The 56,791-nt window shown below is 70.9% G+C and carries 52 protein-coding genes (2 of these 52 running past the window's edge); 19 read left to right on the forward strand and 33 right to left on the reverse strand.

The window, feature by feature from the left end:
* From AC3EO4_RS15700 to AC3EO4_RS15735, 8 genes are all read right to left on the reverse strand, one after another.
* Positions 1–613 carry the 5' portion of a glycoside hydrolase family 71 protein gene (locus AC3EO4_RS15700; RefSeq protein ID WP_379573761.1) on the reverse strand. The gene continues 1,298 nt to the left of window position 1, outside the view, so the window shows 613 of its 1,911 coding nt (coding positions 1–613); the start codon lies at positions 611–613; its stop codon lies beyond the left edge, outside the window.
* A gap of 150 nt (positions 614–763) precedes the next feature.
* Positions 764–2,206, reverse strand: coding sequence for an amidohydrolase family protein (locus tag AC3EO4_RS15705; RefSeq protein WP_379573762.1), 1,443 nt, complete (start codon positions 2,204–2,206; stop codon positions 764–766).
* On the reverse strand, positions 2,203–2,991 hold the full coding sequence (locus AC3EO4_RS15710; RefSeq protein WP_379573763.1) for an ABC transporter ATP-binding protein: 789 nt from the start codon (positions 2,989–2,991) through the stop codon (positions 2,203–2,205). Before AC3EO4_RS15710 ends, AC3EO4_RS15705 begins: the two co-directional genes overlap by 4 nt.
* Positions 2,992–3,055: 64 nt before the next feature.
* Positions 3,056–4,015 (reverse strand): ABC transporter ATP-binding protein, encoded by a 960-nt coding sequence (locus AC3EO4_RS15715; RefSeq protein ID WP_431896214.1) that lies wholly within the window; start codon positions 4,013–4,015, stop codon positions 3,056–3,058.
* A complete protein-coding gene (locus tag AC3EO4_RS15720) occupies positions 4,012–4,809 on the reverse strand; it encodes an ABC transporter permease (protein WP_379573765.1) in 798 nt (265 codons plus the stop codon). Before AC3EO4_RS15720 ends, AC3EO4_RS15715 begins: the two co-directional genes overlap by 4 nt.
* Complete coding sequence (locus AC3EO4_RS15725; RefSeq protein ID WP_431896216.1) at positions 4,806–5,735, reverse strand: ABC transporter permease; 930 nt, start codon at positions 5,733–5,735, stop codon at positions 4,806–4,808. Before AC3EO4_RS15725 ends, AC3EO4_RS15720 begins: the two co-directional genes overlap by 4 nt.
* Positions 5,732–7,351 carry an ABC transporter substrate-binding protein gene (locus tag AC3EO4_RS15730; RefSeq protein ID WP_431896218.1) on the reverse strand — a complete coding sequence of 540 codons (1,620 nt, stop codon included), beginning with the start codon at positions 7,349–7,351 and terminating at the stop codon, positions 5,732–5,734. The genes AC3EO4_RS15725 and AC3EO4_RS15730 overlap by 4 nt, the downstream gene beginning before the upstream one ends.
* Positions 7,348–8,508, reverse strand: a complete 1,161-nt coding sequence (locus tag AC3EO4_RS15735) for an amidohydrolase (protein WP_431896220.1) — start codon at positions 8,506–8,508, stop codon at positions 7,348–7,350. Before AC3EO4_RS15735 ends, AC3EO4_RS15730 begins: the two co-directional genes overlap by 4 nt.
* Positions 8,509–8,584: 76 nt before the next feature.
* On the opposite strand from AC3EO4_RS15735, the gene AC3EO4_RS15740 reads away from it, so the two are divergent.
* Positions 8,585–9,253 (forward strand): FadR/GntR family transcriptional regulator, encoded by a 669-nt coding sequence (locus AC3EO4_RS15740; RefSeq protein ID WP_379573769.1) that lies wholly within the window; start codon positions 8,585–8,587, stop codon positions 9,251–9,253.
* A 259-nt stretch (positions 9,254–9,512) separates the two neighbouring features.
* On the opposite strand, the gene AC3EO4_RS15745 is transcribed toward AC3EO4_RS15740, so the two are convergent.
* The 4 genes from AC3EO4_RS15745 to ppgK form a co-directional block, all read right to left on the reverse strand.
* Positions 9,513–9,959, reverse strand: coding sequence for a PaaI family thioesterase (locus AC3EO4_RS15745; protein ID WP_379573770.1), 447 nt, complete (start codon positions 9,957–9,959; stop codon positions 9,513–9,515).
* A gap of 132 nt (positions 9,960–10,091) precedes the next feature.
* Positions 10,092–10,937, reverse strand: a complete 846-nt coding sequence (locus tag AC3EO4_RS15750) for an alpha/beta fold hydrolase (RefSeq protein ID WP_379573771.1) — start codon at positions 10,935–10,937, stop codon at positions 10,092–10,094.
* Positions 10,938–11,035: 98 nt separating this feature from the next.
* A complete protein-coding gene (gene hrpA, locus AC3EO4_RS15755; RefSeq protein WP_431896223.1) occupies positions 11,036–14,899 on the reverse strand; it encodes an ATP-dependent RNA helicase HrpA in 3,864 nt (1,287 codons plus the stop codon).
* 87 nt (positions 14,900–14,986) lie between these two features.
* A complete protein-coding gene (ppgK, locus tag AC3EO4_RS15760) occupies positions 14,987–15,706 on the reverse strand; it encodes a polyphosphate--glucose phosphotransferase (RefSeq protein ID WP_379573773.1) in 720 nt (239 codons plus the stop codon).
* 91 nt (positions 15,707–15,797) lie between these two features.
* On the opposite strand from ppgK, the gene AC3EO4_RS15765 reads away from it, so the two are divergent.
* From AC3EO4_RS15765 to AC3EO4_RS15775, 3 genes are all read left to right on the forward strand, one after another.
* Positions 15,798–16,931, forward strand: coding sequence for a TIGR03118 family protein (locus AC3EO4_RS15765; protein WP_379573774.1), 1,134 nt, complete (start codon positions 15,798–15,800; stop codon positions 16,929–16,931).
* 230 nt (positions 16,932–17,161) lie between these two features.
* On the forward strand, positions 17,162–17,809 hold the full coding sequence (locus tag AC3EO4_RS15770; protein WP_379573775.1) for a TenA family protein: 648 nt from the start codon (positions 17,162–17,164) through the stop codon (positions 17,807–17,809).
* Positions 17,810–17,879: 70 nt separating this feature from the next.
* A complete protein-coding gene (locus tag AC3EO4_RS15775) occupies positions 17,880–18,359 on the forward strand; it encodes a VOC family protein (RefSeq protein ID WP_379573776.1) in 480 nt (159 codons plus the stop codon).
* A 63-nt stretch (positions 18,360–18,422) separates the two neighbouring features.
* Here the strand turns inward: AC3EO4_RS15775 and AC3EO4_RS15780 are convergent, their stop codons facing one another.
* The 4 genes from AC3EO4_RS15780 to AC3EO4_RS15795 are packed head-to-tail and all read right to left on the reverse strand — an operon-like array spanning position 18,423 to position 20,756.
* Positions 18,423–19,007 (reverse strand): HAD-IA family hydrolase, encoded by a 585-nt coding sequence (locus AC3EO4_RS15780; RefSeq protein WP_379573777.1) that lies wholly within the window; start codon positions 19,005–19,007, stop codon positions 18,423–18,425.
* The gene (locus AC3EO4_RS15785) at positions 19,004–19,603 is read right to left on the reverse strand and encodes a response regulator transcription factor (protein ID WP_379573778.1); all 600 of its coding nucleotides are present in this window, start codon (positions 19,601–19,603) and stop codon (positions 19,004–19,006) included. The genes AC3EO4_RS15780 and AC3EO4_RS15785 overlap by 4 nt, the downstream gene beginning before the upstream one ends.
* Positions 19,600–20,580: a sensor histidine kinase gene (locus AC3EO4_RS15790; protein ID WP_379573779.1), complete on the reverse strand. Its 981-nt coding sequence runs from the start codon at positions 20,578–20,580 to the stop codon at positions 19,600–19,602. The genes AC3EO4_RS15785 and AC3EO4_RS15790 overlap by 4 nt, the downstream gene beginning before the upstream one ends.
* 2 nt (positions 20,581–20,582) lie before the next feature.
* Positions 20,583–20,756 (reverse strand): hypothetical protein, encoded by a 174-nt coding sequence (locus AC3EO4_RS15795; protein WP_379573780.1) that lies wholly within the window; start codon positions 20,754–20,756, stop codon positions 20,583–20,585.
* A gap of 53 nt (positions 20,757–20,809) precedes the next feature.
* On the opposite strand from AC3EO4_RS15795, the gene AC3EO4_RS15800 reads away from it, so the two are divergent.
* Complete coding sequence (locus AC3EO4_RS15800; RefSeq protein WP_431896228.1) at positions 20,810–21,610, forward strand: DUF4253 domain-containing protein; 801 nt, start codon at positions 20,810–20,812, stop codon at positions 21,608–21,610.
* A 43-nt stretch (positions 21,611–21,653) separates the two neighbouring features.
* Here AC3EO4_RS15800 and AC3EO4_RS15805 read toward each other — a convergent pair whose 3' ends face one another.
* A complete protein-coding gene (locus tag AC3EO4_RS15805; RefSeq protein ID WP_431896229.1) occupies positions 21,654–23,567 on the reverse strand; it encodes a Xaa-Pro dipeptidyl-peptidase in 1,914 nt (637 codons plus the stop codon).
* Between the two features lie 91 nt (positions 23,568–23,658).
* On the opposite strand from AC3EO4_RS15805, the gene AC3EO4_RS15810 reads away from it, so the two are divergent.
* The 3 genes from AC3EO4_RS15810 to AC3EO4_RS15820 all read left to right on the forward strand — a co-directional run bounded on the left by AC3EO4_RS15810 (position 23,659) and on the right by AC3EO4_RS15820 (position 25,515).
* A complete protein-coding gene (locus tag AC3EO4_RS15810) occupies positions 23,659–24,204 on the forward strand; it encodes a TetR/AcrR family transcriptional regulator (protein WP_379573783.1) in 546 nt (181 codons plus the stop codon).
* Entirely contained in the window at positions 24,188–24,598 is a 411-nt protein-coding gene (locus AC3EO4_RS15815; protein WP_379573784.1) for a DUF5360 family protein, read from the forward strand. The genes AC3EO4_RS15810 and AC3EO4_RS15815 overlap by 17 nt, the downstream gene beginning before the upstream one ends.
* Before the next feature lie 257 nt (positions 24,599–24,855).
* Positions 24,856–25,515 carry an HAD family hydrolase gene (locus AC3EO4_RS15820; protein ID WP_379573785.1) on the forward strand — a complete coding sequence of 220 codons (660 nt, stop codon included), beginning with the start codon at positions 24,856–24,858 and terminating at the stop codon, positions 25,513–25,515.
* Here the strand turns inward: AC3EO4_RS15820 and AC3EO4_RS15825 are convergent.
* The 4 genes from AC3EO4_RS15825 to AC3EO4_RS15840 all read right to left on the reverse strand — a co-directional run bounded on the left by AC3EO4_RS15825 (position 25,512) and on the right by AC3EO4_RS15840 (position 30,447).
* Positions 25,512–25,829 (reverse strand): DUF5709 domain-containing protein, encoded by a 318-nt coding sequence (locus AC3EO4_RS15825; RefSeq protein ID WP_379573786.1) that lies wholly within the window; start codon positions 25,827–25,829, stop codon positions 25,512–25,514. The genes AC3EO4_RS15820 and AC3EO4_RS15825 overlap by 4 nt on opposite strands.
* Positions 25,830–25,871: 42 nt before the next feature.
* Positions 25,872–27,401: a gamma-glutamyltransferase family protein gene (locus tag AC3EO4_RS15830; RefSeq protein ID WP_431896232.1), complete on the reverse strand. Its 1,530-nt coding sequence runs from the start codon at positions 27,399–27,401 to the stop codon at positions 25,872–25,874.
* Positions 27,402–27,411: 10 nt separating this feature from the next.
* Positions 27,412–28,629, reverse strand: a complete 1,218-nt coding sequence (locus AC3EO4_RS15835; protein WP_431896234.1) for an MFS transporter — start codon at positions 28,627–28,629, stop codon at positions 27,412–27,414.
* 84 nt (positions 28,630–28,713) lie between these two features.
* A complete protein-coding gene (locus AC3EO4_RS15840) occupies positions 28,714–30,447 on the reverse strand; it encodes an ABC transporter ATP-binding protein (RefSeq protein WP_431896236.1) in 1,734 nt (577 codons plus the stop codon).
* 70 nt (positions 30,448–30,517) lie between these two features.
* Between AC3EO4_RS15840 and AC3EO4_RS15845 the strand changes: the two genes are divergently transcribed.
* The gene (locus AC3EO4_RS15845; protein ID WP_379573790.1) at positions 30,518–30,934 is read left to right on the forward strand and encodes a MarR family winged helix-turn-helix transcriptional regulator; all 417 of its coding nucleotides are present in this window, start codon (positions 30,518–30,520) and stop codon (positions 30,932–30,934) included.
* A 7-nt stretch (positions 30,935–30,941) separates the two neighbouring features.
* Here AC3EO4_RS15845 and AC3EO4_RS15850 read toward each other — a convergent pair whose 3' ends face one another.
* Positions 30,942–31,931: an amidohydrolase family protein gene (locus tag AC3EO4_RS15850; RefSeq protein WP_379573791.1), complete on the reverse strand. Its 990-nt coding sequence runs from the start codon at positions 31,929–31,931 to the stop codon at positions 30,942–30,944.
* Between the two features lie 148 nt (positions 31,932–32,079).
* A complete protein-coding gene (locus AC3EO4_RS15855; protein ID WP_431896238.1) occupies positions 32,080–33,186 on the reverse strand; it encodes a PucR family transcriptional regulator in 1,107 nt (368 codons plus the stop codon).
* Between the two features lie 112 nt (positions 33,187–33,298).
* On the opposite strand from AC3EO4_RS15855, the gene AC3EO4_RS15860 reads away from it, so the two are divergent.
* From AC3EO4_RS15860 to AC3EO4_RS15875, 4 genes are all read left to right on the forward strand, one after another.
* On the forward strand, positions 33,299–35,404 hold the full coding sequence (locus tag AC3EO4_RS15860; RefSeq protein WP_431896240.1) for a M6 family metalloprotease domain-containing protein: 2,106 nt from the start codon (positions 33,299–33,301) through the stop codon (positions 35,402–35,404).
* Between the two features lie 561 nt (positions 35,405–35,965).
* Positions 35,966–36,421, forward strand: coding sequence for a roadblock/LC7 domain-containing protein (locus AC3EO4_RS15865; RefSeq protein WP_379573794.1), 456 nt, complete (start codon positions 35,966–35,968; stop codon positions 36,419–36,421).
* Positions 36,422–36,512: 91 nt separating this feature from the next.
* Complete coding sequence (locus AC3EO4_RS15870; protein ID WP_431896241.1) at positions 36,513–36,740, forward strand: hypothetical protein; 228 nt, start codon at positions 36,513–36,515, stop codon at positions 36,738–36,740.
* A gap of 30 nt (positions 36,741–36,770) precedes the next feature.
* Positions 36,771–39,254 carry an ATP-binding protein gene (locus AC3EO4_RS15875; protein ID WP_431896242.1) on the forward strand — a complete coding sequence of 828 codons (2,484 nt, stop codon included), beginning with the start codon at positions 36,771–36,773 and terminating at the stop codon, positions 39,252–39,254.
* On the opposite strand, the gene AC3EO4_RS15880 is transcribed toward AC3EO4_RS15875, so the two are convergent.
* On the reverse strand, positions 39,235–40,107 hold the full coding sequence (locus AC3EO4_RS15880) for a hypothetical protein (RefSeq protein ID WP_379573796.1): 873 nt from the start codon (positions 40,105–40,107) through the stop codon (positions 39,235–39,237). The genes AC3EO4_RS15875 and AC3EO4_RS15880 overlap by 20 nt on opposite strands.
* 66 nt (positions 40,108–40,173) lie before the next feature.
* Between AC3EO4_RS15880 and AC3EO4_RS15885 the strand changes: the two genes are divergently transcribed.
* Positions 40,174–40,950: a tyrosine-protein phosphatase gene (locus AC3EO4_RS15885; RefSeq protein ID WP_431896244.1), complete on the forward strand. Its 777-nt coding sequence runs from the start codon at positions 40,174–40,176 to the stop codon at positions 40,948–40,950.
* 59 nt (positions 40,951–41,009) lie between these two features.
* Here the strand turns inward: AC3EO4_RS15885 and AC3EO4_RS15890 are convergent, their stop codons facing one another.
* On the reverse strand, positions 41,010–42,050 hold the full coding sequence (locus AC3EO4_RS15890; protein ID WP_379573799.1) for a Gfo/Idh/MocA family oxidoreductase: 1,041 nt from the start codon (positions 42,048–42,050) through the stop codon (positions 41,010–41,012).
* A 106-nt stretch (positions 42,051–42,156) separates the two neighbouring features.
* Complete coding sequence (gene cmtR, locus AC3EO4_RS15895) at positions 42,157–42,471, reverse strand: Cd(II)/Pb(II)-sensing metalloregulatory transcriptional regulator CmtR (protein WP_431896371.1); 315 nt, start codon at positions 42,469–42,471, stop codon at positions 42,157–42,159.
* A 73-nt stretch (positions 42,472–42,544) separates the two neighbouring features.
* Between cmtR and AC3EO4_RS15900 the strand changes: the two genes are divergently transcribed.
* Complete coding sequence (locus AC3EO4_RS15900) at positions 42,545–43,456, forward strand: cation diffusion facilitator family transporter (RefSeq protein ID WP_379573800.1); 912 nt, start codon at positions 42,545–42,547, stop codon at positions 43,454–43,456.
* A gap of 48 nt (positions 43,457–43,504) precedes the next feature.
* On the opposite strand, the gene AC3EO4_RS15905 is transcribed toward AC3EO4_RS15900, so the two are convergent.
* On the reverse strand, positions 43,505–45,121 hold the full coding sequence (locus AC3EO4_RS15905) for an IS1634 family transposase (RefSeq protein ID WP_431896246.1): 1,617 nt from the start codon (positions 45,119–45,121) through the stop codon (positions 43,505–43,507).
* Between the two features lie 79 nt (positions 45,122–45,200).
* Positions 45,201–46,106, reverse strand: coding sequence for a proteasome assembly chaperone family protein (locus AC3EO4_RS15910; RefSeq protein WP_379573801.1), 906 nt, complete (start codon positions 46,104–46,106; stop codon positions 45,201–45,203).
* 293 nt (positions 46,107–46,399) lie between these two features.
* On the opposite strand from AC3EO4_RS15910, the gene AC3EO4_RS15915 reads away from it, so the two are divergent.
* The gene (locus tag AC3EO4_RS15915) at positions 46,400–46,651 is read left to right on the forward strand and encodes an ankyrin repeat domain-containing protein (RefSeq protein WP_379573802.1); all 252 of its coding nucleotides are present in this window, start codon (positions 46,400–46,402) and stop codon (positions 46,649–46,651) included.
* A 123-nt stretch (positions 46,652–46,774) separates the two neighbouring features.
* The gene (locus AC3EO4_RS15920; RefSeq protein ID WP_431896248.1) at positions 46,775–47,725 is read left to right on the forward strand and encodes a terpene synthase family protein; all 951 of its coding nucleotides are present in this window, start codon (positions 46,775–46,777) and stop codon (positions 47,723–47,725) included.
* A gap of 3 nt (positions 47,726–47,728) precedes the next feature.
* Here AC3EO4_RS15920 and AC3EO4_RS15925 read toward each other — a convergent pair whose 3' ends face one another.
* The 4 genes from AC3EO4_RS15925 to AC3EO4_RS15940 form a co-directional block, all read right to left on the reverse strand.
* Positions 47,729–49,795, reverse strand: a complete 2,067-nt coding sequence (locus AC3EO4_RS15925) for an ATP-binding protein (protein ID WP_431896250.1) — start codon at positions 49,793–49,795, stop codon at positions 47,729–47,731.
* Between the two features lie 466 nt (positions 49,796–50,261).
* Positions 50,262–51,110 (reverse strand): ABC transporter permease, encoded by an 849-nt coding sequence (locus tag AC3EO4_RS15930; RefSeq protein ID WP_379573806.1) that lies wholly within the window; start codon positions 51,108–51,110, stop codon positions 50,262–50,264.
* Positions 51,110–53,788: an alpha/beta fold hydrolase gene (locus AC3EO4_RS15935; RefSeq protein WP_431896251.1), complete on the reverse strand. Its 2,679-nt coding sequence runs from the start codon at positions 53,786–53,788 to the stop codon at positions 51,110–51,112. Before AC3EO4_RS15935 ends, AC3EO4_RS15930 begins: the two co-directional genes overlap by 1 nt.
* A 44-nt stretch (positions 53,789–53,832) precedes the next feature.
* On the reverse strand, positions 53,833–54,240 hold the full coding sequence (locus tag AC3EO4_RS15940; protein ID WP_379573808.1) for a PaaI family thioesterase: 408 nt from the start codon (positions 54,238–54,240) through the stop codon (positions 53,833–53,835).
* Between the two features lie 24 nt (positions 54,241–54,264).
* Between AC3EO4_RS15940 and AC3EO4_RS15945 the strand changes: the two genes are divergently transcribed.
* Positions 54,265–55,515 (forward strand): cytochrome P450, encoded by a 1,251-nt coding sequence (locus AC3EO4_RS15945; RefSeq protein ID WP_431896254.1) that lies wholly within the window; start codon positions 54,265–54,267, stop codon positions 55,513–55,515.
* Positions 55,512–56,303 (forward strand): class I SAM-dependent methyltransferase, encoded by a 792-nt coding sequence (locus tag AC3EO4_RS15950; RefSeq protein ID WP_379573811.1) that lies wholly within the window; start codon positions 55,512–55,514, stop codon positions 56,301–56,303. Before AC3EO4_RS15945 ends, AC3EO4_RS15950 begins: the two co-directional genes overlap by 4 nt.
* On the opposite strand, the gene AC3EO4_RS15955 is transcribed toward AC3EO4_RS15950, so the two are convergent.
* Positions 56,276–56,791 carry the 3' portion of a GNAT family N-acetyltransferase gene (locus AC3EO4_RS15955; RefSeq protein ID WP_431896256.1) on the reverse strand. Its footprint extends 39 nt past the window's final position, so the window shows 516 of its 555 coding nt (coding positions 40–555); its start codon lies beyond the right edge, outside the window; it ends in the stop codon at positions 56,276–56,278. The genes AC3EO4_RS15950 and AC3EO4_RS15955 overlap by 28 nt on opposite strands.

Here is a 56,791-nt window from a genome sequence, read left to right on the forward strand (position 1 = left end):
GCGCCGCGAGGGACGGCATGGCGAACGGCAGCGGGCCGCTGGGCGTGGCCGCCTGCGTGTCGTAGCTGATCGACAGCTTGGGGCCCTGGCCCGCCGTGGCGCGCGAGGAGTGGAGCACGCCGTGGGCGCCTGACGGGGAGGTCAGCGCGAAGTCGTAGGCGCCGTTGCCGGTGAAGGCGGAGGACACGTCCAGCTTCGCCGTGCCGCCGGCGGTCAGACCCTTGTGGGTGGTGATCACCGCACCCACGGCGGGACGGTTGTCGAAGGTGAGCGTGTCGGCCGTCCACTCGCCGGTGACCGGCCGCACCTCGAGGGTGGTGTCGGTGGTCCTGACGGACTGCACGTCCAGGGTCATCTTGACGTTGACGGCGTTGTCCGGGACGTCCTTGACGGTGAAACGCATGTAGGCGCCGCGCTCGGAGGCGTTCGCGCCGTCGCAGGGGGTGGTGCAGACCGACAGCCAGGTGACGGTGTGGTGCGTCTTGCCCGGTCCGGCCTGGCTGACGTAGCTGTCCTCCTCGGACGCGAACGTGACGGTCTTCTCCGCGGCCGCCGCGACGGTCGGGGAGATCATCGTGGCGGTGCCTGCCAGGGTGACCAATAACAGGGTCATCGCGCGTATGCGCATGCTTATCGTGCCCTCCATGTAACGATATGTCCTGACATATCGCATGACAACGGGCATGATCATAGAGCCATGGGCCCCTCCCCACGCTGACGATTACATATAATGATCGATTACATCTGCTGATCGATGCGTCTCTCAGAGCAGGCGAAACGACGGAGGGAACAGCTCGTCCGCCGGCCTGCCCAGGTGGTCGCGCAGCGAGTACGCCGCCTTCATCTCCTCGAAGTACGCCTGGGCGCGCGCCCTGAACGCCGCCTCGTCAACGCCGGGGATCACCCCGTCCCGCATGACGATCCGCCCGTCGATCACCACCGTCGACACGTCCGCGCCCGAGCAGTTCATCAGCAGCGTCCTGATCGGATCGTCGACGGGCCCGGTCCGCGGTCCCGACAGGTCGACGACCAGCAAGTCCGCCTTCGCGCCCGGCGCGAGCCTGCCCAGGTCCTCGCGGCCCAGCGCCCTGGCCCCGTTCAGCGTCGCCGCCCGGTAGTAGTCGGCCGCCGACCCCGCCTCCAGCCGCCCCGTGACCAGCTTGGCCAGGTTGTTGCCGTAGTCCATGTTGCGGATCATGTCGGGCGGGAAGGAGTCGGTGCCCAGCGCCACGTTCACCCCCGCCGCCCGGTAGCGGTCGAAGTCGCGCAGCGCGTCGCCGTACCTCACCATGGTCAGCGGGCAGTGCACGATGCCCGCCAGCGACGCCAGCCGGTCGGGCGAGCCCTCGAACGGCGTGCCGGGCGAGCCCAGGTAGAGCGCGTGCGGGACGAGCAGGCGCGGGCCGAGCAGCCCCACCTCGTCCAGCACGTCGAGCGGGTGCCTGCCGTACCACTCCTCGAGCAGTCGCAGCTCCGTCAACCCCTGCATGCAGTGCAGCCGCACCAGGCAGTCGAGCTCCTCGGCGGCCCGCGCGGTGGCTCGCATCAGATCGAGGGTGACGGTCTCGATCCTGCACGGCAGCAGCGCGCCGCGCAGCCGCCCGCCGTAGGCCCCGTCGAAGTCGCGCACGAACCTGACCGCGTCGGCCAGCCCCTTCTCGCCCAGGGCCGGCTCCCAGTGGACGTCCCGTGTGCCGGCGGCCTGGACGGGCACGCCGGACCGGTAGCTGGGCCCCAGGTACATGCGCAGCCCGAGCCGTCCGGCGATCTCGGCGACGCCGGCGAACTCCTCGTAGGACTCGGCCCACGCGCTGTGGGTCTCGGCGGCGATCGGCATCGCGGTGGTGATGCCGTTGCGGATGAGCTGCGTGAGCGCGTACTCGCGCATGAACAGCGTCTCCCCCAGGGGGAAGACCGCCGTCCTGCGGGTGGTGGCGTAGTCGAGGGACCAGTTCAGCCCGTCGGAGGCGGCATGCCACGTGTCGATGATCGCGTGGTCGATGTCGGACAGCGCGTCGAGGTCGATGAAACCGGGTCCGACGATCGCCTCGCCCGCGTCGATCACCTCGTCCACGGGTCCCTCGTAGGCCGCGCCGACATGGACGATCGAGTCGCCCGCGTAGACGACGCAGCCGTCACGGTGGATGACGTGGTCGGCGCCGTCGAAACCGATGACGTACGACGCCTTGACGAGTGTGGTGCTCACTGTTCTCTGTTTCTCCTGGTCGGCTTCCAGCCGGGACGGGGGACGGCGGCCAGCAGGGCCCTGGTGTAGTCCTCGCGCGGGTCGCGCAGCAGGTCGGCGGTGGGGCCGCGCTCCACGACCTCGCCCTTGTGCATCACGATGGCCGTGTCGCTGATCTGGTTGACGACGGCCAGGTCGTGCGAGATGAAGACGTAGCTGATCCGGCCGCGCTCGCGGATGTCGGCGAGCAGGTTGAGGATCTGGGCCTGGATGGACACGTCGAGCGCCGCGACGGCCTCGTCCAGCACCAGCACGCGGGGCTCGACGGCGATCGCGCGGGCGATGGCCACGCGCTGCCGCTGCCCGCCGGACAGCTGCCTGGGCAGCATGGCGGCGTGCCGTTCGGCGAGGCCGACCGACTCCAGCAGCTCCGTCGTGCGCCTGCGCAGCTCGGCAGGGGTGAGCGTGAAGTGCAGCGACAGGCTGGTGGCGATGACGTCGCCGACGCGCTGCAGCTTGTCCAGCGAGGAGTAGGGATCCTGGAAGACGATCTGGATCTCCCTGGCCCGCCTGCGCCGCTCCTTCGAGGCCACGCGCCCGGCCGGGCGCGGCCGCCCGCAGACGGTGATCGTCCCGCTCGTGGGCGTCTCCAGGCCGAGCAGCATCCTGGCTACCGTGGTCTTGCCGGATCCCGACTCGCCCACGATGGCCAGCGACTGACCCTCCTCGACGGTGAACGACACCTCCTGGACGGCGACCGCCTCGCCGTACACCTTGCGCAGCCCCTCGGCCTGTACCACTGTCATGGGCCCTCCTTCGCCGGTCTCATGACCAAGGTGCTGTGACTGCTGATGACCTCGACGAGCCCGGTCATGGCTCTCCCTGAAGGGTCAGCTCGGCGGCGCGGACGCAGGCGACCGTGCCGTCGAAGGACGGCCGTGCCTCGCCGCACGAGGGCATGGCGTGCGCGCAGCGGGGCGCGAAGGCGCAGCCGGGATCGGCCTCGAAGGCGGCCACGGGCCGTCCCGGGATCACGGGCAGCCGGTGCGCGACCTCCTCCAGGCTGGGGCGCGAGAGGAGCAGCCCGCTGGTGTAGGGGTGCAGGGGGGCGGCGGTCAGCTCGTGCGAGGGCCTGGCCTCCACGATCCTTCCCGCGTACATGACCGCGAGCCTGTCGCAGGTCGCCGCCGCCAACTCCAGATCGTGCGTGATCAGCAGCATCGCCATGCCGCGCTCGCGGCGCAGGTCGTCCAGGATCGCCATGACCTCCGACTGCGTCGTCACGTCGAGGGCGGTCGTCGGCTCGTCGGCGAGGATCAGGTCCGGCTCCACCGCCAGCACCGAGGCGATCATCACCCGCTGCAGCAGGCCGCCCGACAGCTCATGCGGGTACTGCCGCAGCCGCCGCGCCCCGTCGCCGATCCCCACCTCGGCGAGCAGCCGTACCGCACGCGCGACCGCCTCCCGGGCGGGGACGCCCAGATTGGTCACCATCGCCTCGGTCAGGAAGTCGCCCACGCTGCGCACCGGATTGATGTGCGCCCGGGGATCCTGGAAGATCATCGCGATCCGCCTGGCCCGCAGCTCGCGCAGCGCCCTGCCGGACGGCACGGCGACACCCTCGAACAGGATCCTCCCGCTGAGCCTGGCGCCGGGCGGCGTGAGCCCGATGACCGCGCGGGCGGTCATCGACTTGCCCGAGCCCGACTCGCCGACCAGGCCGACGGCCTCGCCGCGGCCGATCGTCAGGTCGACCTCCTCCACCAGGGTCTTCCACTCGCGCCCCGCGGGAACGGCCAGCGCCAGCCTCTCGATCGACAGCAGGCTCATCGCCGCCTCCCCAGCCGGTCGCCCAGCACGTTCACCGCGGCCACGACCAGCGCGATCATCACGCCCGCCGCGACCGCCTCCAGCGGCTGGCCGCGTTGCGCGCTGTCCAGCCCGCTCTTGACCATGAGCCCCCAGTCGGCGGTGGGCGGCTGCACGCCCAGCCCGAGGAAGGAGACCGCGGCCACGTCGATCACCGCGAAGCCCAGCGCCGACACCGACTGCGCCACGATGATCGGCCGCAGGTTCGGCAGCAGGTGGCGGGTGCAGATGGCGAAGGCCGACCGGCCCTGCACCCACGCCGCCGCCACGTACGGCAGGTTTCGCTCGCGCAGCGCCGCCGAGCGCACCACCCTGGCGACATAGGGCGTGTACGCCACGGCCAGACCGGTCACCACACCCGGGATGCCAGGGCCGAGGACGGCCACCGTGACCAGGGCGAAGACGATGCCGGGCACCGCGAACAGGATGTCGAGCAGCCGCGAGATCACCGCGTCGACCCTGCCACCCGCCCACGCGGCGGCGATCGCCAGCGTGGTCCCCGCGACGGTGGAGACGCAGATGATCAGGACGGGGCCGATGAGCGTGGTCCGCGCGCCGTACATGAGCCTGGACAGCACGTCACGACCGAGCGCGTCGGCGCCCAGCGGGTGCGCCGCCGTGCCGCCGCTGAGCGCGTTCATCAGGTCGGGGAAGTCGGGATCGTAGGGCGCCAGCAGCGGCGCCAGCAGGGTCACCGCCGCCACGGCGGCCAGCAGGACGGCGGACGCCGTACCCAGGCCGCCCAGGCGGGTCACCGCGAAAGGCGCGGATCGAGAGCTGAGTAGCACAGGTCCACCAGGAGGTTGATCAGGACGAAGGCGGTCACGAGCACGAGCACCACCGCCTGGACGATGGCGAAGTCGCGCTGCAGGATCGCCCGGACGAACAGCGAGCCGAGCCCGTCGAGGGCGAAGATGTTCTCGACCACGACCGAGCCGGCGATCAGGCCCGCGATGTTGAGCCCCGTCACCGTCACGACGGGGATCGAGGCGTTGCGCAGCACGTGCCGCCTGACGACGTGCCGCTCGGCGAAGCCGCGGGCCCGGGCCGTCTCGACGTGCTCGCGGCCCAGCTCCTCCTGCACGGAGGCGCGGGTGATGCGGGCGAGGAAGGCGGCGCTGGCCAGGCTCAGCGTGATCGCGGGCAGCGTCAGATGGTAGAGACGGTCGGGCAGGCCCTCACCCGCCCCGAAGACGGGGAACCAGCCGAGCCCGAGCGCGAAGACGATCACCAGCAGCACGCCGACGACGAACGGCGGCGTGGCCAGCAGGACGGAGGAGACGACGCCGATGACGCCCTCGACCCTGCCGCCCCGCAGGCCCGCCAGCAGGCCCATCGCGACGCCTCCCATGGAGATCAGCACGGTCGCGTAGACCACCAGCAGCGCGGTGGTCGCCACCCGCGAGCCGATGAGCGAGGAGACGTCCTGCCGGTAGACGAGCGAGCTGCCGAAGTCGCCGGTCACCGCGTCGCGCAGCCACGACACGTAACGCACGAGGAAAGGGTCGTCCAGGTGGTACTGCGCCCTGATCGCGGCGACCTGCTCGGGCGTGCCGCTCCTGTTGCCGAGCAGGAAGGCCATCGGGCCGCCCGGCACCAGGTACAGCAGGCCGTACACGAGGAAGGAGGCGACCAGCAGGACCACGGCGAGTCCTGCCAGCCGCTTCAACGCGAACCTCACTTGGCCCCCAGGCCGGCGGCCCACGGGTAGTACAGGTAGGGGAAGGACGGAACGGCGCCCGTGACCCTGTTGTTCATGTAGAGGATCACCGGCAGGTTGTTCAACGGCATCCACGCCACGTCACGGGTGACCTTGTCCTGGATGGCGGTGACCAGCGCGGCGCGGGCCGCCGGGTCGTACTCGGCCCTGGCCTTCTTGATGTCGGCGTCCACGGCGGGGTAGTCGTTGAAGTTCGTCCTGCCGCCGGCCAGGAACACCGTGTAGATGTCGAGCGGGTCGGGCACGTTGCCGTACCAGGTGGAGAAGAACGCGTCGATGCCCTCACGCGCCTTCGGGTCGCTGTAGAGGTTGCCGTACTGCTCGACCGGGATGACCTTGATCTCGATCTTCAGGCCGAGCGCCTCACCCGTGGCCTTGATCAGGTTGGCGGTCTGCTCGTGCGTGGCCGCGCTGCCCTGGATGCCGATCGTGATCGGCTGGGTCGGCGAGCCGGCCTCGGTCAGCAGCTGCTTGGCCTTGGCCAGGTCCTGCGTCTCCGGCGGCAACGCGTCGTAGGCCTGCTTGAAGGCGGCCTGCTCGTAGCCCCAGTACTCGGCGCCCGCGAGCGTGCGCTGGGGGGCGGCGGTGCCCTGGAAGACGACCTTGGAGATGGCCGCCCTATCGAGTGCGAGCGAGAGCGCCTGGCGGACCTTCGGATCGGCGTAGGGGCCCGACTTGGCGGCGCTGAGCAGCGTCCAGAACGTCAGCGACTTGCCCAGCGTGACCGACCCGGTCGTGGAGCCGCGCAACTGGGCCAGCCCCGCGGGCGGCAGGTAGAAGTACTGGCCGTCCACCTCGCCGGAGCGCAGCGCGTTGACCGCGGTCGTCTCGTCGGCGATGAACCGGAACACCAGCTCCTTGGACTTCGCGGCGAGCGCAGGGTCCCAGTAGGAGTCGTTGCGGGCCAGCGTGAGCGAGTCACCCGGCTTCCACCCCTTGAACGTGAAGGGCCCGGTGCACATGACGCCGGTGGTCGGCGAGCCCAGGTCCTTCTTGCCCGCGTACTCCTCCGACACGATGGCGCCCGCCGCCGTGGCCATGGCCTGGTTGAACAGCACGTCGGGCTGCTTCAGGGTCACCGTGACCTGCATCGGCCCGGTCGCCTCGATCGTGTCGACGGTGTGGAAGTAGTCACCCCACCAGGTGCCGAGCGCCGGGTCCAGATGCCTGTTCAGGCTGGCGGCCACGTCCTTGGCGGTCAGCTCCTTGCCGTCCCAGAACTTCACGCCCTTCCTGATCGTGTAGACCCAGGTCGTCGGCGTCGGGTTGTCCGCCTTCTCCGCCAGGCCCGGCTCGACCCGGAAATCGGGGGTGAGCCGCAGCAGGCTCTCGCACATGTTGGCCAGCGCGGTGTTCTCCGCGTAGTTGAACGACCTGATCGGGTCGACGGTCTGCGGCTCGTACGGCAGGTTCCACGTCACCTTGTCCAGGCCCTTGGCCGCCGCGGTGGTCGAGGTCTTCAGGTCGAGCGCCGCAGGCGTGTCCTGCGCAGGCGCCTGCGCCTGCTGCTGGGGCGCGCCGCCGCAGGCGGCGAGGGCAAGGGCGAGCCCTGCGAGGGGTACGGCACGACGGATCATCGAAGGGACCTTTCGAGGAGGCGTCCGTCCTGGGCGATCACGACCCCGCCACGGACGACGAACAGGGGGACGGGCCGGTCCACGACGACCTCGGAGACCGAGCCGCCCTGCACCAGCACGAAGTCGGCGGGGTCGCCGACCTGGAGTTCGACCCGCTCCAGACCGAGCAGCGCGGCGCCCCCGTGCGCCGCGACCGCGTAACAAGCGGCCAGCTCCTCGTCGGTGCGGGCGTCGGTGCGATACGCGAGCAGGTGCGCCCGCGCGATCATGTCGCCGTCGCCGAACGGCGTCCAGGGGTCGCGGACCCCGTCGGACCCCGCGGCCAGCAGCACGCCCGCCCTGGTCAGCGGGCCGACGGGCAGGACGGGATCCGCGCCGAGCGCGCAGGTGGCCAGCGCCACCCCGCTGCGCGCGAGCAGGTCGTCCATGGCCCTGCTCTCGGCGGTGCCCTCGCCCAGGCAGAAGGCGTGGCTGATGGTGACGGAGTGCCCGCCGGCGCGGCGGGCGATCTCCTTCACCTGGGCCATGCCCTGCTCGCCGCCGTCGTGCAGATGGATGTCGATCGGCGCGCCGGTCCGCTCGGCGATGCCGAACAGCACGTCCAGGTGGCCGTCCAGGTCGCCGTCGATGCCGATGGGGTCCAGGCCGCCGATGACGTCGGCGCCCTCGGCGAGGGAACGCTCCATCAGGTCGGCGGTGCCCGGCCTGGTCAGCAGGCCCAGTTGGGGGAAGGCGACGATCTGGACGTCGAGCAGGTCCTTGCGGGCCTGCGCGGCCTCGCGCACGCCGTGCACGTTGGCCAGGCCGTATACGGGGGCCACGTCCACGTGGGCGCGCCAGGCCCGCGTGCCGCGGGCGACGGCGGCGTCCATCAGCGCCCCCGCCCGCTCGGCCACCGACGCTGACATCTCGGCGCGCGCCCGCACGTCGCCCTCGATCAGATCCATGAGCGTCTCGGCGTGGGCACGGCTCAGCCACGGCTGGCCCCACGTCGTCTTGTCAGGGTGGATGTGCGCGTCGACGGGGGAGGGAAGCGCGAGCGCGCCCTTCCCGTCGACGGTCACGGTGTTCTCCCGCGCGGTGGCGGGGTCGGCGATGCGGCCGTCGACGACCAGCAGGTCATGGGGACGGATGTTGGTGAACAGCACGGAGCTCATGGGAGGTGATCCCCTTACTCTGAGGAGAACTCCGCACTAGAGTTATCAGACATCAGATGTTTAGAGAAGAGGACTGATGCGGAACGTGGGCCGGATCTCGCTCGTCGACGCCGCGATCGCCGAACTGCGCCAGGAGATAGTGAGCGGGGCGTGGCCGGTCGGCAGCAAGATCCCGTCGGAGAGCCAGCTGGCCGCCTCCCTGGGCGTGAGCAGGCTGTCGGTGCGCGAGGCCGTACGGGTGCTCGTCCACGCGGGACTGCTGACCACCAGGCAGGGTGACGGCACCTACGTGACGGCCAGCGACGAGTCACAGGTGGCCCTGAGGCGTCGGCTTGACAGGGCGGCGGCGATGGACATCATCGACGTACGGCGCGGCCTCGACCTGGTGGCGGCACGGCTGGCGGCCGTCAAACGGACGGACGAGGACCTCGCCCTGATGAAGGAGGCGCTGGCCCGCAGGGTCGAGGCCGGCCGTTCGGTCGACGTGGACGCCTTCGCCGACGCCGATGTGGACTTCCACCTGCTGGTCGCCCAGGCCGCGCACAACCCGGTGCTGGGCGACCTGTACCGCAGCATGAGCGACGCCCTGCGCGACAGCGTGCGGAGCGACCACTGCATGGAAAGGGCGGTGCTGGAATCGGACACCTCGCACGACGAACTGCTTGCGGCCATCGAGGCGGGGGACGCCTCGACGGCGGTGTCCGTGGCGCTCGCCATCCTCGACCAGCAGCAGAGCGACCTGTAGGACCGTGTGCCCCCGGACCTCACGGCGGCGGCTCGGAACTCCCGACACGTGATCCGCCGGCGTGTCCGCGTCCTGGCCGGTGACCTCCGTCCGGACCGGCCGAGTCGCCGCGCAGCGCCTGCCGGAGGCGAGGAAGCGACGTCGCGCTCGCCGGCGTCTCCGGGCGCCCTCCGGCCGGGCGCCACTCAGGGGTGGCGTCAGCGCGCGGCCGCGGCCGGTCCGGGATCGATCTGCCGGTGGGGCACCCTCGGGGGTGGCGTCAAGGCGCGGCCGCCGCTCGGTCGAGGTCGATGATCCTGGCTGTTGCGGTGGCCGTGGCGATGATCGCCTCATCGGCATCGAGGAGCGAGGCCTCCAGGTGGGCCACGTCTCCATCGCGGTGGACCACGCGACCCCTGCCGAAGATCCGGCCGGGACGGACCGGCCGCAGGAAGCTCGCCTTGAGCTCCAGGGTGGACTGGAACTGGTCGGGCCGCAGCGTGGCGAGGAGCGCGGGCCCCACCGTGTCGTAGAGCATCGCCGCGAGGAAGGCCCCCAGGACGTTGCCCGAAGGATTGGTGAAGTCGTCGGTCGCGGTGAACGCCAGCTCGATCGTGCCGTTCTCGACGTCCGCGTCGAGGAACTCCAACCCCAGTGTGGCCGCGGCACGAGGCAGCGGTGACCGCCCCTCCACCGCGTCCCAGAACGGCCCGGATCGCCCGCTCATCTCTCCTCCTCCGCGCTCGTTGTCCCGGTACCCGGTGGGCCGGAACCGGACCGCCCACGCGCCCGACCGTCCGGTCTGCGCGGGGCCCGACCTGGAACCTGCCGCTCAGGCTCGACGCCCCGCGCCTGAGATCTACCCGATGCGCGACCTGAGCCACTCCAACGCCGCGACGGCGGAGTCGAGGATCGAGATGTGGCCGTCCTCCGGGGACAGCCGCAGCTCGGCCGACGGGCAGTGGCGCGCGAGCCAGCGGCCGTGCGAGCTGGGCACGACCCGGTCCAGGTCACCGTGCGACAACAGGACCGGCGCGGCCACCTGGGCCGGGTCGAAGCCCCACGGGGCGACGAAGGCGAGGTCGTCGTCTATCAGCCCGCCCGTGCCCGCCTCCACGGCCGGGCCGACGACCTCACCGAACCAGGACCATCCACCGGCGAGGGCGGCGTGATCCGCCGGGGAGAACATGTCCGGGTCGTACGCGGCGGACGCCTCGTACGTCTCCTTCGAGGCGCGTCCCTCGACGGCGGCGCGCAGGGACGCCACGCCCGAGGCCGACATGCCCGCGAACCAGTCGAGCCCGTCGGCGCCGAACGGTGCGAGCCCGGCCACGCCGACCACGCCCAGAACCCGCCCGGGTAGCAGCGCGCCGCACGCGAGGGCATGGGGCGCGCCACCGGAGTGGCCCATCACCGCGAAGCGATCAATGCCGAGGGCGTCGGCGACGGCGGAGACGCAAGCGGCCGCCGACGCCACGTCCCGGCCCCGGTCGGGGGTCGATCCGCCGTACCCGGGCCGGTCGTACGACACCCAGCGGATGCCGAGCCGGTCGGCGGCCGGGAAGAGCGGCTTGGGCGGCGCGCCGATGTTCGGCGTGCCATGGTGCCAGAAGACGGCGAGACGGTCGCGGCCGCCATCCGCGCCCGTGTCGTAGACGTGCAGCGTACGGCCGTCGCCCACGCCCAGATCAAGCTCCGTCACCATGAGCCGAGCCTATCGACGACGACCGGACGGTGCCGGTTCATCCCGGGCAGGCGCGAGCCGACCCGGGCGGAGCGCGCCAAGGGCCCAGGCCCTCGGCGTCAGGGGAGGAGTCTGTCCAACGCCTTCCCGATGCGCTTCTCGGAGATCGGGGTGGGGGTGCCGAGGGTCTGGGCGAAGAAGCTGACCCGCAGCTCCTCGATCATCCACTGGATCTCCACGACGTCAGGGTCCGTCCGCCGCGCCGGTGGCAGCTTGTCGAGAACGTCGAGGTAGTCGTCCTCGACCTTGTGCACCTTGTCCATCCACTCGACGTCGCGCCACGGCTCCTCGGGGAGCTTGGCCAGTCGCCGGTCGATCGCCCTGATGTAGCGGGAGACGTCGGAGAGCCGCGCCGAGCCCGTGGCCGTGATGAAGCCGGGGTGGACGAGCTTGCCGAGCTGCTCGCGCACGTCCTCCGTCGACGCGGACGATCGCAGCGCCCCCAGCTTGAGGTTGACGTCGTGCCAGGCGGCCAGGATCTGCTCGACCTTCGACAGGATCCGCGCCGACGTGTCGTACAGCTCGGCCCGCACTTGCTGGTAGAGCCGGTCGAAGGAGACCGGGTCCCACGCGGGTCCGCCGACGTCGCGCGTCAGCTCGTCGACGGCCGCGTTGACCACGTCGTCGAACAGGGCCACCGCCCCGCCGTGCGGCGAGCGCGACAGGGACAGTTTCGCCTGGTTGGACAGGCCACCGAGCAGCGACTTGGCGGGCGAGGTGACGTTCAGCAGCAGCAGCCGCCTGGTGCCGAGCCACATGGACCTGCGCTGCTCGGCCTGCGTCTCGAAGATCTTCACGGAGACCGACGAGCCCGCGTCGACCAGCGCGGGGTAGCCCTTCATGCGCCCCTGCTCGAAGACCTTCGGCAGCGTCCCGATGCTCCAGGTGGTCAGCCCACTGCGCTCGAGGTCGTCGCCCGCCGCCGACAGCGTCTGCCGCAGCTTGGGAGCCAGGCGTTTCTTCAGCGCGTCGAGGTCCTTGTCCTCGGCGATGGTCCGCTTGCGCTCGTCGATCACCCGGTAGGTGACGCGCAGGTGGTCGGGCAGCTGGTCGAGCTGCCACGCCTCGCGCGGCACCCGCACGCCCGTCAGCCGCAGCAGCTCCCGCTCCAGAGCCTCCAGCAGCGGCTCGCCTCCGGCCTTGACGTGCTGGAGCACCTGCTTGGCGTAGTTGGGCGCGGGCACGAAGTTGCGCCTGACGTTCTTCGGCAGCGACCTGATCAGCGCGGTGACGAGCTCCTCGCGCAGACCGGGGATCTGCCAGTCGAAGCCGTCGGCGCTGACCTGGTTCAGCACCTGGAGCGGGACGTGCACGGTGACGCCGTCGGCCTCGGTGCCCGGCTCGAACTGGTAGGTCAGCTTCATGCGCTGGCCGAGCTGCCGCCAGGTGTCGGGGTAGTCGCGGGCGCTGACGTCCGCGCCCTCGTTGACCAGCATCTCGGGGGAGAACGTCAGCAGCGCCTTGTCCTGCTGCTTCTTCCACCAGGCGTCGAAGTGCCTGGCGGAGACCACGTCGGCGGGCACCCGATGGTCGTAGAAGTCGAACAGCGCCTCGTCGTCGACCATGATGTCGCGGCGGCGGGCGCGGTTCTCCAGCTCTTCGACCTCCTCCAGGAGCCGCCTGTTCTCGCGCAGGAAGGCGTGGTGGGTGTCCCAGTCGCCCTCGACGAGCGCGTGCCTGATGAACAGCTCGCGCGACAGCTCGGGGTCGATCTTGCCGTAACCGATCTTGCGGCCGACGACGAGCGGCACGCCGTACAGCGTGACCTTCTCCAGGGCGACGACGGCGCCCTGCTTCTTCTCCCAGTGCGGCTCGGAGTAGGTGCGCTTGACCAGGTGCTGGGCCAGCGGCTCGACCCAGTCGGGTTCGATCTTGGCGTTGACGCGCGCCCACAGCCTGCTGGTCTCCACCAGCTCGGCCGACATCACCCACGCCGGCTGTTTCCTGGCCAGCGCCGATCCGGGGAAGATCGCGAAGCGCGCGTTGCGCGCCCCGATGTACTCCTGGATGGGCCTGCGCCCGTCACCGGACTTCTTGTCCATGACGTCCTTGACACCCAGGTGCGACAGCAGCCCGACGAGCAACGAGACGTGGATCTGGTACGGCGAGGCGTCCTGGCTGTTGGGGTGGGCGCCGAGCGCCTGACGCAGCTGGCTGTAGATGTCCTGCCATTCGCGCACCCGCAGGTAGTTGAGGAACTCCGCCTTGCACAGCCGCCTGAACGCGCTGGAGGACAGCTCCTTCTGCTTCTCCTTCAGGTGGTTCCACAGGTTGAGGTAGGACAGGAAGTCGGATTCGGGGTCGGCGAAACGGCGGTGCTTCTCGTCGGCCTGCTGCTGCTTGTCGGAGGGCCGCTCGCGCGGGTCCTGGATGGACAGCGCGGAGGCGATCACCATCACCTCGCGCACGCAGCCGTTCTTCTCCGCCTCCAGCACCATGCGCGCCAGGCGCGGGTCGACCGGCAGGGCGGCGAGCTTGCGCCCCATCGCGGTCAGCCCGCCCGCGGCGTCGAAGGCGCCCAGCTCCTGCAGCAGGTTGACGCCGTCGCGCACCTGCCGCTGGTCGGGCGGCTCGACGAAGGGGAAGGCCGCGATGTCACCGAGCCCGATCGTCGTCATCTGCAGGATGACGCTGGCCAGGTTCGTGCGCAGGATCTCGGGGTCGGTGAACTCGGACCTGGCGAGGAAGTCCTCCTCCTCGTACAGGCGGATGCACACGCCGTCGGAGGTACGGCCGCAGCGGCCCTTTCGCTGGTTGGCCGAGGCCTGCGAGATCGCCTCGATCGGCAGGCGCTGCACCTTGGTGCGGTGGCTGTAGCGGGAGATGCGGGCGAAGCCGGGGTCGACGACGTACTTGATGCCGGGGACGGTCAGCGACGTCTCGGCCACGTTGGTGGCCAGCACGATCCTGCGGCCGGTGTGCGACTGGAACACCCTGTGCTGCTCGGCGGCCGACAGCCGCGCGTACAGCGGCAGGATCTCGGTGTTGCGGAACTCGGCCTTGGACAGCGCGTCGAAGGCGTCGCGGATCTCCCGCTCGCCCGACAGGAACACCAGGATGTCGCCCTGCCCCTCGACCACCAGCTCCTTGCAGGCGTCGACGATGCCCTGCGTCTGGTCGTCGTCCTCGGACAGCGGCCGGTAGCGCACCTCGACCGGATAGGTCCGCCCGGACACCTCGATGATCGGCGCGTCGTCGAAGTGGCGGGAGAAGCGCTCGGGGTCGATCGTGGCGCTGGTGATGATGACCTTGAGGTCGGGTCGCCTGGGCAGCAGCTGCTTGACATAGCCGAGGATGAAGTCGATGTTGAGGCTGCGCTCGTGGGCCTCGTCGATGATCAGCGTGTCGTACTGTTCCAGCAGCCGGTCGTTCTGCAACTCGGCCAGCAGGATGCCGTCGGTCATCAGCTTGACCAGCGTGGAGTCGCTCGCCTTGTCGGTGAAACGCACCTTGTAGCCGACGACGTCGCCGAGCGTGGTGTCGAGCTCCTCGGCGATGCGCTCGGCCACCGTGCGGGCGGCGATCCTGCGCGGCTGGGTGTGGCCGATGACGCCGCGCACCCCGCGGCCCAGCTCCAGGCAGATCTTCGGGATCTGGGTGGTCTTGCCGGAGCCCGTCTCACCGGCGATGATCACGACCTGGTTGTCGCGGATCGCCTCCAGGATGTCGTCCTTGCGCTGCGAGACGGGGAGGTTCTCCGGGTACCGGACGGCGGGCACCACCTCGCGGCGGCGGGTCACGCGCTGTTCGGCGCGTTCGACGTCGGCGAGGATCTCCGCGGCGATCTTCTGTTGCGCTTCGCGGGAGCGCACGCGGCGCGCGCCGTCGAGCCTGCGCCGAAGTCGCCGCTGGTCGCGCGGCATCAACGAGGGCAGGCGTGACTGGAGATCGGTGAGCGAGGAGATCAAGGAAGGCGTTCCCATACTGCTATCAGGATATGCATGCGGATCAACCGCTCATCGTGCCCGACTCATTCCCTGGCCCGCATCCCAATTACCGGGAGGGGCCGCTCACCCGGAGGAGGCCAGCAGGGCGGCGCCGATGATGCCGGCCTCGTTCTGCAGCGCGGCGGGCACCACGGGGGTGTCGATCTTCACGTGCGGCAGGAACTTGTCGGCCTTCTTGCTCACCCCGCCGCCCAGAATGATCAGGGAGGGGGAGAACAGCATCTCCACGTGCTTGAGGTAGTCCTCGACGCGCTCGGCCCACTTCTCCCACGACAGGTCGTGGTCCTCGCGCGCCTTGTCCGAGGCCCGGCGCTCGGCGTCCTTCCCGTGCAGCTCCAGGTGGCCGAGCTCGGTGTTGGGCACCAGCTTGCCTTCGGTGAACAGCGCGCTGCCGATGCCGGTGCCGAAGGTCAGCATGAGCAGGACGCCCTCGCGGTCGCGGCCCTCGCCGTAGGCCATCTCGGCGATGCCCGCCGCGTCGGCGTCGTTGACCACCCGCGCCCCGCCGAACAGCTTGCTCGCGTCGACGCCCACCCATGAGTGGTGCACGTTGGCCGCGGTCCGCACGACGCCGTTGACGACCACGCCGGGGAAGGTGACGCCGACGGGACCGTCCCACGAGAAGTGCTCGACGATCTGCGACACCACCTCGGCCACGCCTTCGGGCTTGGCCGGCTGCGGCGTCGGGATGCGCAGCCGCTCGGCGGTCAGCCTGCCCTCCTTCACGTCCACCGGGGCGCCCTTGATGCCGGAGCCGCCGATGTCGATGCCGAGAACGTCCATGTCCCTGACCCTGCCCCCGAAAAGTCGTGATGAACCCGCCGCAATCCTCCCACGTATCTCGCGTCACAAGCGCACATACCAAGGAGGCAGGATGCGGCCACGCATCGTCATACTCTGCGCAGCGGCGCTGATCCTCGGCACCACCACCCCGGCGTCGGCCGGTCTCGTCTCGAGTCAGACCAGGAGCAGGTTCGACGTCGTCAACCTGGTGTCCGACATCAGGGGCAGGGCGCAGGTCACCGATCCCAAGCTGGTCAACCCGTGGGGGCTGGCCATGGGCAAGACCCTGTGGGTCTCGGCCACCGGCACCGGCGTCGCCACCGTCTACTCCGGCGCGGGCAAGAAGGAGGCCACCGAGGTCAACGTGCCGGGTGGCGCTCCCACCGGGCAGGTCTTCAACCCCACCGACGGCTTCACCGTGAAGGGAAAACCGGCCACGTTCATCTTCTCCAGCCCCAGCGGCGCCATCACCGGGTGGAACGCCGAAGCCGATCCCAAGAACGCCGTCATCGGCGCCTTCACCCGCGGCGCCGACTACAAGGGCCTGGCCATGATGAAGACGGAGGAGGGCGCGTTCCTGCTGGCCGCCGACTTCGCGGGCGGCCGCGTCCACGTCTTCGACGACGACTTCAGTCGCGTACGGCTGGCCCACCGCCAGTTCCGCGACCCGTTCCTGCCCGAGGGGTACTCCCCGTTCAACGTCTCGGTGGCGCGCGGCTCGGTCTGGGTCTCCTACGCGCTGCGCGACGCCCAGACCGGCAAGTCCGTCGCGGGCAGAGGCAAGGGCTTCGTCAGCCGCTTCGACGCCTCGGGCCGCTTCACCGGGCGGCTGGCCGCCCGCGGCCCGCTCAACGCCCCGTGGGCCGTGACCGTCGCGCCGCGCGGCTTCGGGCAGTACGCGGGCGCGATCCTGGTCGGCAACTTCGGCGACGGCTGGATCCACGCCTTCAGGAACGGCCGCCATCTCGGCCCGCTGCGCGACGGGAACGGCCGCGCGATCGTGCTGCCGGGCCTGTGGGACCTGGAGCCGGGCACGGCCGCCACCGGGGGCGAGAACGCGCTCTGGTTCGCCGCCGGGATCGAGGGCGCCCAGCACGGCCTGCTCGGCCTGATCCGCCCCGCGGGCGCCCGCGCACCCCAGTCGGCGCCGTCGTCGACGCCGTCCACGTCGAACCCCGTCCCGTCGCCCGCCGCCTCCACCCCTGGTTCGGGATACGGCTACTGACGCACCGCCTCCGCCGTCCCGCAGACCGCCCCCGCGCACCGGCTCTCAGGGGTGCCGGTCCCCCCGCGGCGGGCGCGGTCGGGGAGGGGCGCTGTTGACCGTCCGGTACGGCCGGCGCGGGCCGTACCGGACGCCCGCCGTTCAGCGCAGGCCGCTCATCCAGGTCTTGACACGCCGCGCTCCGGTCACCTCGGCGGTCGTGATCGACATCATGGAGATAAAGTGCGCTCGTGAGCGAGGGAAACTTCAGCGAGTGGCTGCGCGCGCAGTGCGAGCCCACATGGACCGAGGTCGTCACCCACCCGTTCGCGGCGGCGATCAGCACGGGCGAGGCGGCCGCCGACGACATGCGGCGCTACCTCATCCAGGACTTCCAGTTCGTCGACACCTTCACCGCGCTGCTCGGCGCGGCGGTGGCGTGCGCCGACAGCTTCGACGCCCGCGTGCCGTACGGGCAGTTCCTCGGGCAGGTCGCCACCACCGAGGAGAAGACCTACTTCCACCGGGCGCTCGAGGCTCTCGGCGCGGACGCGGGACCGGCCGTGCTCGAACCGGTCACCGAGGACTTCCGCACACTGATGGACGAGGCCAGGACCAGCCAGGACTACCCGCTGATCGTGGCGGTGCTGTGCGTGGCGGAGTGGACCTACCTGGGCTGGGCCTCGCGCGCGGCCCAGCCGTACCCCGACGATTTCGTGTACAGGGAATGGATCGAACTGCACGAGGGGCCGGCGTTCAGGCAGTGGGTGGCGTTCCTTCGGGGCGAGCTCGACCGGCTCGGCCCCGCCCTCGGGGAGGACGGCAGGCAAGAGGTGCTGAGCGTCTTCCGCAGGGCCGTCGAACTGGAGAAGCACTTCTTCGACATGGCCGCCGGCTGAGCCGGCGGCCATGCGCCGTCCGATCGCAACCGATGCCCCCACACACAGCCCAGGCTGAGGAGGAGACCCCATGACCCCGTCCAAGGACTCGGGTAACGACGGCCCGCAGACGGTTCGCCAGCTCCGCCTGGTCGTCGAGGCGGAGGACTACGAGGCCGCCCTCGCCTTCTACCGGGACGCGCTGGGCCTGCCCGAGCAGGCCGCCTTCTCCGGCGGGGACGGCGCCCGTGTGGTGATCCTCGACGCGGGGCGGGCCACGCTGGAGATCGCGAACCCCGCGCAGAAGCGGATGATCGACGATGTCGAGGTGGGCCGCCAGGTGGCGCCCAAGATCCGGGTCGCGTTCGAGGTCGACGACGCCCGGGCCACCACCGAGCGGCTGCTCTCGGCCGGTGCCGACGAGGTCGCGCCCCCCACCGTCACGCCGTGGCAGTCGCTGAACGCGCGATTCGACGCGCCCGCGGGACTCCACATCTCGGTGTTCGAGGAACTGCGCGCCCTCGAGGAGCGCGAGTCGCTCGACGGCTTCGGGACCGAGGACCGTTCGTAGCGGTCGCTCGGCCCAGCGGCCGACCTGGTTCAGCGGCCGACCTGGTTCAGTGGCCGGCCCGGTTCAGTGGCCGAGCGCCTCGGCCAGGTCGGCCGCCGCCGTGAAGTGCACGCCGATCATGCCGAGCGCGCGGGCGGCCTCGACGTTCTCCAGCCGGTCGTCGACGAACAGGCAGCGCTCGGGCGAGACGCCCGCCACCTCGGCGGCCAGCTCGTAGATGCGCCGGTCGGGCTTGGCCAGGCCGACCCTGGCGCTGCTGACCACGGCGTCGGCGAAGTGGGTCAGGCCGAGCAGGTCGAGGTGCGCCTCCAAGGTGTCCATGGCGTTGGTCAGCAGGACCACGGGCACCCGCTCCTGCGCCTTCGCCAGCAGGGCCCTGACCTTCTCGTCCACCCAGAACGGCACCTGCGCGAACTCGGCCGCGGCCTGCCTGGCCCGCTCGTCGCCGCCGAGAGCCTCGGCGATCGACTCGACCCACTGCGCCTCGGTGATCCGGCCGAGCGTGGCCGGCAGGATGCGCTCGGGTGCGAAGGCCGTCTTCATCAGCGGCAGGCCGTAGCGGGCCTCGATGTCGGCCTGCGCGGCGTGGTCGAACTGGCGCAGGACGCCGTCGAGGTCGCTGAGAACAGCGTCGTAGGAGGAGGTCACAACCATCCATTGTGCCGGGCCAGCCTCGCCGCCTCGATCCTGTTCCTGGTGTGCGTCTTGCCGATGGCCGACGACAGGTGGTTGCGCACCGTGCTCTCCGACAGGTGCAGCCTGACGGCCAGGTCGGCGATCGTGGACCCGTCGAGCGCGGCCGACAGCACCTCGCGCTCCCTGTCGGTGAGGGGGTTGTGACCCGCGTGCAGGGCCGCGGCGGCGAGCGCGGGATCGACGACCCGCTCGCCGGCCACGGCTCTCCTGATCGCCCCGGCCAGCTCCTCGACGGGCGCGTCCTTCACCAGGAACCCCGCCGCGCCCGCCTCCATGGCTCTGCGCAGGTAGCCCGGCCTGCCGAACGTCGTCAGGATCAGCACCACGATCCCCGCCCTGTGCAGGTCGGCGGCGGCGTCGAGGCCGCTGCGCCCCGGCAGCTCGATGTCGAGCAGCGCCACGTCGGGCCGCACCGCCGTCGCGGAGGCGACGATCTCGTCGCCGTCGGCGACCTGGGCGACCACCTCCAGGTCGTCCTCCATGCCCAGCAGCAGGGCGAGCGCGTCGCGCATCATGCCCTGGTCCTCGGCGATCAACACCCTGATCACGCCGGGACCGCCACCCTGAGCGTGAACCTGCCGCCCTCGGCGGCCGCGTCGACCTCGGCGCCCCGCTCGGCCAGCCCCTTCAGCCCGTTGCCGCGGACGAACGAGGCGCCCGCCCCGTCGTTCACGATCTCCAGTACCACCCTGTCACCCTCGTCCCTCACCGAGATGACGCACCTCGTCGCCCTCGCGTGCCTGATGACGTTCGTCACCCCTTCCCTGACCGCCCAGCCGAGCAGCACGTCCGCGTCGGGCGGCGGCCGTACCTCCGACGGCGCGACCTCGGCTCGCACGCCCGCCTCCTCCAGCGCCAGGCGGGCGGCCGCCAGCTCGTCGGCCATGCCGCGCCCCCTGTACCCCGCCACGGCCGCGCGGACCTCGCTCAGCGCCCTGCGCCCGATCTCCTCGATGTCGGCGGCCTGCGCCGCTGCGGCGCCCGCGTCGCGCGGGGCCAGCCTGCGCACCGCCTCGGCCTTGACCACCACGAGCGACAGCGTGTGTCCCAGCAGGTCGTGCAGGTCGCGGGAGAAGCGCTCGCGCTCCCGCGAGACCGCGGCCCTGGCCAGTTCCTCCCTGGCCTCCGACAGCCTCATGGTGAGGTGCACGACGACGCCCGCTATGAACGTGCCCCACGCTACGGCCGCGACCCCGTCCTCGCCGCCGCCCGCCCGCAGCGTCACCAGCATCGAGGCGACCGTGATGGCGGCCAGCGCGTACGGCAGCGCCCGCCCCCGCACCACGATCCCGCACGCGATCGACACGAGCGGCAGCAGGTAGAGCCACTTGCCGCCGTAGGCCAGGCCCGTCGAGAGCGCCGCCACGGCCAGAAGGACCAGCAACGGCCACGACGCCAGCCTGATCGACAGCAGGTAGGCCGCGACCACGACGGCGAGGCCCAGCGCACCGCCCCACGTCGGCGCGCGGGCCAGCTCGTACGCCGGGAAGTAGGCCACCGCCACCCAGACGTAGAAAGGGCGCATCCTCACCTCCAGTACCGCCGGACGGTGCTCGCCGAAACGCCGGGCCCGGCGGCGCCCGTCCAGTATCCAGCCATCCGGCCGGGAACGGCCGCGCGCCCCACCAGCGGGAACGCGGGAGCGAGCAGGATCCTCACCCCTCCAGGGTCGCGGATCGCCCGCATCAGCCGAAGATTCATCGATCCCGTGTTCATCAGGACGAAAGTCCCGGGGCATTACCATCGTCCGAGACATGAAAACGCACCAGCTACCGGCGAGTCTTTGCCGGCTGTTCGAAGACGGTGGCCGCGGGCGGTCGCTCTCCTTCGGGCTGCCCGCGGGCGAGGTCGTGTGGCCGGACGGGACGGCCAGGCGTCCGGCCTTCTGGATGAGCGACGAGCCCGCGCCCGAAGGGCTGTGGGCGGCGATGCGGGCCGAGCACCCGCATTCGGGGCTGTGGCCCGTGCTGCTCGACGAGACGGCGCAGCCGTGGTCGTCGGCGCAGGTGGCGCCCGACTCACCCGACCTCGTCGACACCTTCACCGCGGCCGGGTTCATGACCGAGGTGTGGCAGGACTGGGTGTCCCAGGTGCCCGTCGAGTCGCTCGCGGAGATCGAGCCGTTCGGGCCGATCTGTCCCGGCCTGGCCGACCCGGGCCAGTTGCGCGGCGACCCAGGGCTGGTGGCCGACTGGTATGCGGGGGTGCTGGCCGGTCGGGGTATGCCGCTCGGCCTGGCCGCCGCCCGCAGGGGCGCCGACACGCTCGTCGTGATGGGCTGGCAGGGCGCCCTGCACCACAACGAGTGGATGGTCCCGCTGGCCGCCGTGGTGCGCAGCTGGGAGGAGCGCTTCGGCGCCCGCGTCGTCGCGATGGGGTTCAACACGCTGGAGCTGAGCGTGGCCGCGCCCCCTGTCACTCCCGAGCACGCGGTCCACGTCGCAGCCGAGCACTGGGCGTTCTGCCCCGACAACGTCGTGCAGGGCGCCGGCGACCTCTACGGCTACGCCGAGCAGATCATCGGGCAGTACTCGTGGTCCTTCTGGTGGGACTGAGCGCCGCCGTGAGGCTCGACACGGCGGCGCGGTCCCCTTCCGGTCAGTAGAACGCGTTCTCCGGCGTGGGCAGCTCGACCTCCTGCGGGCCGTACCACCTCGTCGCGTCGGCCGGCACTTCGGTCAGCGGCGCGCTGAGCACGAAGGGCACGGTGACCTTGCTGCCGGCCAGGTCGACGGTCACGGTCGCGCCCGTGGCCGTCTCACCGCTGTAGGTGGCGTCGGTGCCCGCAAGCACCAGGCCGAGGCGGTGGCCCTTCCTGAAGACGTAGTCCTGCGGCAGCGTGTCCCACGCGACCCTGCCGTACTCGCCGGCGGGCAGCGGGCTGGGCGAGGACAGCGAGTCGCGGTTCTGCACGTCGATCCAGCCGCGGGCGACGATCTCCAGCGGGCGCGTGGCCAGGTTGGTGGCCACCTTCCGGTAGCAGCCGTCGTCCTGCGCGCTCGAGTCGCCGTGGCAGTCCTCCTCGGTCAGCGTGCGGATGCCCTGCCCGCGCCGCCAGTCGACGCGGGTGGCGTCGCCGAAGTCGACGAGCAGAGCGGTGAGGTTCGCGGTCGGCCGGTCCAGCGCCACCCGCAGGTCGACCACCGGCGTGCCGGACAGCCGCAGGTCGCGCGGGAGCGCGCCGGTGGTGAACGCGACCCGGCCCGGCTTGGCGGTGCCGACGTCGGCCACCATCTCGGTCTCCGGCATCCGCACGTCGGCGAAGGCCGCCGTCGTCCCCCTGCGCGCGGGCAGCAGCCCGAGCCTGCCGTCGGCGGCGGGGCGCAGCGGCATCCGCAGCGCGCCGCGTGCGGGCCAGTCCCGCTCGGTGATCCACTGTGTGGGGCCCACCTGCACGTCCGCGACGGGCTCGCGGGTGATCCCGTTGCGCACGCCAAGAAGCCAGTGGTCGAACCACCTGTGCAGGGTGTCCACCCACACGTCGCGCCTGCCCTCGAAGTCGAACGGGTCGACGTGCTGGTACTGGCCCACCCAGATCTTGCGCGGCACGCCCCGACGGCCGAGGGCCTGCCACCAGGCCGAGAAGTTGTCCGGCTTGACGTTCAGGTCGTTCACCGTGTGGACCGCGAACACGCTGGCCTTCACGTTGGCGACGTCCTTCTCGTAGTCGCGCAGCCGCCAGAACGGGTTGTAGTTCCCCGTGTCGTCGCCGTCCTCCGCGTCCATCCTCGCCCGTACGGCGGCGCACCTGGCGTCGGGGTCGGTGTCGACGACGTTGGCCAGCCACGAGGCGTAGTCGTAGTTGTAGACGACGCCGTTGGAGCGCTGGTAGCGGTACCAGGAGCTGATCGCCGAGATCGGGACGATCGTCTCCAGACCCTCGACGCCGGTGGCCGCCACGGCGTTGGCCAGCGTGCCGTCGTACGACTTGCCGATCATGGCGGCCTTGCCCGTGGCCCACGTGGCCTCGGCGGGAGAGCCGTCGGCGCGGTAGGCCTTCGCCCTGCCGTTCAGCCAGTCGATGACGGCCTTGCCGCCGAGGACGTCGGCCTGCCCGCCGGTGTCGGGGCAGCCGTCCGACTTGGTGGTGCCGAGCATGTCCACGTTGAGGACCGCGTAGCCCCTCGGGACGAAGTAGTTGTCGTAGAACAGCGGGAACTTCACCGGGTTGCCGGAGGCGTCGTAGACCTTGCGCTCGGCCTCGTTGCCGCGGCCCGAGTTGTCGTAGTACGGGCTCTCGTCGATGATCACCGGGACCTTGAGCGAGGGGCCTGACTCCTTGGGGCGGATGATGTCCACTCGCACCCTGTCGAGGCGGCCATCGGCGTCGCTGTCGATCGGGGACTCGACGTAGACGTGCTCGCGGACGGCGTCGGCGTAGGAGAAGACGGGTTGTGAACGGTCGCCGTCGATGGTGATGGCCGGGGCGGTCGCGGGGGCGGCGGCCTGGGCGGGTGGCGCGGTGGTCGCCACGAGGGTCAGCGCGATGAGGGTCGCCCGTAAGCGTGACACGCGGGTCCTCCCGGGGTCGGGGGGACTCACCATGATCGAGCGTGTCGATCACCTTTCATAGTTCACCGGCTGGCCGGTATAGTTTGGAATCGTGCCGAGACCGAGTTCGAGAGAGCGGCTGCTCGACGCCGCCGCCGAGGTGCTGCTCACCGACGGGGCCGAGTCGCTGACGCTGGAAGCCGTGGCGCAGCGCGCGGGAGTGTCGAAGGGCGGGCTGTTCTACCACTTCCCGACCAAGCAGGCCATGGTGGCCGCCATGGTCGACCGGCTCACCGCGGCCTTCGACGCCGCGCTGTCCGCCGCGGGCAGCGGGCCGGGAGACTTCCTGCGCGCCTACGTCGAGGCCACCATCCCCAAGACCCGCACCGACGCTCCCGCGGACAGGGTGACGGCGGCGCTGCTGGCCGCGATCCTCGTCGATCCGGCGGGGCTCACGCCGCTGCGCGAGCGGTTCGCGGCCTGGCAGGCGCGGCTGACCGACGACGGCATCGACCCCGCCGTGGCGACCGCCGTACGGCTGGCCGTGGACGGCTGGTGGGCGGTCAGGCTGCTGGGCCTCGGCGAACCCGAGCCCGGACTGCACGAGAGCACCCGCCGCTACCTCCTGGAGCTGATCGACCGTGCTGAGAACGACTAAGACCCTCATGCTGGTGACGGACGTCGGGTTCGTCCTGTACTTCTCCGTGACGGGGATGGGGCTGATCCCCGCCGCCTGGGCGTTCGCCGACTACACCAACCCGCTGATGGTGGACTGGAACTGGTCGTTCCTCTGGATCGACCTGCTGGCCAGCGCGACGGGCCTGACGAGCCTGTGGCTGCTGCGCGGCGGCGGGACGCGAGGCGAGCCGCTGATGCTGGTGTCGCTGGTGCTGACGATGGCCTCGGGGCTGATGGCGATCGCGTTCTGGACGCTGCGAGGGGACTTCGCGCCTGCCTGGTGGATCCCGAACCTCTACCTGCTGCTGTTCCCGATCCCGGCGATCGTCCGGCTGACCGCCGCCGGCCGCAGGCCCGCCCCCACGTCGGGCTGACCCTCGAGGGCGGCCCGGTCCCGAGCGGCCCGGTCCCGAGCGGCCCGGTCCCGAGCGGCCCGGTCCCGAGCGGCCCGGTCCCGAGCGGCCCGGTCCCGAGCGGCGTGGTCCTGAGCGACTCCTTTCCGGGCGACTCCTTTCCGGGCGACTTCGTCCCGCGCCCGTCCCTGACCGGCGGGTGCCCGGTCCCGCCGAGGCCGGGGCGGGCGGACCGGAGGGGAGTCCGTAGAGTTGGGCCGGACGAAGGAGGTCAGACGGTGGTCAAGGCAGCGGTGTTCGACGTCGGCGAGACGCTGATCGACGAGACGCGCATCTGGTCGCGCTGGGCCGACAGGCTGGGCGTGTCGAGGTTCGCCTTCATGGGCGTGCTCGGCGGCACCGCCGCCCTGGAGCGCTCGCACCGCGACGCCTTCGAGATCCTGCGCCCCGGTCTCGACATCGAGGCCGAGATCGCCGCATGGGAGAAGGACGAGCCCGACGGTCTGCGCAACCACTTCGACGCCGACGACCTCTACCCCGACGTCCGCCCGGCCCTGCGGGGCCTGCGCGAGGCGGGGGTCCAGGTGATCATCGCGGGCAACCAGCCCGCCAGGGCGTACGACGCGCTGCTGGCCATGGACCTGCCCGCCGACTCCATCCACACCTCGGAAGGCTGGGGCGTGGCCAAGCCCGCCCCCGAGTTCTTCGCGAAGGTCGCCGCCGTGGCGGGCATGCGTCCGGAGGAGATCCTGTACGTCGGCGACCGGCTCGACAACGACGTGCTGCCCGCGGGCAGGGCGGGCATGCGGACCGCGCTCCTTCGCAGGGGGCCCTGGGGTTACCTCCACGCCGACAGGGTGGAGGCATCGGCCGCCGACGTCGTCATCGACGACCTGTACGGCGTGCTCCCCGCCCTGCGGCGCCTCGGAACGGACTAGAGGCTCTCGGGGTCGACGCGGACCGCCCGCTCCTCCGCGGACAGGTCACCCGAGTCGGCCCCCACGTCCTCACCGATCTCCTCGCTCTCGACATCGGCGCCCAGCCCCTCGTCGGGCGCCACCAGCCGGTGCTCCTCGCGGGGCGTCCTGACCCTGTCGGGCGCCTCGCGCCAGAGCCGTTCGGCCGCGGTGTCCTGGTGCCCAGGGTCGTCCTCCTCGATGACGTGGTCGATGCCGAGGTCCTCCGTCCAGCCCTCGACCTCTATCTCCTGCTCGTCGCTGAGTCCGTAGCGGTCCGGTGGTGTTTCGGTCATAGTCACTGCCTACCCGCCATCACGACCGGAACCCTCCGGCGGTCAGCGGCCGATCGCCGCGCCGATCAGCGACCTCGGGTCGGCGGCTCCCGCGAGGACCCCGCCCGGCAGCACGTCGATCAGGTGCGCGTGCCCGAAACCGGTCCCGTACGGCCGGCCCGCCACCGGGTGACCGAGCGCCGCGAGCCCGTCGGCCCAGCCCGCGCCCTCCTCCAGTTCGACGACGGTCTCGTCGGGAGACTCCCACGTGTCGAACCCGGTGCCGCCGGTGGCCAGCCGCCAGCGGGGCGCGCCGATCGCCTCGCCGGGCGTCTGGCCGTGCTTCAGCAGCCTCGTGATGACCTGCAGCAGGATCTGCGGCTGGGCGTCGCCGCCCATCGTGCCCACGACCGATCGCAGGGAGCCGTCCGGCCTGGTGATGAGCGCGGGGGTGAGCGTGTGCGGGGGACGGCGGCCGGGGCCGTACTCGGCGGGATGTCCCGGGGTCAGCGAGAAGCCGATGCCGCGGTTGTGCAGGTTGATCCCGGTGCTCGGCTCGACGATCAGGCTGCCGAAGCCCGAGGCGTTCGACTGGATGAGGGAGACCCCCATGCCGTCGCCGTCCACCGCGCACAGGTAGGTCGTGTCACCCTCGGCGGTCAGCCCGCGCACCTTCAGGCGGGTGGCGGGGTCGACCAGCGCGCGCCGCCGCTCGATCTCGGCGGCCGACACCAGGTCGGTGGCGTGCTCGTGCAGCACGGCGAGCCGGTCGTGGCCCGCGATCCTGGCCGCCTCGCCCAGCAGGTGGGCCCACAGCGGATGCTCGGGCGCGGCGGGCAGGGCGAGGCCTTCGACGATGCCGAGCGAGAGCAGCAGCAGGTAGCCCTGGGAGTTGGGCGGCATCGACCACACGTCGTGGCCGAAGGCCGACACGCGCAGCGGCTCCACCCAGTCGGCCAGCGGCTCGGCCAGGTCGTCGGCCGTGTACTCGCCCCCGCCCAGCTCCAGCAGGCCGTGACCGAACTCGCCCTGGTAGAAGCCGTCCCTGCCGGAGGCGGCGATCGCCTCGAGCGTGCGGGCCACGCCCGGCCTGGTCATGAGCTGCCCGGGGGTGAAGCCGCCGGCGAAGTCGGGGTGGCCGACCATCGAGGTGTTGGGGGCCAGCAGCGGCGAGACGGGGAAGCCGTCGGCGGCCAGCGCGATCGCGGGGGCGAGCACGGTGCTCATGGGCAGCTTGCCGTAGCGGGAGTGGAGCGCGATCCAGCCGTCCACGCACCCGGGCACCGGTACCGACCTGATGTCGTGGTGGTGCGGCATGCGGGTGTGGCCCTCGGCGCGGAGCCTGCCGGGGTCGGCGCCCGAGCCCGCGCGGCCCGAGGCGTTGAGCGCGCTGACGGAGCCGTCGTGGACGAGGGCGAACAGATCGCCGCCGAGGCCGCACATGTGGGGCGCGGTGACGGTGAGGACCGCGTTGGTGGCGACGGCGGCGTCGGCGGCCGAGCCGCCGCGGTCGAGCATGGTCAGGCCGGCGGCGGAGGCGAGATGGTCGACGCTGCACACCATCCCGGATCGGGCATAGCGGGTGTTTTGCACGGATCTGACCTTACGCGGTCCTCGGACGAAGGATTCTGACACCTGTGATCCTGGCCAGCGCGAGCGCGGCGAGCAGTGTGGCGGCCGTGGTGCCCACACCGCCGATCTGCAGGGCGAGCTGGGGAGTCATGGCGTCGCTCAGCCAGCCGAGCAGCGGCCCGCCCAGCGCGCCCGACGCGGCGCTCACCAGGCCCAGTACCGAGATCACCCGGCCGCGCAACTCGTCGGGGCTGCCGAGCTGGACCCGCGCGCCGACCGTGGTGTCGATGACGACCGCGCCCGCGGCGATCGGCAGCAGCAGCGCGGCGAACGTCCACAGCTCGGGCATCAGGCCGCTGAGCGCCTGTGCCACGCTGCTGAGGAAGGCCGTGACCAGCAGCAGGCGCATCGTCAGCCGCGGCCGGCTCGCGGCGAAGACGCCGCCGAGGACCGTGCCGACGGCGAAGACCGTGGACAGCAGGCCGTAGCCGGAGGCGCCCGCGCCGAGAGGTCCCGCCGCCATCGCGGCCATCGTCACCTGGTAGTTGCGGCCCAGGCTGCCCAGCACCAGCGAGAGCGCCAGCACCACCAGCAGCCACCGGGTGCGCAGGACGTACCGCAGGCCTTCGCGGATCCCGTTCGCGCCCGCGGGGGCCTGGGCCAGTTCGTGCATCTCATCGGCGCGCATCGCGGCGATGGCGCCGATCACGGCCAGGAAGCTCAGCGCGTTGATCACGAACAGGCCGCCCGGCCCCGTGACCGGGATCAGCACGCCCGCCAGGCTCATGCCGAGGATGCGGCCGGCCGAGTTGACCACCGAGCCGAGGGCCATGGCGTTGGGCAGGTCGGCGGGCGGGACGACCTCCGCGCCGAACCGGCCGAGCGCGGGGCCGCCGAGCGCGGTGACCAGGCCGCCTGCCAGCGCCACACCGTAGACGGGAAGGACGGAGGTGACCCCCGACAAGGCCACGACGGCGAGCGCGACCGCGAGCAGGCCCTGCGCGACCTGCGAGGCGACGACGACGGGGCGGGCGCGCAGCCGGTCGGCGAGCGCGCCGCCCCACAGGCCGAAGGCCAGCGTCGGCAGCGCCTGGAGGACCAGGCTCAGCCCGACGCTCGTCGCCGAGCCGGTGGCGGACAGGACGAGCCAGTTGACGCCCAGCACCTGCATCCAGGTGCCGGTCACGGAGACCAGGTCGGCGGCTGCCCATAGACGGTAATTACGGTGCTTGAGGGAAGCGAAGAGCAAGGGGAGACCATCTCTTGGGAATGTACCGAGAGAGTTGAACGCCGCTTTACCTGTCGCGATTTCCGGTTGTGCCGTATATCACGTTTAAAGGGAAATGAGTGGTTCTTCCCTGCGAACGAGAGCCGCGTAGTGGCCGTCCAGCGCCATGAGCTCCTCGTGGGTGCCGCGCTCGGTGACCATGCCTGCGTCGAGGACCACGATCTGGTCCGCGTCGCGGACGGTCGACAGCCGGTGGGCGATGGTGATCGTGGTGCGGCCGTCGGCCAGCGCGTCCAACGCCTCCTGCACGGCGCGCTCGGTCTGGTTGTCCAGGGCGCTGGTCGCCTCGTCGAGGACGAGCACCGGCGGGTCGCGCAGCAGCGTGCGGGCGATCGCCAGGCGCTGCTTCTCGCCGCCGGAGAACCGGTAACCCCGCTCGCCGACCACCGTGTCGTACCCCTCGGGCAGCGCGGCGAGGTGATCGTGGATCCTGGCCGCGCGGGCCGCGGCGACCAGCTCCTCGTCGCTCGCGTCGGGTTTGGCGAAGCGCAGGTTGTCGGCGATCGAGGCGTGGAAGAGGTAGGTCTCCTGCGAGACCACGCCCACGGTCGTGGCGAGCGACTCGAAGCTCAGCTCGCGCACGTCCACGCCGTCGATCGTGACCCGGCCGCCCGTGACGTCGTACAGGCGGGGGATCAGGTAGCTGAGCGTGGTCTTGCCCGAGCCGGTCTCGCCGACGACGGCAAGGCTGGTGCCCGCGGGAATGTCGAGGTCGACGCCGGACAGGGTCGGCCGCTCGCCGTAGGAGAAGTCGACGTGCTCGAAGCGGACCTCGCCGCGTGGCCCGCTCAGCTCGCGGGCGCCCGGTGTGACGTCGACGGGCAGGTCCAGGTACTCGAAGATGCGGCCGAACAGCGCGAGCGAGCTCTGCACCTCCACGCCGGTCCGCATGAGCGAGACCGCGGGCCTGAACAGGCCCGCCTGGAGCGTGGTGAAGGCGACGACCGTGCCGATGGACACCAGCGAGGTCATGCCGGCGGCCCAGTAGATCATGGCGGGCATCGCGGCCATGACGATCTGGATCGACGACTGCCGCCACCGCCCGGCCATGCTCGAGCGCACGCCCAGCTCGGCCAGCTCGTCGGAGGCGTCGGTGAACCTGCGGGTCAGCTCGGGGGCGCGGCCCATGGTCCTGCCGAGCAGGATGCCGCTGACCGACAGCGACTCCTGCACCATCGACGACATCGCGGCCAGCTTGCGCTGCCGCTCGGCCGTGATGCGCTTGCGCTCGAGGCCGACCTTGCGGCTGATCCACACGAACACCGGCAGCAGCGCCAGAGAGATCGCCGTCAGCCGCCAGTCGAGGACGATCATCGCGATGACGCTGGCCACCACGGTGGTGAGGTTGGAGACGATCGAGGTCGCCGTCGAGGTGACGACCTGCTGCATCCCTCCGATGTCGTTGGCCAGCCGCGACTGCACCTCACCCGTGCGGGTGCGGGTGAAGAAGGCCAGCGACATGCGCTGCAGGTGGCCGTAGACGGCGGCGCGCAGGTCGTGCATGACCCGCTGGCCGACGGTGGTGGAGATGAACGTCTGCATCACGTCGAACACGCTGGTGACGACCGCGACGGTGACCATGCCGAGCGCCAGCAGGCTCAGCAGCGCCATGTCCCGCGAAGGGATGGCGACGTCGAGGACCTCGCGCAGGAGGAACGGGGAGGCGAGGGAGACCAGCGAGGAGAGCGCGATCAGGGCGAGAACAGTGGACAGGCGTCCGCGGTAGGGGGTGAACAGCCGGATGATGCGCCGCATGGGCGCGCGTGGTTCTGCGGTCATAGAACTCCTTTCAGATGTTCTCTCAAACAGAGGTTAACTCACTATTGTTCCGCCGGTAGGCTCTTTGATCGTGGACACCGCCTCCGAGCTGCTGGAACTCGTGCACAGGATCAGCCGCCTGTCCAGGCACGGCTACCGGCACCGCCTGGAGCCGCTCGGCCTCAGCCCCAGCCAGGCGCGGGCGCTGCGCGAGCTCATCGAGGCCGGCAGGCCGCTCAGGATGGTCCGGCTCGCCGAGGCGCTGCGCATCGTGCCGCGCTCGCTCACGCCCGTCGTCGACGCGCTGGAGGAGGCGGGGCTGGTGCGCAGGGAGATCGATCCCGCCAACCGGCGGTCCACGCTGGTGGTGATCACCCCGCGCGGTGCCGAGGTCTACGAGCGGTCGCGCGAGGCCCGCAGAGAGGTCGCTCGAGACCTGTTCGGCGTGCTCTCGCAGGAGCAGCGGGAGCGGCTGAAGGAACTGCTGAGCGAGGTCGACAGGGACTGAAGGAGCGCTACCCCGCCTGTTCCCTGGCCGCCCCCGGCTGGGGGGCGGCCTGCCACCCAGGGTTCGGGACGGGCACGCCGCCGATCACCCTGCCCAGGCATGGCGGCTGGTCGAGCAGCGCCGCGTAGGGGTCACGGCCGCCCCGCGTGTCGAAGACGGCCAGGTCGGCGCGGCTGCCCGGAGCGAGCGTGCCGACCCGGCCGGGTCCCTCCGCCCTTCCCGTGGCTCGAGCCCCGCCGACCGTCGCGGCCTCGACGAGCACCCGCTCCAGCCTGCGCATCCGCGTGGCATCCCGTACGGCCCGCGCCACCGCCAGCGGCGGGCCGCCGAACGCGATCGCCGTACCCTCCTCCACCAGCGCGGAGACGTCCCCGCCGAGCACCGCCAGCGTGGTGCCGCGCAGCCGCAGCAGCTTGCGCTCGCCGGGAGCGAGCGGCCCCTCGCCCGTGACGTGGCAGTGCGGGCCGAGCACGCCCGTCTCATCCAGTTCGGCGAGGGAGTGGCGGCCGAGGTCCGCCATGAGCCGCAGCCCGAACGTCCGCGCGAGCACCGCCAGGTCCTCCATCACCAGCGGATCGGTCGCGTGCGCCGCCACACCCACCGCACCCGGATGCTCGCGGATGGCGGTGATCAGCGCGTCGCGCCCACTGTCCTCCCACGCCTGCTCGCTCGCGCAGGTGACCTCCAGGTAGGTGACGCCCCCGGGGCTGTCACGCTCGCCGAGATCGGCCGCGCTGGTCACGCCTGGACCCAGCGGTCCCGTGCGGCAGGCGTTCACCAGCCCGGGGGTGATCAGGCCGGACCAGCGGATCTCGTCGTCGACGGGGAAGTAGGTCAGCAGATCGGCTCTGGACCCGACCTGGAGCACGCGCTCGCCCCTGATCGCGACGGCCCCGTCGCGGATGGGCGGGGCGGAGACGGGCAGGACGAGGGGAGCGGAGTGGAGCACGACGGGCGCGGGGGCGCGCGAGCCGAACCCCTGCGTCAACGCTCCCATTGTGTGATTAAAAGGCACGACTGCTGGCAAATCAATCGCACACGCTGGGTTTCACGGTGCTGGCGATACCCGTGGGCAGGGCGTTCACGCTCGCCCCCGATTCCGCTCGGGGCCGCCAGGCCGCCCCTGTCCCGCGTCCTCGCGCGGGTCAGGTGCGGGGGTGGTAGCGGCCGGACAGGCGGGCGAGTTTCAGGCTGAGGTGCAGGCTGAGCCGTTCCCCTCCGTCCTTCAGGTCCGTCTGCGCCAGTTCCTCCACCCGCTGCAACCGGTAGTACAGCGACGTCCGGTGCAGCCGTAGCCGCTTCGACGTGGCCACCGCGCTTCCCGCCAGGTCGAGGTAGGTCTCCAGCGTCTCCAGCAGGGGCAGATGCTGGTCGTCGGCGAGCAGCCGTTCGAGCCCTGGATGCAGGTCCGCCTGCGGCACGTGCGTCAGCATCCGGTAGACGCCGAGCCTCGTCCACTCCACCGACCGGCCGAGCCCGCGCACCTTGACCGCCACCCGCGCCGCGTGCAGCGCCTCCGTGTAGGACTCGCCCGCCTCGGCCAGCGTCGGGCGCGGGCGGCCGATGCCGACCACCACGGGCAGCGCCATCGCGGCGTGCACCTCCTCCGCGGGCGGCGTGGCCGTGGTCAGGAGCGTGGCGTGGTCGTAGCGCACCAGGTGCAGACCGCCGAGGCGGCGCCGTACGGTGAGCATGCCCTGCTCCAGCGCCAGCCGCGCCCGCTCGGAGGGCTCCGCGGCCAGCGGCGTGGCCACCAGGGCGGTGACCGGCAGCGCCTGGGGGAAGCCGGCCTCGATGAGGGAGCGGGCGGCGTCCTGGTCACCGGACAGGACGCCGGTGACGGCCTCCAGTTCGCGGTGTGAGGCGAGGCCGGTGGCCAGGCTCTCGTGGAAGAGGGCCAGCGCCAGCGTGCCCGCGGCCACCACGGCCTCGTCGATCTCGGCGGCCGACATGGCGGGGGCGCTGTCGATGAACCACAGGAAGCCCATCAGGGCGCCGTCGTGCCGTACGGGAACGCAGACCCGCGGCAGCAGGCCGAGCGCCGGGGCGCCGGGCGTGCGCAGCGGACCCGTGGCCTCCAGGATGCCTGCGGCGTGCAGGAACCCGCGCACCTCGGGGGTGGTGTGGCGGCGCAGGATCGAGTCGCGCCTGATGTCGTCCATTGCGCCGTCCTGCTCGGAGTAGGCGATGACCCGCTGGAGGTGGTCCTCCAGCAACAGGGGCCGCCCGAGGCGGATGGCTAAGTCGTCCACGCTGCGCTGCAGCACTACCTGGCCTTTTCAGCATTTGTCGGAAATAGGAGGTGGCCTCTTCCCTACAACTGATCGGTGATCTCCGTCAAGACCGTCTATACGGTCCTAGTTCGTGAACCTCCCGAAGAAGCTGCTGAAAGGCCTGCTGGCAGCCCTCGTCCTGGCCCCCTTAGGCCTCGCGGCCACCCCCGCTTCCGCCGATCCCCCCGCGGACCCCGAGATTCCCTGGCGCCAGGACCACTGGCCCCAGACGCAGCCGTGGCAGCGCGACGAGCCCGCGGCCGAGCAGAACCTGCGCAGCCGTCCCACCCCCTCGATCGCGCCGATCGACCCGCAGAACTGGAAGAACCCCGACCACATGACGTGGGCGGACTACAAGAAGATCCCGGACACGAACTGGGCCGACCCCGGCGCCAAGGGCTCCACCCGCACCTTCAAGGGCGCCCTGGTGCTGCTCGACTACCCCAACCAGCCGTTCGTGGCCACCCAGCCCAAGGGTTCGACGATCTACAGGAACCCCAGCGCCGAGGCCCACGACGTGCCCCGCGACCAGGTCGCCAAGTTCTACCAGGACTTCCTCAACACCCCGAACACGCTCAACCGCGGCCACACCATCCATGAGTACTGGATGGAGGACTCCGGCGGGCGCTACGGCGTGGACCTGACCGGGTTCGGCCCCTACACGCTGTCGGGCAAGGACCACGAGTACGCCATGGAGTTCCAGGGCGGCACCGGCTGCCCCGCGGGCGACACGTGCAACAAGAACCTGCGCACCGAGGGCAAGGCGCTGTGGGTGGGCGCCATCGGCGAGGAGGAGGCCAAGAAGTTCGACTTCATCTTCTACCTCAGCGCCGGTCAGGACGAGTCGGCCACCTGGCAGGAGTTCGGGATGATGAAGTTCCCGAACAAGGAGGCCGTGACCGACGAGTGGGGCCCTGAGGACCCCAGCCTGCCCAACTGGGTCAAGACCCGCTACGTCGACTGGACCTCGTGGCAGGCGGGCTCCAACTTCTGGCCCAACGCCGAGATCGGCGTCAACTCCGTGCAGGCCGAGAGCTCGGGCATGTCCGTCTACGCGCACGAGCTGAGCCACATCCTCGGCGTGCTCGACAACTACAACAACCCCTACGCCAACCCCGTCCGCCGGGCCTACACCGGCGTGTGGGAGATGCTCAGCAGAGGCAGCTTCAACGGCCCAGGCGGCCCGCACAGCCGCTGGCTGATCCCGCCCACCTCGGGCGGCTCGATGGGCGCCCAGCACATGCTGCGCAACAAGATCAAGCTGAACATGGTCGACGAGCAGAACGTGCTGCGCCTGTCGCGCGACGCGCTCGACGAGTCCGGCCTGGTCACCGCCAAGGTCACCGCCCGCGCCGTCCAGCCGGGACCGGACGGGCTCATGGGCCTCAACATCCAGTTCGACTCCGGCGACAAGTCGCCCGCCTGCCAGTGGCAGAGCGACCCGCTGTGCGACGGCGGCGGCTACGAGAACTACACCGTCGAGGTCGTCGACCGGATGGGCACCGACTCCTTCACCCCCGACTCGGGCGTGCTCCTGGCCAAGACCAAGAACCAGGACAGGGCCCCGTTCGAGTGGGTGATCGACGCCAACCCGCAGGACATCAAGATGACCGACTACGTCCTGCCCGACGGCACCGCGGTCCCGATCACCATCGGCGACTACCGCCAGCTGTCCGACGCCCTCTTCCACGCCGGCACCGACTCCGGCAGCGAGTACGAGTACGTCGACGAGGCCAACCGCCTGCACTTCTACATCACCGACGTGCAGCGTGACGGCAAGGGCCTGCTGTCCTACACCGTCGCCGTCCGCTCCCTCGACGGCTCGGGCCCGCACAAGCGGGGCGTCAAGGTGCTGCCCGCCGCCGGGATCCCGACCGGCAAGGGCGTCTCCACCTGCAAGTTCCCGCTGTTCAACACCGGCAGCACGCGCGCCACGACGACCGCTCACCCCGAGGACGTCTCCGCCTACCTCGGCGGCGACGTCTACCGCCTCACCGCGTCGGTCTCGGGCCGCGGCTGGAGCACCCAGCTGCCCAACGCCCTGGCCTCCGTCGGCAACGGCAAGCACGAGAACGTCACCGTCAACGCCCTGCGCGCCGAGGGCGGCAGCCACCTGGCCAAGGTGACGCTGACCGCCACCTCCGAGTCGGACCCGTCCAAGACCGTGACCGCCACCTGCCAGGTGGTCGGGCTCTAGCCGGCACACCCGGGGTACGGCTTCGGCCGTACCCCATCGCCGTAGTTGCGTGAGTCGAAAGGGCGACGTGCCAGGCGAGCTGTCTGCCGGGCCCAGGCCGAACGGCCGGCTCAGCGGACTCGGTCGTAGCCCATGGCGATCTCGCCCAGCTCGCCGGTCTCCTGATGGGTGAGCGTCCAACGAGGATGTCGCCCTCGCCGGTGGCCTTGAGGTCGGCGACGACGTCCGCGGCGGGCAGCGCCGTCGTCGCGGTGTCGTCGGTGCTGGAGGAATCCGCGGCGAGGGTCGCCGCGAGCTTGTCGAGGCTCTGGCCGAAGCCGATCTCGATGCCCACGATGAGGCCCGCGGACTCGACGGTGCTGTCGGTGATCCGGAAGTGGACGTCGAGGTCCGTGGTCTCCGTGCAGCCGTACAGCACCGCGCGAGGTGAAAGATCTTCACTCCGGGAGTGAAGATCGTCATCCTCGGCGGCAGTGGATCGCCGTGGCCGGCCCAGAAGCCACCTAGCCTGCCTCCTGGAGTGATTCACCCGCTGGTCTAGGGAATGTGCGAGGGACAGCTTTGTCGGATCTGAATTGGCTTCTTGATGACCTTGTGAGCCGGGTGCCGGAGACGGAGCACGGGATCGTGCTGTCCCGTGATGGCCTGCTGATGGCCTCATCGAAGGGACTGGACACGGCTGACGGGGAGCGTCTGGCGGCGATGGCCGCAGGATTGCAGAGCCTGGCCGCTGGGGTGGGTGTGCATATCGGCGGCGGTCAGGTCCGGCAGACGGTCGTGGAGCTGAACTCGCGTTTCCTTATCGTGACCGCGGCGGGACAGGGTGCGTGCCTCGCGATGGTGTCCTCTCGCGAGGCCGACATCGGCCTGGTCGCCTATGAGATGACCCTGCTGGTGGCCCAGGTGGGTCAGGCTCTCGCCGCGGCACCTCGTCTCCGTCCCGCCGCCGAACCCGGTACGCCGCGCAGCGCAGACAACGGCATGCGGCACGGTGCCGAAGTGACTTCGGCTTGCTGAGCCGCATGCGGGGCGCAAGCAAGGCCGTAGCGGTCTGCGGGTACTCGTCCTTGTCGACCATGTTCTTGTCGAGGCACTCGTTCATGAGCCGGTGGACCTCGAACTCGGTCCACGTGGTGCAGAAGGTGGCGAGGTTCTGCGCGGAGTCGCCGTCCAGGAGCAGTTCGGCGTGCAGGAGCGCGTAGACGGTACGCGGGTCGGCCTGGCCGTCCGGCATCCGCTACTTGGGGAGGACGCCTTCGCTCAGGGGCGTGGTGAAGACGTCGTCGAGACCCGCGTCGCCGGCCGCGCGGTCAGGGGGTGGCGCGGGCCGTACTAGATCGGCTTGAATCACCTCCGAAGGGGGTGCGTGTTGCGACTGCCGGACGAGGCGCCCAAGCCCCGGCGCAGGAAACGAACCTGGGTGGCGCCGGTCGCGGCGGGTGCGGCCGCGGGTGCGGCCAGCATCCTGGCCGCCTCGCTGGAGTGGGAGATCCCGCCCATCGCCAAGATCGGCGTGACCGCGCTCGCGGCGCTGCTCGTGGGCGTGACCACCTGGGCCACGACCGCCACCAGCAGGACCAACGAGCCGAAAGCCCTCCCCGAGGACCCCTCGTGGCGGCCGCCCGACCAGTGGCCGCCGGCGCCCGAGCACTTCACAGGACGCTCGGAGGCACTGGCCGAGCTGCGCAAGGTCTTCACCACCCGGCGCAGGACGAGCGAGGTCGCGCCGCCGCCGCTGGTCGTCTCCGTGTACGGCAGGGGCGGCGTCGGCAAGTCGGCGCTCATGGCCAGGTTCGGGCAGGAGATCGCCGACTGGTTCCCCGACGGCCGCCTCTACGCCAACCTGCGCGGCATCCGGCCTGACGAGGTCCTCATCGGATTCCTGCGCGCGCTCGGCGTCCGCCTCACCACCGACCCCGGCGGGGTGGAGGAGCTGCGCAAGCTCTGGCTGACCTGGACCAAGGGCCGCAGGATCCTCATCGGCCTCGACAACGTCGACGACGCCGAGCAGGTCAAGGTCCTCATCCCCGCCGAGCCGGGCTGTGCGGTCGTGGTGACCTCCCGCCAGCCGCTGTTCCTGATGAACGCCTACGACACCCAGCTCAGCGTCTTCAGCGAAGCACAGGGCGTGGAACTGCTGGCCCGGCTGGCCGGCGGCGAGCGGATCGTCGAGGACCTGGCCTCCGCCAAGGAGATCGTCAGGATCTGCGACTATCTGCCACTGGCGATCAACATCTGCGGCGGCCGGCTGGCCACCAGGTCGAGCTGGTCCCTGCGCGAGCTCGCCGACCGCCTCGCCGACGAGCGCCGCCGCCTGGACCAGCTGGAGCTGGCCCGCACGATCGACAAGAGCGTCCGCGCCTCCGTCCAGCTCAGCTACGACGACTGCACGGGAATCCAGCGCAGGCTGCTGCGCCTGCTGTCCTCGCTCACCTCTCCCGACGTGCCTGGCTGGGTCGCGGGCGAGCTGCTCGACATCTCCGTGCTCGACGGCGCCGACCAGTTGGAGGCGCTGATCGACGTGCAGCTGGCCGAGAGCTCGGGCACCGACCAGACCGGCGCCATGCGCTACCGCCTGCACGACCTGGTGCGCCTGTTCGCCGCCGAGATGGAGGACGACAAACGCGACGCCGCCATCGAGCGCGTCCTCTACGGCTACCGCCGCCGCGCGGAGGCCGCCGCCCAGGCCAGATGGCCGCAGGACTGGGGCCGCACGGGACGCGTCGGCGACGCGGAAGGCCAGGCCCAGGCCAGCGACTGGCTCAACGCCGAACGCCTCAGCCTCATCGCGCTGATCCACCTGGCCAGGTCGATGGAGCTGTGGGAGCTGGTCTTCGGCCTCGGCAGGGCGTTCTGCTCCATCTGCCACTCGCTGCGCGCCTACTGGAGCGACTGGGGGGAGATCGCCGAGATCACCGTCGAGGCGGCCAGGCGGATGCAGGACCCGAGGGCGCTGGGCATCGCCCTGCTCGACCGCACGGCCGCGCTCGGCGGCGACGCGGCCCAGGAGGCCCTGGCGATCTTCACCGAGCTCGGCGAGTCGTGGTGGGCGGCCAGGGCCATGCGCACGATCGGCATGCGGCTGTTCACCGGCGGCAACCTCGACAGGGCGCAGGACCACCTCACGGACGCGATCGCCGCCTTCGGCGCCGAAGAGGACTACTGGTGGATGGCGCGGACCCAGCGCAACCTCGCTGAGCTACGCCTGGCCCAGCGGCGGCCGGAGGAGGCCCGCGATCTGCTGGAGGACGCCCTCGAGGTGTTCAAACGCGACGGCAACCGCTACTCCGAGGCGCAGACGCTGCGCGCCTACGGCGAGGTGCTGGCCGCCCAGGCGCGCGGGCTCCACAGGGAAGGGGAGTCCAGGGCCGCGGCCGACCTGTTCACCAAGGCGGGCTTCAGCCTCGACAGGGCGGCGGAGATGTTCAGGAGCAGGGGCGAGCTGTGGGAGGAGGCGCGCTGCATGCGCGCCATGGGCGAGGTCGGCGATCCCGTCAACGGCCTGCGCGAGCTCGACTCGGTACGGCGGGCGGAGGAGATCCTCGTCGCCCTCGGCGACGCGTGGGGGGTGGCCCGCACCCACCTGTCGTCGGGAAGGTCGCTGGGCAGGCTGGGCAGGATGGCCGAGGCGGAGGAGGAGCTGAAACACGCCGTCACCGCCTTCGAGGAGCTCGGCGACCAGTGGTGGATGGCGCGCGGCCTGCGCTACCTCGGCGAGACGCACCTCGACGCGAAGGACAGGGCCGCCGCCGTACCGGCGCTGGAGCAGGCCCGCGCGATCTACCGCAGCCTCGGCAACGAGGCGGGGATGCGCAGGACCCTCGAACTGCTCAGGAGAGCGGAGTCCTGACCAGGTGACCCGCCGCCCTGCGCGCCTCCTGGATCGACTCCTCGAACAGCGCCCGCACGTGCCGGGCCTGGTCGGCGAGCTGCTGGATGTGCGGCAGGGCCAGATCGTCGCGCACCGTCTCGGCCAGCAGACGCTGGTAGTCAGGGGTGCGGGCGGCCAGCATCTCCAGCCGCCTGTGGGCGCGGTAGACGTCGTCGGCCCTCAGCACCTGCAGCGCGTACTCCTCCAGGTTGCGCACCCGCTGCGACAGCGACGTCCACGCCTGGTCCAGCGCGCTCGCGTACGGCGCGAACGCCGCCCTGAGATTCCTCGGCAGGTCGGTCGGCACGATCCTGCGATGCTCGTCGTGCATCCGCGACAGTTTCGCCAGCCGCCTGGCGATCTGCCACACCTCCTCGGGCAGCGTCACCTTGTTGTCGATGGAGTCGATCAGCCCCGCCTTGTGCACCTCTGAGGCGAGGATCGTGTCCGCGGCGTCCTGCGCCCTGCGCAGCAGCACCTGGCAGGGATAGTCGAGATCCTCCGGCAGGACGTAGCGGTCGGCGTGGTCGTAGGCGAGCTTGAGCCGCCGCCGCGCCACCCTGTTGCCCTCGTCCGTCGCCATCCATCGCATCAGCGCCACCAGAGACACGCCCACCAGAGCCACGATCATGCCCGCCGTGCTGGTCACCATCCAGATCAGCAGCAGGAAGCCGGGCAGGACGAACAGCAGGGCCGAGTTGCGCGCCGGCTCGTGCTGCTTGCCCGCCCGCGCCATGTGCATCGCGTGTGGGCCCGCTCTCAGCTGCGCCGCGACCTCCCCGGGTAGGGAGGGATCGAGCACCAGACGCGGGGGAAAAGCACGCGGATCCATCTCTTCATGCTGCGTTACGAATGGCGAATCCGCACAGACTTATCCCGACATATAGGCTCGAACTTGATGAACGACTTCACACGATGGATAGAGCTCGAAGGTGCCGCCAACGTTCGTGACCTGGGCGGACTCCCCACCACCGACGGCGGAACCACCCGGCAGGGCCGCATTCTGAGATCCGACAACCTCCAGGGTCTGACCGCCGCAGACGTCGAAATGCTCGTCGGCTCGCACAAGGTCAGGCACGTCGTCGACCTCCGTTCGGGCCCCGAGGTCGCACTCGAAGGCCCAGGACCGCTCACCAAGGTTCCCGAGGTCACCGTCCACCACCTGACCCTCTTCGCCGAAGGCGGACGCCACACCGACGTCGACGCCGACAGGGCGCTGCCGTGGCAGGAACGTGAGGCCGACGACGACCTGCGCGTCACCGGGTTCTACTACGGGTACCTGCGCGACCGCCCCGACTCCGTCGTCTCGGCCCTGCGCGTCATGGCCATGGACGACGGCGCGGCCGTCGTGCACTGCGCGGCGGGCAAGGACCGCACCGGCGTGCTGTGCGCGCTCGCGCTGGAGGTCGCCGGAGCCACCCGCGAGGCCATCGTCGCCGACTACGAGGCGACGGGCGAACGCCTCGAACAGGTCCTGGCCAGGCTCCGGGCCAGCGACACCTACCGGGACGACCTCGACTCCCGCCCCGCCGACGACCACCGGCCGAGGGCGCGGTACATGCTGCAGTTCCTCGGCGTGCTCGACGACCGGTACGGCGGGCCGCTGCCGTGGCTCCACGCGAACGGCTGGAGCGAGAGCGACACCCTCGCCCTCCGCTCCCGCCTGCGCGACTGACCACCCCGCTCCGCGGGCGCGGCCGAAGCATGCCCCCGCTCGCCTGAGGCGGGCGGAGGTCAGCGGATGCGGATCACCGCGTGGTCGGCGGCCGAACGGCGGGCGGCCTCGATGACCGCGAGCGCGTCGACCACGTCCCTGGGATCGACGGGGGGAGGCGAGCCGCTGCCGAGGCATGCCGCCACCGCCTGGTAGAACTCCAGGTACGAGCCGGGCTCCGTCCGAACCCGCTCCGCCGAGTCGACCGTGCCGAGCGTGCCCCACTGCTCCTCCGGATCCGCGCCGAACCCGGGATCGTCCGGCGTCGCGCCCGCGCGCAACTGCTCCTCCTGCACATCCAGGCCATGCTTCACGTAGGCGGCCGACGAACCGAGCACCCGGAACCGCGGCCCCGGCCGGGCGGCCAGCGCGCTCACCCACAGATGGGAGCGGGCCCCGCTGTCATGCGTGAGGGCGAGAAACGAGTCGTCGTCCGAGCCGACCCCCTGCCTGCGCACGTCACTCTCGGCGTAGACCTCCCGCACGGGGCCGAGGAGCTGCAGCGCCTGATCGACGAGGTGACTGCCCAGGTCGTACAGGAGGCCGCCGACCTCGTCGGCGCCGCCGCTCTCCCGCCAGCCGCCCTTCGGCACGGGACGCCAGCGCTCGAAACGCGACTCGAAGCGGTGGACGTCCCCGAGCGCGCCTTCGGCCACCAGACGGCGCAGGGTGAGGAAGTCGCCGTCCCACCGGCGGTTCTGGAAGACGGTCAGCATGAGCCGCTTCCTCGCTGCCAGGTCGGCGAGGTCGCGGGCCTCCTGCGCGGTCCTGGCGAGAGGCTTGTCGACGACGACGGGGCGTCCGGCGTTCAGCGCGGCGGTGGCGAGGGGGACGTGGGTCCTGTTGGGCGAGGCGATGACGGCCAGGTCGCACAGCGGCCACAGGTCGTCGGCCTCCTTCACCGCGGTCGCGCCGTACTTCTCGGCGACCTCGGCGGCTCGGCCGGGGTCGCGGGTGAGGACGGCGGCCAGGCTGAGGCCGGGGGTCGCGTGGATGAGCGGGGCGTGGAAGACGGCCCCCGCCGTGCCGTAACCGACCAGGCCCACTCGGATCTCGCTCATCACCCCACGATAGACCGACGCCCGATCATGACCCGTGGAGCGGCACGGGCGTGGTCCGGCGCGGGCGGGCCGGGCGCGGCGAGGCAGGCGTGCCGTACCGGGGCGGTCAGATGTGGTCGAGATCGACGGCGAGGGCGACGTGGATGAGGTCCTCGATCGCGTGCGCCAGCCGCCCGTCGGAGATCTCGTAGCGCGTCTGCCGTCCCTCGGGGACCGCGACGACGAGGCCGCATCCTCGCAGGCACGCCAGGTGGTTGGAGACGTTCTGCCGCGTGAGCCCCAGCTCGTCGGCCAGCCGGGCGGGGTAGGAGGGGCCCTGGAGCAGGGCGATGAGCAACCGGCAGCGGTTCGGGTCGGCGAGGGCCCTGCCGATTCTGGCCATCGCGTCGAGCCGGGTCTCCACAGTGAACACGATAATCAGGATACACGAGTTGCTGTATATACAGCTCCTGCTGTATATACATGGTTGACTGTATAGATCGGGGAGGCGACACATGGGACACGGTCATGGGCACGGCCACACGACGGCCGGCGCGGTCCACCGCAAGCGGTTGATGATCGTGCTGCCGCTCACGCTGAGCGTCCTGGTCGTCCAGGTCGTCGGGGCGGTCATGTCCGGCAGCCTCGCCCTGCTCGCCGACGCGGGCCACATGGCAACCGATGCCGCAGGCATCGTGCTCGCGCTGTTCGCGATCTGGGTGGCCGGCAAGCCCGCCAGCTCCCGCAGGACGTTCGGCTACCAGCGGGCGGAGATCCTGGCCGCCGCCGTCAACGCCGTCCTGCTGCTGGCGCTGAGCGGCTACATCCTCGTCGAGGCCGTGCGCAGGTTCGCCGACCCCGAGCCGGTCGGCTCCACCATCATGCTGGTCGCCGCGGTGGTCGGCCTGGTCGCCAACGGGATCGCGCTGTGGCTGCTGCGCGAGGGTCAGGAGGAGAGCCTCAACCTCAGAGGCGCCTACCTCGAGGTGCTCGGCGATCTGCTCGGCTCCGTGGCGGTGATCGCCGGCGCGCTCGTCATCCAGCTCACCGGCTGGGTGGCCGCCGACGCGATCATCTCGATCGTCATCGCGCTGCTCATCCTGCCCAGGACGTGGAAGCTCCTCAGGGAGGCCGTCGACATCCTGCTGGAGGCCACCCCCAAGGGCGTGGACCTGGCCGAGGTGCGCAAGCACCTGCTGGAGGCGCCCGGCGTCACCGACGTCCACGACCTTCACGCCTGGACGATCACCTCAGGCGTGCCCGTCATGTCCGCGCACGTGGTCGTGGAGGAGGAGGCGTTGGCCGGGTGCGGCCCGCTGCTCGACCGCCTGCACCAGTGCCTGGCAGGGCACTTCGACGTGGAGCACTCCACGCTGCAGCTCGAACCCGCGGGCCACGTCGACCACGAGGGCGCCAGGCACCACTGACGGGCACCGGCCGGCCGGCTAGCCCCGTTTTCCGCATGTGAGTGATCTTCAGCGGAGGTCTCGTGGATCAACGTCGAGGAGGGCCAGGAGATGGAGCTGGAGATCGGTAGGTTGCGGGATGGTCGGGGGTGACTGGCCGGTACCCGGGATCAGCCGGATGCCGGCCAACGCGTCCAGGATGAGCCGGCCGGTGGGAACGGCATGCCGACCGGCATACAAGCGGTCCACCTTGGTCGCGCCCTGGGCGGCCAAGGCCTGGCGAACCTGGCGTTCGATCAGGCAGAAGATGAGCAGCGCCAGGCAGATCACGGTGATCAGCGCGTTGATGCGGCGGTTGTTCTTCAGATACAGGCTGGTGACGGCCAGCGGACCCTTAAAAGCCTGGTAGCGGCGCTCGACCGCTTCCTGGCCTTTGTAGTGGGCCAGCACCTGGGCGGCGTCGGCGGTGTCGGCGGGCAGGTTGGTCAGCAAGGCGTACCAGCCGTCGGTGGCGGCTTCGGCGTCGATCGCGTTCTGGTCGAAGTGCCAGGCCAGGGTGGGCTTGCCCGTCACCGGGGCGGTGCCGGTCACAGCGGACAGGTAGCCGGCCACCCGCCGGGCGCGGCCGATGGCGGCCACACGGGCGGCGACCGCCTGCTCGTCGGGGTAGTGCCGGCTGCCCAGGCCGCGCTCCAGCCGGGCCAGATCCTCACGAGCCCGCTCCAGCTTCTTGGCCCGGGCCGTGGCGGCCGCCTGCGCGCGGGCCGAGGAATGCACGAAGATCCGGCGCAGCGAAAGGATCGGGTCCCTCTTACGCGGCCCGGCCAGCGTCATGGCGTCTTCGCACACGTGCCAGACACCGCGCCGCTCGGCGGGCTTGCCGACGTCCCGGGCGGCCACGTAGTCCACCTTGATCGCGTCGGCCAGCTCCAGGCCGGCCAGCGTTTCGGCGCTGACATACAGTTTGGAGGCCGGAGCGATGAAGCGCACCTGCCCGGCGCTCATCTCGGCCAGGTTCGCATACGAGATCAGCTTGGAATCACCGATCATCAGCATCTGCTGCGGACCGGCCAGCCGTTGCAGCGCTTGCATGGCGCCGATGACCTGCCCCACCTCACCGGCCGCGCCGTCATAGGCACGGTGAAAGACCGGCACGCCGCCATCGGCGGTCACCGCGATCCCGGCCTGTATCTGCTTCAGATCCGGCCGCCGGTCCTTGGGATGGCCGAACCTCGGCCGCGCGAACTCCGGTTCGGTCTGCTCGTAGTCGCCGTGCAGCGAGATCGAGGTCATGTCCCAGTGCAGGCGAGCCACGTCGATGCCGAACGCCTCGATCGCGGCCAGCCCGACCGATCCGGCCAGTTGGTCCAGATGCGGGGCGATGGCATCCAACGCCCGGCCGATCCGGTCATCGTTGAGCAGATCGGGTTCGGTCCCGAACGCCTCGGCCACCGCCCAGTTTCTGGCCCATTGCTGCACGTGCACCAGCGGCGCGGGCGAGGTGAGCCGGTTGGCCACCAGCACCTCGATCACCTGGCCGTGAGTCAGTTCGGCCACATCCCGCACTGGGCAGGCGGCATCGACCAACTCCCGGATCCGTAACCGCGAACAGAACTCGGCTGCCACCGGCAACGCCCCGAGCATCTTCTCGACGCTGGCCTGGCCCCACTGCGCACGCTGTCTCACGAGCTCAGGTCATACCGCCACGACGATCAACACAGCAAACCCAACGATCTCCAATTACCCCGACGTGCGGAAAACGGGGCTAGCCGTCGCGGTCGTCCCGCTCGGCCAGGAACGCCTCGAACTGCGCGGCCAGCTCGTCGCCCGTCGGCATCGGTGTGCTCTCGGCCATCAGGTTCTCCCGCTGCTCGCCGCCGGCGAAGGCGTCGTACTGCTGCTCCAGCCCCGTGATCGCCGACGACAGCTCGCTCGAGGACTGGATCTGCTCCTCGATCTCCGCCGTCGTACGGCCGGCCGCGTCGTGCAGGCTGTCCATCGGGAAGACCAGCCCCGTCCCCTTCGTCACCGCCTCCAGCGCGGTGACCGCGGCCTGCGGGTACTCCGCCTGCGACAGGTAGTGCGGCACGTGCACGGCATAGCCGAGCGCGTCCCGCCCCTGCCTGCCCAGCCGGAACTCCAGCAGCGCCGCGACACTGCCCGGCACCTGCACCCTGCCGAACGCGCTCACCTGCGAGTTGATCAGCTCGGGCCTGCTCGCGTGGGCGGTGACGCCCAGCGGCCTGGTGTGGGGGACGGCCATCGGGATGCCGTGCACGGTCACCAGCTTGCTCACGCCGAGCCGCTCGGCCAGCGCGCCCACCGCGGCGGTGAACAGCTCCCACTCCCTGTCCGGCTCCGGGCCGCTCAGCAGCAGGAACGGCGTGCCCGTCAGGTCACGCGCCTGATAGAGGGCAAGCTCGGGGGCCTCGTAGTCGACCCACCTGTCGGTGTCGAACGTCATCGTCGGCCGCCGCGACCGGTAGTCGAGCAGGCGGTCGACATCGAACGTCGCCACGACGCTGTGCTCCAGCTCGGCAAGCAGATGGCCCATCGCGAGCCGTCCTGCGGCACCCGCGTCGACGAACCCGTCGAAGTGGTACACCAGCACGGGATCGGTGAGCTCGGGGGTCTCCTCCGCCAGCCGGTAGAGATCCGTCGGGTCGAACACGTTTGATCAGCCTTTCCCTCGGTACTCTCTCCAGAACCTTCGGCGAGCCGGAACGATTCCGTGCACGGCACCCTACCGAGGAGAAAAACGCACCGGAGCCCCGGGTGGGCGGGCGTAACCGCCCGGTAACCTGATCCCCGCGCACCGGCACAGCGACCTCAAGAACGAGCGCCCCGAGCGCGAGAGGGTCGCCGGCGAGATGTTCGACCTGGCCAGACCGGGGCACGGTCACACTTCCCGACGACGTAAGGGCAGGTGTCCTGGCGCATTTCGCCAACCAGAAGGGTGACATCTTGCTGGTGCCGGCGGCATATCACGGTCACGCCGACATCGTCAGGATGCTCGAGGACTACGGCGCCGATCGTGACCTCTTCCATGAGCGGGGTCGAACACCGTCGGCCGGAGCGGTCATCAAGAAGGAATCGGGCGTGGTCAGGGTCCTGCTCGAAATCGCCGCCGACCCGCGGGCCGGCGCCGATGCAGCAGTTGACACAGTGCAGATGTTTTCCAACCAACAATTTCTCGCGGGGTTCTCGGAAGAATAGGCTGGAATATCGTCATATATCGCTAGTGTGGCTTTTTGAACGGTCCCTCGTCATGCTAGATGGGTGGCAACTACGACCCCCTCTGCGCAGGCCTTCAGTAGGCGACCACTTCGCATTCCCGCATTGCCGTGTCCGTTCCCTGACGAGATCAATGACCACGCCGAGGAGGTGGACGCCGAGAGCCACCGGTGGCTCGCCGCGTCCGGCATGCTCGCCGACCAGAAGATCATTGATCATTTCCGCCGCTCCAAGATCGGAATGCTGGCGGCCCGCACCAACCCGCTCATCCCACGTGAGAGTCTCAGGCTGCTCAACGACTGGTACAACTGGCTGTTCGCCTTCGACGACGCCTTCTGCGAGGGAGAGCTCATCGGGCACCGGGCCTCCGCACTCGCCCACGCCCTGCCTCCCCTCCTGGAGATCCTCGACGGTCGCCGTCAGCCGGCACCAGACGATCCGTTCGGCCTGACCCTCCGCGAACTGCAACTCCGCATCGCCGAGATGGCGACGCCCGCCCAGGTCGAACGATGGCGAACCACGGTCAAGGAGTACCTGTTCGCCCAGATCTGGGAGGCGGCCAACCGTGAGGTGGACCTCATCCCCAGCGTCGAGGACTACGTCCTCATGCGCCGCATCACTGGGGCAACCTACACCTGCCTCGCTCTCATCGACGTCGGTGGCGGATACCGCCTTGAAGCAGAGGAGTGGCACCATCCCGACGTCCGCATGCTGTCCGACCTCGCCTGTGATCTCATCGGGTGGGACAACGACCTGCTGTCGTACGCCAAGGAGCGCGGCAACGACAAGGCCAGGCACAACCTGGTCACCGTCCTGGCCACGCACAGGTTCTTCAACGTGCAGAAGGCGCTCGACGAGGTGTCGAACATGCACAACGACGCCATCGCCGCGTTCGTCGAACGTCGCGCCGTTCTCGAACGATGGGCGTCGCTGCCGGTGCGCAGATATGTCCGCGGACTGGAGCATTGGGTGCGCGGGCACATCGAGTTCTCGCTCGGCAGCGCCCGCTACATCCACGCATGGCCGTCCGGCACCACCTGGAGCAAGGCCGGCTGACCACTACGACGGGGCGTCCACCTCGCCCAGTGCCATCGTGGACGCCTCGTCGAGGTCGAGCCGCGCGCCACGTTCGAACGCGGCGTTGTAGACGGCCTCGCCGAGCGACTTCTGACACTCCTTGACGCACTTCTCGTGCTCGTTCGTCAGGAACGGGGCGCCCATCATCGGCAGACCCGAGGTCGTCCAGTTCGCCTTGAGCGCGCCCAGCAGCTGCGCGGCCAACTCGGCCTGCTCGAGACTGGCGAAGATCCGCGCCGTAGTCTCCAGCGCCACGAGCGTACCCAGCGTGTCGTGGAAGTGGCGCTTGATGCGCAGCCCTTCCTGAGCCGAGGTCAACGCCGCCTCCGGCCTGCCCGTCGACATCAACGGCAGGGCAAGCGCCCAGCTCGCATAGGAGCTGACCCAGAGCTCACCGCGTTCCTTGCACACCTGCAGGACGTCGACCAGGAGCGATTCGGCCTCGTACAGCTCCCCCTGCGTCGTCAGCACAATCGACAGCTCCACGATCGCCGGCAGCAGGCCCGGGTTCAGCTCCTTGTTGCCGGTGTTGAACTCGATCGCCATGCCCAGCAGCGCGCTCGCCTTCTGCAGGTCGCCCTGCAGCAGCGCCGCCGTACCCTGCATCTTGGACGCCAGGATGACCGCGCGCGAGTCGCCGACCAGCACCGCCTCGCTGCTGCACTGCTCGGCCGACTCCAGCGCGCCCGCGCTGTCGCCCTGGGCGCTGCGCACGTAGGACAGCACCCACAGCGCCTTGCATCGTTCCTTGCTCGGCTCGGGATTGGCCCGCAGCGCCCGCTCGAGGTAGATGCGGCCTTCGCGGATGAACCCGCAGCAGATCCACATGAACCACAGCGACGACAGCAGCTCCAGCGCCAGCACGCTGTCGCCCGGCGTGCGCAGCGCGTGCTCCAGCGCGAGCCTGACGTTGTCATGCTCCTGGCGCATGCGGACGAACCAGTAGATCTGCCGCGGCCCCGACCAGGCGTCCTCGCTCCTGCGGGCCAGGCTCAGGTAGTAGGCCAGGTGCTTGTGGCGCAGATGCTCCGTCTCGCCGAGCTTGTCCAGCCACTCCTCGCCGTACTCGGCCAGCGTGTCGATGAGCTTGTAGCGCACGCCCGCGTGATCGCTCTTGATCAGCAGGATGGACTTCTCCACCAGCCCCGTCACCAGGTCGGTGATCTCCTCGGCGGGCAGCCGGTCGTCGGAGCAGACGAACCTGGCCGCGTCGAGCTCGAAGTCGCCGGCGAACACCGAAAGGCGCGCCCACAGCAGCCGCTCGGACGGCTCGCACAGCTCGTGGCTCCATCCGATGGCCGCGCGCAGGGTCTGGTGCCGTGGCAGCGCCGTACGGCTCGCCCCGGCCAGCAGGCTGAACCGGTCGGTCAGCAGCCCCAGGATCTGATCCACCGACAGCGCGCGCAGCCGCACCGCGGCCAGCTCGATCGCCAGCGGGATGCCGTCGAGGCGGCGGCACAGCTCGGCCACCGCGCCGATGTTCTGCTCGTCCAGCACGAAGTCGGGCACCACCGCGCCCGCCCTGGCCGCGAACAGCTGCACCGACTCGTTGGTGAACAGGTTCTCGTCCGGGTTGTCGCCCGGCACAGCCAGCGGCGGCACCGGCACCACGTGCTCGTACGGCAGGTGCAGCGACTGGCGGCTCGTCGCCAGGATCTTCAGCCGCGGGTTGCTGTGCAGGAGCTCGTCGATCAGCTCAGCGCAGCCCTCGATCAGGTGCTCGCAGGTGTCGAGGATGAGCAGCATGTCGCGGTCGCCGACCCACTCCGACAGCGACTCGGACTCGCCGCGCGCCGACTGGTCGGCCACGCCGAGCGCGGAGGCGATGGTGTTCTTCACCATGCCCGCGTCCTGCAGCCTCGCCAGGTCGGCGAACCACACGCCGTCGGCGAACTGTGAACGCACCTGATGGGCGAGCCGCAGCACCGTCCGCGACTTGCCGACGCCACCGATGCCGGTGACCGTCACGAGGTTCGACTCGGACAAGTGGCGTTTGAGGTTGGCAAGCAGCCTCGTCCGGCCGACGAAGCTCGTGAGCTCCGCCGGCAAATTGCCTTCTCGACGCCAACCTGTCGGGGTGGCCATGGGCAGCCTCACGGGGGTAGCCGGACACCTTCTCACGCGCGGATCCACTGTACCCCGAGTAGCCTTTACTGTCCCTTGAGGCTTACATGTGCGAGGGTGGCGTTTCTTCCTCCGGATAGCATTGTCGCCGTGAGCGAATTCCTGCCTGAGCAGACCTCGGACGACACCGACCTGGGGTGGGGCGATGATCGGGACGAGGATCCCGATGCTTTCTACCTCGACAACAAGCCCCCTCACTGGGGCTGACACGGCCTGTCGTGGAGGATGAACTTTCCTGCCCTCCCGTGACTCACATCCTGGCCCTCAGGTGTCGTGACGCCGCCGGAGCCGTGGATGACGACCGATGGGCCGGCGCCCTCACGAGCCCCGGCCCATCGGCCCCCTCCTGTTCCGCGGCCCCTGACTGCCGCGGCCCCCACCGGGGCGCGGGTCAGCTGACGACGTCCTTACGGCGGAAGCGGCGGAAGGCGATCGCGATCAGGATCGCCGCGTAGGTGACCGACACCGCGGCCCCCTTGGTCATCCCGCCCCAGTCCAGCGCCGGGGCCAGCGCGTCCATCCACGCCGTGTTCCAGAACGTCGGCAGGAACTCCCTCAGCGAACCCAGCGCCTCCACCGCCTGCAGGATGGTGCTGACGATCACCAGTCCGACCGCGCCGCCCACCGCGCCCAGCGGTGAGTCCGTCATCGTCGACAGCAGGAAGGCAACGGACGCCACCACGAGCTGGCTGACCAGCGCGTACCCGATCACGATCCCGAAGCGCGGCAGCACGTCGAACGCGGGGATCGTCTCCCCGGTCCCCGGCACCTGGATGTCGTTCCAGCCGAACACCAGCGTGCCCGCGATCAGCGCCATCACCGGCAGGCAGATCACCGCCGCCGCCGAGTACCCCAGCGCCACGACGAGCTTCTGCCGCAGCAGCCGGTCCCGCGGCACCGGCGCGGCCAGAAGGTAGCGCAGCGACGACCAGTTCGCCTCGCTGGCCACGGTGTCGCCGCAGAACAGCGCCACCGCCACCACCAGCAGGAAACTCGCCGACACCGACAGCGCGAACGCGGCGAAGTTGAGCCCGCCCTGCGTGGCCAGGTCCGACAGGCGCAGCGCGTTCTGCTGGCCGGTGTTCTGCGGGCCGAACTGGAAGGCGATCACCAGGATCCACGGCAACGCCAGCAGCAGCCCGAACATCACCAGCGTGCGCCGCCGCTTGAACTGCCTGACGATCTCCACCCGCAGGGGCAGCGTCCGGCGGGCGAGGTAACCGGGAGCGGCGGTCGTCATCAAGACTTGTCTCCGATCAGGTCGAGGAACACGTCCTCGAGGCGGGCGCCGTGTCCGTTGTGCTTGGCGGTGCCGAGCAGGTCGGACACCGGGCCCGTGCTCACCAGGCGGCCGCGGTGCATGACCACCACGTGGCTGCAGGTCTGCTCCACCTCCGCCAGCAGGTGGCTGGAGACGATCACCGTACGGCCGTCGCGGGCGTAGCGCTTGAGCACCTCGCGCATCTCCCTGATCTGGGGCGGGTCGAGCCCGTTGGTGGGCTCGTCGAGCACGAGCAGGTCGGGCAGGCCGAGCATGGCCTGCGCGATGGCCAGGCGCTGGCGCATGCCCTGGGAGTAGGTGCGCACGGCCCGCTCCAGCGCGGTGCCGAGACCGGCGATCTCCAGCGCCTCCTCCATGCGGGCGTCCTGCGGGGGCCGTCCCGTCGCCTGCCAGTACAGGGTCAGGTTGTCGCGCCCCGACAGGTGGGGCAGGAAGCCCGGACCCTCGACGAACGAGCCCAGCCTCGACAGGACGGGAGCCCCCGGCGTCACCGCGTCACCGAAGATCCGGATCTCGCCCGCGTCGGGCTGGATGAGGCCCATCATCATCCGCATCGTGGTGGTCTTGCCCGCGCCGTTCGGGCCGAGCAGCCCGAGCACCTGGCCCTTCTCCACCCTGAACGACAGGCCGTCCACGGCCTTCTCGCCGTTCCTGTAGGCCTTCGTCAGTCCCGCGATCTCCAACGGGACCTCGGCACCGCGGGCCGCGCCGGCCGGCGTCCCGAGCTGGTCGCCGGCAGCGCTCGCGAGCTCGACGGGGGCGCCGTCCGCCGAGGACGGGGGAGCGGCGGCGGCCGTTCTGCGGCCCGTCGCCACGATGAGCGCGGCCACCGCGATCGCCGCCAGGGGCAGCGCCCATGTCCACCACACGGGACCGGACGGCGGCGCGGCGAGCTCGGGCACCGTCGGCACGGTCAGCGTCGGCGAGGCCAGACCCACCACGTAGCTCGCGGGCTCTGCGGGAGTCGCGTAGCCCATGTCGGTCGTCGTCAGCGCCAGCCGTACCCGATGGCCTGCCGCGAACCTGTGGTCGACGGCGGGCAGCGTGACCGTCGCCTCGCCGGAGCCGGCGGTGATCCGCACCGGCGCCACCAGGCCGGCCGGCAGCGTCGGCGGGGTGGCGGCGTCGGCCACGTCGTAGAGCTTGGCGAACAGCGTCGCCTCGCCCTTGCCCTGGACCCTGACCTTCACGGTCGGGGTGCCGGTGAGCTGCAGCGGCTCGGTCAGCGGCGCGGACTCGAAGACCGCGCTCTGGCCCGGCATGTCGAGGGAGACGCTGAGGTTGCCCTGCGCGGCGCCGCCGCCGAGCAGCCCGCCGACGCCCGGCACGGCCGAGATCGAGGCGGGGCTGCCACCCGGCGGGTTGGCGACGTTCTGGTCGGGGCCCGCGAGCCGTACCTCGACGGTGGAGGTGCCCGCCAGGCCCGGGTAGCGGTCGGTGCCCGGGTGCAGGCGGATGCGCTGGCGGGTGCCGGGGTCGCGACCGCCGTCTCGCGTGATGATGAACCCCTTCATCGTCCGGGCGGTGGTGTCGCCACCCCCGCCGGACCCGCCAGACGCGCCGGGCCCGGCGGTCGTTGCGGTGCCCGCGTTCCCCGCGACACCGGCGTCCGTCCTCAGGTGGCGGTCGAACCAGTCGAGCAGGCGCTCGTCCAGCCAGTCCACCTCGCCGTTCCCGCCGTCGTGCCCGCCGTCGAACCACATCACCTCGACCGGCGTCCCCGCCGCCGCGATCGCCTTGGCGTTCGCGTCGGCCTGCGCGAGGGTGAACAGCGAGTCGCGCTGCCCCTGGATCAGCAGCGTCGGCGCCTTGATCCGCCCCGCGACCGACACGGGGCTCGACGCGCGCAGCATCTCGATCGCCGCCGGGGTCGGCCTGCCGGTGGCGGCCACCTCCTGGTACATCTCGCACACCGCGGGCAGGAACCTGCCGCACCTGGCCTCCTCGGCCGACAGCGGCCGGGGCTGGGCGGTCAGCGCGCCGAGCGCCTGCGCGCCGGGGCCTGAGGCGGCGTCGGGCCCCTGCGCCTCGAGGGCGGGCCCGCCCCTGCTGAAGAAGAGCCCCGCCCACATCTTCTTGAACACGCCGTTCGGGAACAGCGCCTCCGACAGGTCGTTCCAGGTGATCATCGGGACGATCGCGTCGACCCTGGCGTCATGGGCGGCGGTCATGAGCGCGATCGCGCCGCCGTACGAGCCGCCGGCGATGCCGAGGCGCGGGTCGCCCGCGGCGTCCAGCCGTACGTCGGGCCGTTTGGCCAGCCAGTCGATGAGCTGCTTGACGTCCTTGACCTCGTAGTCGGGCGAGTTGAGCGCGATCTGCCCGGTGGAGCGGCCGAAGCCGCGCGCCGACCAGGTCAGCACCGCGTAGCCCTGCTGCGCGAGCCGCACCGCCTGGGCCCTGACGCTCTGCTTGCTGCCGCCGAACCCGTGGGCGAGCAGCACGGCCGGAGCCCTGCCACCGCCCGCGGGCGGGAAGTACGTCGTGTCGAGCTCGACCCGCTGGTCGTTTCCCGGGCCGTCGACGACGGCGATCCGCTGCTCCTGGCCGCTGATCTCGGGGGCGGACGGCCACACCAGCCAGACCACCGTCGCGAGTACGGCCAGCGCCGCGACCAGCGCGGCTGCTCTCTTCATGGACCGAGCGTACTGAGCAGTCCTGAGAGGCAGCTGAGACGCGGTCAGCCCAACAGGGCGTAGACGGTGCTGGCTCGTGCGGCGGGTCCTGGGCCGCCCTCGGCGCTCAGCGTGATCTCGGCGAAGGCGAGCGTGCGGCCCAACTTGGTGACGCGCGCCTCGACGAGCACGTCGGCCTCGGTGACGGGCCGCTGGAACGTCGTGGACTGCTGGACGGTGGTCATCGGCACGAAGCCGCCCCTGGCCGAGGAGATCGCGATGACGGTCGCGGTGTCGGCGGCGGCCATGAGCGCCTGGCCGCTGATCCCGCCGCCCTCCCTCGCCAGCCGTCCTGACCACGGCAGGCGGAGCAGCGCGTGGCGCTCGCCCACCTCTTCCACGCTCAGCCCCAGGTCCAGGACCCAGGGGGCGAAGTTGTCCTTGAGTATGGCGTCGCCTTCTTCAGGAGTCACGCCGTCATCATGCACGCTGGAGTCATGCTTGAGGAGGTCTTCCTGCCGTCGACGTACGGCGCGGGCGTGCCGTACGAGCTGTTCGCGACGTTGCGGCGCCAGTCGCCCGTCTGCCGGATCCCGGAGCCCGAGGTCGGGCCGTGGCGGTCGGGGCCCGGATTCTGGGGGGTGTTCGGGCACGCGGACGTGAAACACGTCCTGCGCACGCCGTCCGACTTCTCCTCCCACCTGGGCGCGACGCAGATCCGCGACCCTGACACCCCCGCCGACCTGGCGTTCGTCCAGGCGATGATGCTCAACACCGATCCGCCGGAACATTCGAGGCTGCGCAGGATCGTCGCGGCGGCCTTCACGCCGAGGGCCGTGCGCGCGCTGGAGGAGACGATCGCCGCGCGGGCGGCGCGGCTGTTCGCGGCGGGCCGGTGCGACTTCGTGGAGGTGGCCGCCGACCTGCCGGTGTGGACGCTGGCGCACGTGATGGGCGTGCCGGAGCAGGACCGGCGCCTGCTGTACGACTGGGCGTCGCGGGTGATCGGCTACCAGGACGAGGAGTACGCCCACCTGTCCACCGCCGAGGACCTCAGCCCGATCGGCAGGATCGCCGTCGCCGTCAGGCCCGAGCGGCGGCCCGGCGTCAATCCCAGGTCGAGGGCGGCGCTGGCGGACATGTTCGCCTACGCCCACGCGCTCGCCGCCCGGTCGAAAGGACGGGACGACGTGATGGCGGCCATGCTCGACGGCGGCCTGACCGAGGCCGAGTTCGAGAACATGTTCTTCCTGTTCGCGGTGGCGGGCAACGAGACGCTGCGCAACGGCATCCCCGGCGGCCTGCTGTGCCTGCTGGAGCATCCCGAGGCCATGGAGCTGCTGCGGGCGCGGCCCGAACTGCTCGCCCCCGCCGTGGAGGAGATGCTGCGTTTCTGGCCACCCGTCATGGACTTCCGCCGTACCGCGACGCGCGACCTGGAACTGGGAGGGCAGCCGATCAGGGCGGGGGACAAGGTCGTCGTCTACCACGCCTCGGCCAACAGGGACGAGACGGTCTTCCCCGACCCCGACCGCTTCGACATCACCCGGTCCCCGAACGACCACGTCAGCTTCGGGTTCGGCCCGCACGTCTGCCTGGGCGCCCACCTGGCCAGGACGCAGATGCGCGCCGTCTTCGCCGAGCTCCTGCGGTGGGACGTACGGCTCGACGGCGAACCCGTCAGGCTGGTCTCGAACTTCCAGAACGGATTAAAGCATTTGCCCGTCCTCCTAGAGTCGAGATCATGACCGACTATCTCGATGTCAACAGGGCCAACTGGGACGAGCGCGTGGCGATCCACGTCGGCAGCGCGTACTACGACGTCGCGGGGTTCAAGGCCGGCGAGCAGCCGCTGCGGCCGTTCGAGTTGGCCGAGATGGGCGATGTGCGAGGGCAGCGGCTGGTCCACCTGCAGTGCCATTTCGGGCTCGACACCCTGGCGTGGGCCAGGCTCGGCGCCGACGTGACCGGCGTCGACTTCTCCGGCAAGGCCGTCGAGGCCGCCCGCGCGATCGCCGCCGAGTGCGGCATCGCCGCCAGGTTCGTGGAGGCCGACGTCTACGACGCACCCTCGGCGGCCGGCGACGGCTTCGACATCGTCTACACCGGCATCGGCGCGCTGGTCTGGCTGCCCGACCTGGACAGGTGGGCGCGGGTCGTCGACTCGCTGCTCAAGCCGGGCGGTTTCCTCTACCTGGCCGAGTTCCACCCCTTCGGCGACATCCTCGACCTCGAGGACGGCTCCAGGGTGGCGTACGACTACTTCGACCGCGCGCCCCAGGTGGAGGACTTCCCGCACACCTACACCGGCTCCGAGGTGCTGGAGAACACCACGTCCGTGCAGTTCGCGCACGGCATCGGCGAGGTCGTGACCGCGCTGGCCGGGGTGGGGCTGCGTGTGGAGTTCCTGCACGAGCACGACTTCACGCTCTTCAGGCGCTTCGGCTCGCTGGAGGCGCACGGGCCGATCTACCGTTTCCCCGAGGGGCGGCCCGCGGTGCCGCTCCTCTACTCGCTGCGGGCGGCCAAGCGGTAGTGGATCTCCTCCATGCCGTCCTCGACCTTGGAGAATCCGCTCTCCACGAAACCGAACCTCTCGTAGAACCGGCGGGCGCGCGGGTTGGCCGACAGCACCCACAGGCCGATCGTGCGCTCGGTGGGGATCGCCTCCACCGTGGTCGCCATCAGGGCCCGGCCCAGGCCGGTGGACAGGTGGCCGGGTAGCACGTAGATCGCGTAGACCTCGGTGTCGGCCCGGTCGTCGCGGCTCTCACCGAACATGCTGAAGCCCACCACCGCGTCCGCCCCTGCGCCCCCCGGCGCGACCTCGTCCGTGCCCTCCGGCGCGTCCTTCTCCGTGCCCGCGCTCACGGCGACGAACGCGCGGGTGCGGCCCGAGCCGAGCGCCCGCGTGCGCAGGCGCACGTTCTCGTCGGTGACGGCCAGGCCGTCGAGAAAGGCGTCGGGCATCGCGTCCCTGTAGGCGAACTTCCACGTCTGGATCCTGACGGTCTCGATCGCGAG

Source organism: Nonomuraea sp. bgisy101 (assembly GCF_057708945.1).

What these genes read in the sequence shown, in the direction of transcription:
- AC3EO4_RS15795 (WP_379573780.1), bottom strand. Translation starts at nt 20,756, where the DNA reads ATGAATCTTCGGCTGATGCGGGCGATCCGCGACCCTGGAGGGGTGAGG.
- AC3EO4_RS15935 (WP_431896251.1), bottom strand. Translation starts at nt 53,788, where the DNA reads ATGAAGAGAGCAGCCGCGCTGGTCGCGGCGCTGGCCGTACTCGCGACG.
- AC3EO4_RS15775 (WP_379573776.1), top strand. Translation starts at nt 17,880, where the DNA reads ATGACCCCGTCCAAGGACTCGGGTAACGACGGCCCGCAGACGGTTCGC.
- AC3EO4_RS15715 (WP_431896214.1), bottom strand. Translation starts at nt 4,015, where the DNA reads ATGAGCCTGCTGTCGATCGAGAGGCTGGCGCTGGCCGTTCCCGCGGGG.
- AC3EO4_RS15790 (WP_379573779.1), bottom strand. Translation starts at nt 20,580, where the DNA reads ATGCGCCCTTTCTACGTCTGGGTGGCGGTGGCCTACTTCCCGGCGTAC.
- AC3EO4_RS15885 (WP_431896244.1), top strand. Translation starts at nt 40,174, where the DNA reads ATGAACGACTTCACACGATGGATAGAGCTCGAAGGTGCCGCCAACGTT.
- AC3EO4_RS15950 (WP_379573811.1), top strand. Translation starts at nt 55,512, where the DNA reads ATGACCGACTATCTCGATGTCAACAGGGCCAACTGGGACGAGCGCGTG.
- AC3EO4_RS15945 (WP_431896254.1), top strand. Translation starts at nt 54,265, where the DNA reads ATGCTTGAGGAGGTCTTCCTGCCGTCGACGTACGGCGCGGGCGTGCCG.
- hrpA (WP_431896223.1), bottom strand. Translation starts at nt 14,899, where the DNA reads ATGGGAACGCCTTCCTTGATCTCCTCGCTCACCGATCTCCAGTCACGC.
- AC3EO4_RS15740 (WP_379573769.1), top strand. Translation starts at nt 8,585, where the DNA reads ATGCGGAACGTGGGCCGGATCTCGCTCGTCGACGCCGCGATCGCCGAA.
- AC3EO4_RS15710 (WP_379573763.1), bottom strand. Translation starts at nt 2,991, where the DNA reads ATGACAGTGGTACAGGCCGAGGGGCTGCGCAAGGTGTACGGCGAGGCG.
- AC3EO4_RS15900 (WP_379573800.1), top strand. Translation starts at nt 42,545, where the DNA reads ATGGGACACGGTCATGGGCACGGCCACACGACGGCCGGCGCGGTCCAC.
- AC3EO4_RS15930 (WP_379573806.1), bottom strand. Translation starts at nt 51,110, where the DNA reads ATGACGACCGCCGCTCCCGGTTACCTCGCCCGCCGGACGCTGCCCCTG.
- AC3EO4_RS15745 (WP_379573770.1), bottom strand. Translation starts at nt 9,959, where the DNA reads ATGAGCGGGCGATCCGGGCCGTTCTGGGACGCGGTGGAGGGGCGGTCA.
- AC3EO4_RS15750 (WP_379573771.1), bottom strand. Translation starts at nt 10,937, where the DNA reads ATGGTGACGGAGCTTGATCTGGGCGTGGGCGACGGCCGTACGCTGCAC.
- AC3EO4_RS15825 (WP_379573786.1), bottom strand. Translation starts at nt 25,829, where the DNA reads ATGACCGAAACACCACCGGACCGCTACGGACTCAGCGACGAGCAGGAG.
- AC3EO4_RS15890 (WP_379573799.1), bottom strand. Translation starts at nt 42,050, where the DNA reads ATGAGCGAGATCCGAGTGGGCCTGGTCGGTTACGGCACGGCGGGGGCC.
- AC3EO4_RS15730 (WP_431896218.1), bottom strand. Translation starts at nt 7,351, where the DNA reads ATGATCCGTCGTGCCGTACCCCTCGCAGGGCTCGCCCTTGCCCTCGCC.
- AC3EO4_RS15800 (WP_431896228.1), top strand. Translation starts at nt 20,810, where the DNA reads ATGAAAACGCACCAGCTACCGGCGAGTCTTTGCCGGCTGTTCGAAGAC.
- AC3EO4_RS15735 (WP_431896220.1), bottom strand. Translation starts at nt 8,508, where the DNA reads ATGAGCTCCGTGCTGTTCACCAACATCCGTCCCCATGACCTGCTGGTC.
- AC3EO4_RS15765 (WP_379573774.1), top strand. Translation starts at nt 15,798, where the DNA reads ATGCGGCCACGCATCGTCATACTCTGCGCAGCGGCGCTGATCCTCGGC.
- AC3EO4_RS15840 (WP_431896236.1), bottom strand. Translation starts at nt 30,447, where the DNA reads ATGACCGCAGAACCACGCGCGCCCATGCGGCGCATCATCCGGCTGTTC.
- AC3EO4_RS15850 (WP_379573791.1), bottom strand. Translation starts at nt 31,931, where the DNA reads ATGGGAGCGTTGACGCAGGGGTTCGGCTCGCGCGCCCCCGCGCCCGTC.
- AC3EO4_RS15880 (WP_379573796.1), bottom strand. Translation starts at nt 40,107, where the DNA reads ATGGATCCGCGTGCTTTTCCCCCGCGTCTGGTGCTCGATCCCTCCCTA.
- ppgK (WP_379573773.1), bottom strand. Translation starts at nt 15,706, where the DNA reads ATGGACGTTCTCGGCATCGACATCGGCGGCTCCGGCATCAAGGGCGCC.